54 protein-coding genes (2 of these 54 cut by a window edge) are annotated in these 57671 nt (G+C 44.3%); 38 read left to right on the forward strand and 16 right to left on the reverse strand.

Features of this window, described 5'->3' with window-relative positions; all coding sequences use genetic code 11:
• Both asnS and VNE01S_RS01765 read right to left on the reverse strand, forming a co-directional pair.
• Positions 1-271 carry the beginning of an asparagine--tRNA ligase gene (asnS, locus tag VNE01S_RS01760; RefSeq protein ID WP_053395566.1) on the reverse strand. The gene continues 1130 nt to the left of window position 1, outside the view, so 271 of the gene's 1401 nt are visible here — the first part of the coding sequence; it begins with the start codon at positions 269-271; its stop codon lies off the left edge, out of view.
• Between the two features lie 182 nt (positions 272-453).
• Entirely contained in the window at positions 454-2067 is a 1614-nt protein-coding gene (locus VNE01S_RS01765; RefSeq protein WP_053395565.1) for a methyl-accepting chemotaxis protein, read from the reverse strand.
• A 281-nt stretch (positions 2068-2348) separates the two neighbouring features.
• On the opposite strand from VNE01S_RS01765, the gene queD reads away from it, so the two are divergent.
• The gene (queD, locus tag VNE01S_RS01770; RefSeq protein WP_053395564.1) at positions 2349-2717 is read left to right on the forward strand and encodes a 6-carboxytetrahydropterin synthase QueD; all 369 of its coding nucleotides are present in this window, start codon (positions 2349-2351) and stop codon (positions 2715-2717) included.
• Between the two features lie 504 nt (positions 2718-3221).
• A complete protein-coding gene (locus VNE01S_RS01780; RefSeq protein WP_053395562.1) occupies positions 3222-4376 on the forward strand; it encodes an amino acid permease in 1155 nt (384 codons plus the stop codon).
• A 61-nt stretch (positions 4377-4437) separates the two neighbouring features.
• Here VNE01S_RS01780 and VNE01S_RS01785 read toward each other — a convergent pair whose 3' ends face one another.
• The 4 genes from VNE01S_RS01785 to pabB all read right to left on the reverse strand — a co-directional run bounded on the left by VNE01S_RS01785 (position 4438) and on the right by pabB (position 9704).
• Positions 4438-5799, reverse strand: a complete 1362-nt coding sequence (locus VNE01S_RS01785; RefSeq protein ID WP_053395561.1) for an L-serine ammonia-lyase — start codon at positions 5797-5799, stop codon at positions 4438-4440.
• 87 nt (positions 5800-5886) lie between these two features.
• Positions 5887-7140, reverse strand: a complete 1254-nt coding sequence (locus VNE01S_RS01790) for an aromatic amino acid transport family protein (protein WP_053395560.1) — start codon at positions 7138-7140, stop codon at positions 5887-5889.
• Positions 7141-7428: 288 nt separating this feature from the next.
• A complete protein-coding gene (locus VNE01S_RS01795) occupies positions 7429-8034 on the reverse strand; it encodes a CoA pyrophosphatase (RefSeq protein ID WP_053395559.1) in 606 nt (201 codons plus the stop codon).
• Positions 8035-8318: 284 nt separating this feature from the next.
• Positions 8319-9704: an aminodeoxychorismate synthase component 1 gene (gene pabB, locus VNE01S_RS01800; protein WP_082331679.1), complete on the reverse strand. Its 1386-nt coding sequence runs from the start codon at positions 9702-9704 to the stop codon at positions 8319-8321.
• Positions 9705-9878: 174 nt separating this feature from the next.
• On the opposite strand from pabB, the gene VNE01S_RS01805 reads away from it, so the two are divergent.
• From VNE01S_RS01805 to VNE01S_RS01880, 17 genes are all read left to right on the forward strand, one after another.
• Positions 9879-11402: a fumarate hydratase gene (locus VNE01S_RS01805; protein WP_053395557.1), complete on the forward strand. Its 1524-nt coding sequence runs from the start codon at positions 9879-9881 to the stop codon at positions 11400-11402.
• Between the two features lie 115 nt (positions 11403-11517).
• On the forward strand, positions 11518-11703 hold the full coding sequence (locus VNE01S_RS01810; RefSeq protein WP_053395556.1) for a hypothetical protein: 186 nt from the start codon (positions 11518-11520) through the stop codon (positions 11701-11703).
• A gap of 118 nt (positions 11704-11821) precedes the next feature.
• Positions 11822-13198, forward strand: coding sequence for a YcjX family GTP-binding protein (locus VNE01S_RS01815; protein ID WP_053395555.1), 1377 nt, complete (start codon positions 11822-11824; stop codon positions 13196-13198).
• On the forward strand, positions 13195-14247 hold the full coding sequence (locus tag VNE01S_RS01820) for a YcjF family protein (RefSeq protein ID WP_053395554.1): 1053 nt from the start codon (positions 13195-13197) through the stop codon (positions 14245-14247). Before VNE01S_RS01815 ends, VNE01S_RS01820 begins: the two co-directional genes overlap by 4 nt.
• A gap of 102 nt (positions 14248-14349) precedes the next feature.
• The gene (gene tyrR, locus VNE01S_RS01825) at positions 14350-15894 is read left to right on the forward strand and encodes a transcriptional regulator TyrR (protein ID WP_053395553.1); all 1545 of its coding nucleotides are present in this window, start codon (positions 14350-14352) and stop codon (positions 15892-15894) included.
• The gene (gene rimJ / locus VNE01S_RS01830) at positions 15895-16473 is read left to right on the forward strand and encodes a ribosomal protein S5-alanine N-acetyltransferase (RefSeq protein ID WP_053395552.1); all 579 of its coding nucleotides are present in this window, start codon (positions 15895-15897) and stop codon (positions 16471-16473) included.
• Between the two features lies 1 nt (position 16474).
• Complete coding sequence (locus VNE01S_RS01835; protein WP_053395551.1) at positions 16475-17062, forward strand: HD domain-containing protein; 588 nt, start codon at positions 16475-16477, stop codon at positions 17060-17062.
• Positions 17063-17087: 25 nt separating this feature from the next.
• The gene (locus tag VNE01S_RS01840; protein WP_053395550.1) at positions 17088-17561 is read left to right on the forward strand and encodes a DUF2947 domain-containing protein; all 474 of its coding nucleotides are present in this window, start codon (positions 17088-17090) and stop codon (positions 17559-17561) included.
• Positions 17562-17814: 253 nt separating this feature from the next.
• Complete coding sequence (locus tag VNE01S_RS19410) at positions 17815-17991, forward strand: hypothetical protein (protein ID WP_053395549.1); 177 nt, start codon at positions 17815-17817, stop codon at positions 17989-17991.
• 199 nt (positions 17992-18190) lie between these two features.
• On the forward strand, positions 18191-18787 hold the full coding sequence (locus VNE01S_RS01845) for a GTP cyclohydrolase II (RefSeq protein ID WP_053395548.1): 597 nt from the start codon (positions 18191-18193) through the stop codon (positions 18785-18787).
• 166 nt (positions 18788-18953) lie between these two features.
• Positions 18954-20216 carry an imelysin family protein gene (locus VNE01S_RS01850; protein ID WP_053395547.1) on the forward strand — a complete coding sequence of 421 codons (1263 nt, stop codon included), beginning with the start codon at positions 18954-18956 and terminating at the stop codon, positions 20214-20216.
• 112 nt (positions 20217-20328) lie between these two features.
• A complete protein-coding gene (locus tag VNE01S_RS01855; RefSeq protein ID WP_053395546.1) occupies positions 20329-21717 on the forward strand; it encodes a di-heme oxidoreductase family protein in 1389 nt (462 codons plus the stop codon).
• Positions 21718-21720: 3 nt separating this feature from the next.
• The gene (locus VNE01S_RS01860) at positions 21721-22752 is read left to right on the forward strand and encodes an imelysin family protein (RefSeq protein ID WP_373278524.1); all 1032 of its coding nucleotides are present in this window, start codon (positions 21721-21723) and stop codon (positions 22750-22752) included.
• Complete coding sequence (locus tag VNE01S_RS01865; RefSeq protein ID WP_174522322.1) at positions 22733-23824, forward strand: DUF1513 domain-containing protein; 1092 nt, start codon at positions 22733-22735, stop codon at positions 23822-23824. Before VNE01S_RS01860 ends, VNE01S_RS01865 begins: the two co-directional genes overlap by 20 nt.
• 105 nt (positions 23825-23929) lie before the next feature.
• A complete protein-coding gene (locus VNE01S_RS01870; RefSeq protein WP_053395544.1) occupies positions 23930-25483 on the forward strand; it encodes a L,D-transpeptidase family protein in 1554 nt (517 codons plus the stop codon).
• Positions 25484-25665: 182 nt separating this feature from the next.
• Positions 25666-26208 (forward strand): peptidoglycan L,D-endopeptidase MepK, encoded by a 543-nt coding sequence (gene mepK / locus VNE01S_RS01875; protein WP_053395543.1) that lies wholly within the window; start codon positions 25666-25668, stop codon positions 26206-26208.
• A 120-nt stretch (positions 26209-26328) separates the two neighbouring features.
• The gene (locus VNE01S_RS01880) at positions 26329-26985 is read left to right on the forward strand and encodes an MBL fold metallo-hydrolase (RefSeq protein ID WP_053395542.1); all 657 of its coding nucleotides are present in this window, start codon (positions 26329-26331) and stop codon (positions 26983-26985) included.
• A 66-nt stretch (positions 26986-27051) separates the two neighbouring features.
• Here VNE01S_RS01880 and VNE01S_RS01885 read toward each other — a convergent pair whose 3' ends face one another.
• On the reverse strand, positions 27052-27717 hold the full coding sequence (locus VNE01S_RS01885; RefSeq protein ID WP_053395541.1) for a DUF2982 domain-containing protein: 666 nt from the start codon (positions 27715-27717) through the stop codon (positions 27052-27054).
• A gap of 222 nt (positions 27718-27939) precedes the next feature.
• Here VNE01S_RS01885 and VNE01S_RS01890 point away from each other — a divergent pair, with 222 nt between their 5' ends.
• From VNE01S_RS01890 to VNE01S_RS01925, 8 genes are all read left to right on the forward strand, one after another.
• Positions 27940-28311: a hypothetical protein gene (locus VNE01S_RS01890; protein WP_053395540.1), complete on the forward strand. Its 372-nt coding sequence runs from the start codon at positions 27940-27942 to the stop codon at positions 28309-28311.
• Between the two features lie 399 nt (positions 28312-28710).
• Complete coding sequence (locus VNE01S_RS01895) at positions 28711-29808, forward strand: TRAP transporter substrate-binding protein (RefSeq protein WP_053395539.1); 1098 nt, start codon at positions 28711-28713, stop codon at positions 29806-29808.
• Positions 29809-29926: 118 nt separating this feature from the next.
• A complete protein-coding gene (locus tag VNE01S_RS01900) occupies positions 29927-30463 on the forward strand; it encodes a TRAP transporter small permease subunit (protein WP_053395538.1) in 537 nt (178 codons plus the stop codon).
• Positions 30464-30472: 9 nt separating this feature from the next.
• Positions 30473-31756: a TRAP transporter large permease gene (locus tag VNE01S_RS01905; RefSeq protein ID WP_053395537.1), complete on the forward strand. Its 1284-nt coding sequence runs from the start codon at positions 30473-30475 to the stop codon at positions 31754-31756.
• Positions 31757-31844: 88 nt separating this feature from the next.
• Complete coding sequence (locus VNE01S_RS01910; protein WP_053395536.1) at positions 31845-33200, forward strand: cache domain-containing protein; 1356 nt, start codon at positions 31845-31847, stop codon at positions 33198-33200.
• A complete protein-coding gene (locus VNE01S_RS01915) occupies positions 33193-33831 on the forward strand; it encodes a response regulator (protein WP_053395535.1) in 639 nt (212 codons plus the stop codon). Before VNE01S_RS01910 ends, VNE01S_RS01915 begins: the two co-directional genes overlap by 8 nt.
• 56 nt (positions 33832-33887) lie before the next feature.
• Positions 33888-34226, forward strand: coding sequence for a DOPA 4,5-dioxygenase family protein (locus VNE01S_RS01920; protein ID WP_053395534.1), 339 nt, complete (start codon positions 33888-33890; stop codon positions 34224-34226).
• 104 nt (positions 34227-34330) lie between these two features.
• Complete coding sequence (locus tag VNE01S_RS01925) at positions 34331-34933, forward strand: 2OG-Fe(II) oxygenase (protein WP_053395533.1); 603 nt, start codon at positions 34331-34333, stop codon at positions 34931-34933.
• Between the two features lie 81 nt (positions 34934-35014).
• Here the strand turns inward: VNE01S_RS01925 and VNE01S_RS01930 are convergent, their stop codons facing one another.
• Entirely contained in the window at positions 35015-35881 is an 867-nt protein-coding gene (locus VNE01S_RS01930) for a patatin-like phospholipase family protein (RefSeq protein WP_053395532.1), read from the reverse strand.
• A gap of 295 nt (positions 35882-36176) precedes the next feature.
• Here VNE01S_RS01930 and VNE01S_RS01935 point away from each other — a divergent pair, with 295 nt between their 5' ends.
• From VNE01S_RS01935 to VNE01S_RS01945, 3 genes are all read left to right on the forward strand, one after another.
• Positions 36177-36395 (forward strand): hypothetical protein, encoded by a 219-nt coding sequence (locus tag VNE01S_RS01935; RefSeq protein ID WP_053395531.1) that lies wholly within the window; start codon positions 36177-36179, stop codon positions 36393-36395.
• A 415-nt stretch (positions 36396-36810) separates the two neighbouring features.
• The gene (locus tag VNE01S_RS01940; protein WP_053395530.1) at positions 36811-38229 is read left to right on the forward strand and encodes a basic amino acid/polyamine antiporter; all 1419 of its coding nucleotides are present in this window, start codon (positions 36811-36813) and stop codon (positions 38227-38229) included.
• Between the two features lie 287 nt (positions 38230-38516).
• The gene (locus VNE01S_RS01945) at positions 38517-38876 is read left to right on the forward strand and encodes a PilZ domain-containing protein (protein WP_306304695.1); all 360 of its coding nucleotides are present in this window, start codon (positions 38517-38519) and stop codon (positions 38874-38876) included.
• A 62-nt stretch (positions 38877-38938) separates the two neighbouring features.
• On the opposite strand, the gene VNE01S_RS01950 is transcribed toward VNE01S_RS01945, so the two are convergent.
• From VNE01S_RS01950 to radD, 6 genes are all read right to left on the reverse strand, one after another.
• A complete protein-coding gene (locus tag VNE01S_RS01950) occupies positions 38939-40573 on the reverse strand; it encodes a methyl-accepting chemotaxis protein (RefSeq protein WP_053395528.1) in 1635 nt (544 codons plus the stop codon).
• A gap of 380 nt (positions 40574-40953) precedes the next feature.
• A complete protein-coding gene (rplY, locus tag VNE01S_RS01955; RefSeq protein WP_053395527.1) occupies positions 40954-41232 on the reverse strand; it encodes a 50S ribosomal protein L25 in 279 nt (92 codons plus the stop codon).
• A 290-nt stretch (positions 41233-41522) separates the two neighbouring features.
• A complete protein-coding gene (locus VNE01S_RS01960; RefSeq protein WP_053395526.1) occupies positions 41523-42866 on the reverse strand; it encodes an ATP-binding protein in 1344 nt (447 codons plus the stop codon).
• Entirely contained in the window at positions 42856-43515 is a 660-nt protein-coding gene (locus VNE01S_RS01965; protein WP_053395525.1) for a response regulator transcription factor, read from the reverse strand. The genes VNE01S_RS01960 and VNE01S_RS01965 overlap by 11 nt, the downstream gene beginning before the upstream one ends.
• 4 nt (positions 43516-43519) lie before the next feature.
• Positions 43520-43888, reverse strand: coding sequence for a PepSY domain-containing protein (locus VNE01S_RS01970; RefSeq protein ID WP_053395790.1), 369 nt, complete (start codon positions 43886-43888; stop codon positions 43520-43522).
• Between the two features lie 113 nt (positions 43889-44001).
• On the reverse strand, positions 44002-45744 hold the full coding sequence (radD, locus tag VNE01S_RS01975) for a DNA repair helicase RadD (RefSeq protein ID WP_053395524.1): 1743 nt from the start codon (positions 45742-45744) through the stop codon (positions 44002-44004).
• Between the two features lie 73 nt (positions 45745-45817).
• On the opposite strand from radD, the gene rsuA reads away from it, so the two are divergent.
• The 3 genes from rsuA to VNE01S_RS01990 all read left to right on the forward strand — a co-directional run bounded on the left by rsuA (position 45818) and on the right by VNE01S_RS01990 (position 48543).
• Positions 45818-46519, forward strand: a complete 702-nt coding sequence (gene rsuA / locus VNE01S_RS01980; protein WP_053395523.1) for a 16S rRNA pseudouridine(516) synthase RsuA — start codon at positions 45818-45820, stop codon at positions 46517-46519.
• Between the two features lie 159 nt (positions 46520-46678).
• Entirely contained in the window at positions 46679-47884 is a 1206-nt protein-coding gene (locus VNE01S_RS01985) for a Bcr/CflA family multidrug efflux MFS transporter (RefSeq protein WP_053395522.1), read from the forward strand.
• Entirely contained in the window at positions 47884-48543 is a 660-nt protein-coding gene (locus VNE01S_RS01990) for a DUF2913 family protein (RefSeq protein WP_053395521.1), read from the forward strand. Before VNE01S_RS01985 ends, VNE01S_RS01990 begins: the two co-directional genes overlap by 1 nt.
• 40 nt (positions 48544-48583) lie before the next feature.
• Here the strand turns inward: VNE01S_RS01990 and VNE01S_RS01995 are convergent, their stop codons facing one another.
• Positions 48584-50017 carry a DUF2867 domain-containing protein gene (locus VNE01S_RS01995; RefSeq protein ID WP_053395520.1) on the reverse strand — a complete coding sequence of 478 codons (1434 nt, stop codon included), beginning with the start codon at positions 50015-50017 and terminating at the stop codon, positions 48584-48586.
• Positions 50018-50123: 106 nt separating this feature from the next.
• Between VNE01S_RS01995 and VNE01S_RS02000 the strand changes: the two genes are divergently transcribed.
• The 5 genes from VNE01S_RS02000 (at position 50124) to nhaA (ending at position 57275) form a co-directional block, all read left to right on the forward strand.
• Positions 50124-51494 (forward strand): MATE family efflux transporter, encoded by a 1371-nt coding sequence (locus tag VNE01S_RS02000; RefSeq protein ID WP_053395519.1) that lies wholly within the window; start codon positions 50124-50126, stop codon positions 51492-51494.
• 123 nt (positions 51495-51617) lie between these two features.
• Entirely contained in the window at positions 51618-52289 is a 672-nt protein-coding gene (locus VNE01S_RS02005; RefSeq protein ID WP_053395518.1) for an ABC transporter ATP-binding protein, read from the forward strand.
• Positions 52270-54720 (forward strand): ABC transporter permease, encoded by a 2451-nt coding sequence (locus tag VNE01S_RS02010; RefSeq protein WP_053395517.1) that lies wholly within the window; start codon positions 52270-52272, stop codon positions 54718-54720. Before VNE01S_RS02005 ends, VNE01S_RS02010 begins: the two co-directional genes overlap by 20 nt.
• Positions 54721-54723: 3 nt before the next feature.
• Positions 54724-55845, forward strand: coding sequence for a lipocalin-like domain-containing protein (locus VNE01S_RS02015; protein ID WP_053395789.1), 1122 nt, complete (start codon positions 54724-54726; stop codon positions 55843-55845).
• A 254-nt stretch (positions 55846-56099) separates the two neighbouring features.
• Entirely contained in the window at positions 56100-57275 is a 1176-nt protein-coding gene (gene nhaA / locus VNE01S_RS02020; protein WP_053395516.1) for a Na+/H+ antiporter NhaA, read from the forward strand.
• Between the two features lie 84 nt (positions 57276-57359).
• On the opposite strand, the gene VNE01S_RS02025 is transcribed toward nhaA, so the two are convergent.
• Positions 57360-57671, reverse strand: the 3' portion of a protein-coding gene (locus VNE01S_RS02025) for an OmpA family protein (RefSeq protein WP_373278525.1). The gene runs 240 nt beyond the window's last position; only the last 312 of its 552 coding nucleotides appear in the window; its start codon lies off the right edge, out of view; its stop codon occupies positions 57360-57362.

The raw sequence follows: 57671 nt of genomic DNA on the forward strand, positions 1-57671 counted from the left end.
CAAAGTCTTGACCTTTTGCTGGAGATTCAACAACTTTACCAGTAACTTCAACTGAACAGCCTGTGGTTAGCTTTAGTACTTCGTCGTTGTAATTATTTAAATTATTTGGGACCACGGCCTGAATCGGGTCGAAACAAGAGCCGTCATAGATGGCAAGGAAAGAAATTCCAGCTTTGGAATCACGACGTGTACGGATCCAGCCTCGAACAGTAACTTCACTGTCTACTGCCAGCTTACCGCTTAGTACGTCATTTACAGGCGCGTAAGTCATGTTTTAAATATTCTCCATTGAGTAAAAATTCAACCCAATGTTTTGTAAGGCTCACTGAATGAATAATGAGCAAACACTGGGTTGGGTAGAATTCTACATATTCAACGGAACATATTACCTTTCAATTAATATGCTTCAACCTTTAATTCTCGATTCGGCGTATAAAAACCACTCAAATCGGCTTATTTCTTCTGAGAAAGTGAGAACTGATTGATAAGTGATTCCAAATGCTCAGAAAGCTGCTCAAGATTCATACTGATATCACGTGTCTGCGCGGCTGATTGAGAGGTGTTATCCGCATGCTGTGTGATGATTTCTACTTTATGTTGCACATCTTGGCTAATCAAAGTGGTATTGCTCGTTTGCTGCTGGATATTTTCCGCATGCTGCAATGCTTGTTGCATTTCGCTTACTACATCTGACATCGCAGTGGATAAAGCTTCGATTTCATTTGAACGCTGGTGTGCGGTATCACAAACGTTATCGACTGATTTGAGTGATGTTTCGCTGTCTTTCTGGAATTGGGAAATGATGCTCTCAATGCTTCCGGTTGCTTCAGACGTTCGGCTCGCAAGCTGGCGTACTTCATCTGCAACAACAGCAAACCCTCTGCCTTGTTCACCTGCTCGAGCTGCTTCAATGGCGGCATTCAGGGCGAGCAAGTTGGTTTGTTCTGCTATTCCTTTGATGACTTCCAAAATCGTTGATACTTCTGCTGTTTGCTGGTTAAGGTCGACGATATTGCCTTTGACCTGCTCAATGTCTGTGACTAGGTTTTTAATCTCAGAGCTGGCGCTATGAGCTTGGCAAGCGCTTTGTTCTGCGACACTGGTTGTGTGTTTAATTAAACCTGACGCGTCTTCGGTTGCTTGCTCAACTTGCAGTTGCTGAGATTGCATCTGTTCAATGTTGGTTTGTACATCAGAGGTTTCTTTTTGTTGATTGTGCGCAGCTTGATCCGTCACCATCGCGACATTGGTTAACTGTGCTGCCGAATGAGTTAGGTCGTGCGAGGTATTTTGCACTTGTTGAAGGCTATCACTTACCGTACCCATAAAGGAGTTAATCGCGATGGCTAATTGGCCAATTTCATCTTTATTTTTGTGTTCGAGTCTTTGAGATAAATCTTTACTTTCGCTCACACTCTGCATATAGCTTGAGGTTTGTTGAATTGGGCGAACAATGAATTTTCGGATCAGGAGTAGGGTAACCAGAAAACCAATTAAGCCTAATGTTGCCATGATAGACACCGCGATAAATGTGCGTTGGCTAATCATGCTGTTCACGTGCGATAAGTTGTATTCCAAACGGATAGCACCTAAAACTTCGCCTTCGGGAGCCATATGGCAAGAAACACAGTTTGTACCGCGGTAGTTTTCACTTGATTTCATCGGTAGGGCGACAACCAAGCCTTTACCCCAATCAGCTTGAATGGGTTCGATAATAAGCTCGCCGTTGAGTGCGCGTCGGTCTATCTCATCAGTGGGTTTTTGGTTCTCTTGACCAGGACCGTAGAGCTTACTGACTGCATCAGCTCGAAGGACTTTAACTTGCTCGATACCATCCTGCGCAAGTGCTTTTTGTCGCAATGTTTCTTTTTGCGCCATGGTGCCAGTTAGCATCATCATGTTGAGGCTATCAAAATAGTTACTTGCTTTGTCATGGAGTTGTTCACTAAGAACGGAATTCATTAACTCTTTTTGTTGCCAGTATTGATACGCGGTAGAGGAAGCCAGTACCAGAGAGAATACAGTGACGAGAGTCACCAGCAACTTCGCAGTAATCGTTGAGCTCATATGTAAATACTTAGATTTTATAATTGGAATAAACGTCAAAATGATGTCTGAATTCTAATACAACTCAAGGTGTTGAGATATGTTATGTGACCACAAGCTAAGTGTGGGTTAGGTAAATGTGACGTAAAGCGTCTGTTAACGTTTATTTGACGAAGTGACGTTTTTCCGGCGTGCTGTGCGGTTTAAAGCGCGATTACTTGCTATTTTAAGCTCTGAGATGCTTGTCACACTTAGTGTATTTCCTTAGTATTGCCTGTCTTTCTTAAAGCCCGAGAATCAAAATGAGAACTGAACTTTACAAGGAATTCATGTTTGAAGCTGCACACCGCTTGCCGCATGTTCCTGAAGGTCACAAATGTGGTCGTCTACATGGTCACTCTTTCTTAGTTCGCCTGTATGTAGAAGGTGAAGTTGATCCACACACAGGGTGGGTGATCGACTTCTCTGAGATCAAAACAGCGTTCAAGCCTATTTATGACCGTCTAGACCACTATTATTTGAATGATATTGAAGGTTTAGAAAATCCAACCAGCGAAGTACTAGCAAAGTGGATTTGGCAACAGCTTAAGCCAGGTCTGCCACTGTTGAGTAAAGTGGAAATCAAAGAGACATGTACAGCTGGCTGTATTTATAAGGGCGAAGAAGAGTAAACAAACTCTTGGAACTCGAAAGCGAAGCAAAACAGCTTCGCTTTTTTGTTTAGCAATACAAGTAACGACAACGTGAAGTAGGATTGTAAACCACTGGTTTTGTCTCGATCTCCTGGTTAATAAATCTACATTAGTAAATAATTGTCAAATTTTGTCATTGCATTCCCCGAATCAATAGATAATATGATTTGGCCTCGGTTATGAGAGGTGAGTCGCACAAAGTATGCTTCTCAGTTTATATGGATTATTTCACAACATCGGACAATATAATGATATTAAAAATTACGACGCCAATTATTGAACCGACCGAAGGGTCGCCACATTCAGTACTTGCTACACAACATTTCTCTTCTCTCTCTTCTGAAAGCTTATCTTTCTGCACCTCCGCTTCTTTTCGTTCGTTTAATTTTAAAGCTCGCTGTTCGTATTTCTTTTGATTGTTAGCCATCGCGCTAGGCACACGCGCATCTCAATCTTTACTCATCAAATATAGAATTCGAAAATATGAACACAAAACTCTTAGGTAGCTCCCTAATTATTTCCGGTACAGCGCTGGGCGCTGGCATGCTCGCAATCCCGATGGTTCTGGCCCAGTTTGGGCTTTGGTACGGGGCTTTGCTGATGATTTTTATATGCTTCGGAACAACCTACGCAGCGTTGTTATTGCTTGAAGCGACCATCAAATCAGGAGGAGGGCTAGGGCTAAACTCGATTGCACGCAAAACTCTAGGGAAGGGTGGACAGCTCGTTTCAAATGCACTTCTTTATGCGTTGCTTATTTGTCTGTTGATGGCGTACATTCTGGGCGCTGCCGATCTGGTTAACCAACTGGCGCAGAAATTTGGTGTGGATTTAACCAACTATCAAAGTCAAATTGGATTTACTCTACTGTCTGGCATTTTGATTGCTGCTGGTACAGGGGTGATAGATAAGTTAAACCGTGCGCTATTTTTCATCATGATAGCAAGCCTTTCAGCGACGTTGCTCTTCCTTTTGCCTGACTTTAGTAGCAATAATCTGGCTCGCGTCATTAATGATGACCACTTTGCACTAATTAAAACCAGTGCGGTACTATTTACTAGTTTTGGCTTTATGGTCGTGATCCCATCACTGGTGTCTTACAACAAAGAAGCAACTGATAAGCAATTGCGTAATATGGTTATTGTTGGTTCGTTGATCCCTCTTGCTTGCTACTTGTGCTGGTTATTTGCAGTAGTAGGTAATTTAAACCCAGAGCAGTTGGTTGCACTAAAAGGCATCAGCGATTTAATCGCAGCATTCGAACATCACTCAAGCTGGTTTGCCTCTTTGCTGTCAGTGTTTACAGGTTTAGCATTGTTGACGTCGTTCTTTGGGGTAGCAATGTCTCTATACAACCAAAACCGTGACATGTTTAACCAGAACCGATTAGTGACTTACGTGATCACTTTCATTCTACCGTTGATCGGCGCATTGTTTGCGGCAGACAAATTCCTGTCTGTATTGGCATATGCGGGCATTATTTTGGTGTTGTTAGCCATCTTTGTTCCATTAGCCATGGTTTATAAATTAAGACTGGCAGGGACAGAGTCAGAGCGTTATACCACTGAAGGAGGCACAATGATGTTGCTGTTCTCATTGTTGTTTGGTGGATTCTTGCTGGCGTCTCAAGTTATTTAGGTTTCTCTATTACGAAAAAGCCCGAGCTTAGTGCTCGGGCTTTGTTATTCTAAGCAGACAATTAACAGATAACTTTAACAGCCAAACCGCCTTGAGACGTTTCACGGTACTTAGCATTCATGTCTTTACCTGTTTCTAGCATGGTTTCGATAACCTTATCTAGAGAAACGGTCGGCGCAGAAGAACGGCGTAGAGCCATACGTGTAGAGTTAATTGATTTAACCGCAGCGATACCGTTACGTTCAATACAAGGCACCTGTACCTGACCAGCAACAGGGTCACACGTTAGACCTAGGTTGTGCTCCATTGCAATTTCCGCAGCCATACATACTTGCTCAGGGCTACCACCCATAAGCTCTGCAAGGCCGGCTGCTGCCATAGAACATGCAACGCCCACTTCACCCTGACAACCTACTTCTGCACCAGAGATAGACGCGTTACGCTTGTAAAGGCCGCCAATTGCACCAGAGGCTGCGAAGTAACGGATGTAGTCTTTCTCTGTTACTGTCTGAATAAACTTATCGTAGTAAGCTAGAACCGCTGGAATGATGCCACAAGCACCGTTCGTTGGCGCAGTAACCACGCGGCCACCTGCTGCGTTTTCTTCGTTTACAGCGAAAGCAAACATGTTTACCCAGTCAACGACTGACATTGGGTCGTTAGACGTTTTTTCTGAAGTCATAAGTTGCTGACGCAGAGCCGCAGCGCGACGAGGAACACGAAGTGGACCCGGTAAAATGCCTTCTTCGTTCATACCACGTTCCATACATTCAGACATGGTCTTCCAGATGCTAGCAAAGTAATCACGAGTCTTTTCTTCAGAGTGCAGCTCACGCTCGTTCTTCATTACTAGGGCACTGATAGACAGGCCACTTTCTCGCGTTTGAGCAATAAGCTCTTCCGCCGTAGTGAACGGGTAAGGTACTTGAACAGGGCTCTCTACTTCTTTGCCGAAGTTTTCTTCATCAACAATGAATCCGCCGCCGATAGAGTAGTACGTTTTAGAAAATACGTTTTCGTCGCCGATCCAAGCATGGATCTGCATACCATTTTCGTGAAGTTCTAAGTTGGTCGTATGGAAGTTCATACCACCGTCTTTCGGGAATGATACTGTGTGACAGTTATTGTCAACAGGAAGGATTTCTGTTTCTTCTACTTGAGCGATAAAGCCCGGAATAGAGTCAATATCTACTTTTTCAGGGGTATTGCCAGCAAGACCCATGATGATAGCGATATCTGTGTGGTGACCTTTCCCTGTCAGTGATAGCGATCCATAGACATCAACGGTGATTTTAGTGATGTCGCACAATTTTCCCATTGCACTTAATTCATCAATAAACTCTTTACCCGCTTTCATTGGGCCTACAGTGTGTGAGCTTGAAGGACCAACGCCGATTTTAAAGATGTCGAAAACACTAATCATATCGATTACCTCAAAAGTAAGCCTCCCGAGTGTAGGGAGGCTTATTATTGTCGTTATATTTTTGGTTTAAGCACGTAAATTACGCGATTAAAGAGCGCCGTAGATTACAGAACTAATCGCCGCAAGACCACATATTGTTGTGAAAACTTGTACAGGCGCAGAAGTTTTGTACTTCGCCATAGCTGGGACTTTCTGCATTGCAAAAATTGGCATCAAGAATAGGATACCTGCAATCATTGGAGCGCCCATTGTTTCAATCATTCCAAGGATGCTTGGGTTCACAATAGCCACAATCCAAGTAGTGATAACAATGAACAGCAAAGAGGCTTTTTCAATTTTGCTGATAGGTGCTGCAGAGCGAGATTTGATCAAACCTACAAGACCTTCGTGAGCACCAAGGAAGTGACCAAAATAGCTTGATGTAATCGCCGCGAATGCCACTAGTGGACCTAAGTAAGAGATCAGCGGAGACTCATGCACGTTCGCAAGGTAAGACAGCACAGAGATGTTTTGCTCTTGTGCCATTGCTAGTTGTTCTGGAGATAGAGAAAGAACAACAGAAAATACGAAGAACATAACAAAGCCCATCAGCATCATTGCTGCGCCAGCAGTGATCGTGTCTGTTTTTTGTACCGCATTCTCACCGTATACACGACGTTGCTCTTTAGAGAACTGAGAAATAATAGGGCTGTGGTTAAAAGAGAATACGATGATTGGAATCGCTAACCAAACGATAGTTGGCATTGCTGCCCAGTCAGGAGAGCTATCCATCATAGATGTATTCCATTCTGGAATCAGGTAGAAAGAAAGCGCTAGCAGAATAAATACTAGTGGGTAAACCATTGCAGAAGTGGCTTTTAGCATTAGCTCTTTACCAAACACAACGCCTGCAGTCATCGCCGCAATAAGCGCACCAGACAGCAACCAGCGAGGAATGGATTCCATACCAACTTGGTTTACCAAGAAGGAGTCTACAGTGTTTGTAATACCAACGCCGTAGATAAGAACGATAGGGTAGATAGCAAAAAAGTAAGCGAAAGTGATAAGGTTTGCGCCAGTCTTACCAAAGTGTTCTTCAACAGTGTCAGTGATGTCGGCTTCAGGATTTTTCGCTGAAAGAACGAAACGAGCCAAAGATTTGTGAGCGAACCAAGTCATTGGTGCTGCGATTAACGCTAGGATGACTAATGGCCAGAAACCACCAGCACCGGCTTTGATTGGAAGGAAAAGCACGCCGGCACCGACAGCGGTACCGAATAGTGATAGACACCAAGTGAAGTCTTTGTAAGTAAACTTACTAGACGATCGTGCGGTCGTTGCCGCAGAAGTAGTAGTGTTCATTTTGTGATACTCATTTTTGGGAACAGGAAATAAGTCGGCCGCAATTCTGCATAAAAATCTGCATCTACATATAGATCTAAATCACGAATTGGGTTGGTGCTTTACATGATATTGCAAAAATATGTGTATTGTCACGAAAATGACGTGCTACGGGCGAGCTTTAATAATGGTTTTGATTAGATTTTCTAATTTTATGGCAACAAAATTAGAACTTTTTCACAATGTGAATGGTTTTTATTGAGTTAATTGAAATCAACTGGTGTTTTTTAAAGCCATAAAAGAAGCTGGTTATCTATACAAAACGTGCTTCTGGAGTGCTTGAATGATCTGTGCTGTCATTCCCCAAATAAAGTGATTTTGGTAGGAAAGCCCAAAAACTCGGTGCGTATAGTTACCAAACTTAAATTGTTGGCTATGCAACTGGGCTTGATCAAATACGACCCGAGCGGGAACCTCAAAGACTTCGTCCACTTCATTAGTGTCGATGGTGGTGACATACCCGTCATCAACGAACGCAAGAAAAGGTGTGACGCTAAATCGACTAATCGTGACGAGTTCTGGCATTTGACCAAAGATAGAAATCTCCTGTCGCTCGATACCAATCTCTTCAAAGGTTTCACGTAAAGCTGTATCGGCTAAATCGATGTCTTCAGATTCGTATTTCCCGCCTGGGAAACTAATCTGGCCGGGATGATGCCTTAAATGTTTTGCTCGGCGGGTAAAAATAACATTGAGCTCTTGGCCTCTCTCTACAAACCCTATTAACACGGAGGCTTTGCGTAGGGAGTATGACTCGAGGTGTTCAACGCGCTTCATCGAGTCTTTGTGGTAACCCACAGTTTGATGAAGCTGAAAATTCTGAATAAGCTGGCTTTTATTGAATTCCGGTACCACATTAACTCCATAACTGACTGTAAAATAAGGCAAGTTCTTTTTCTTTTTTAAATATTTATACAGTAATCATAGTTCAATTTGCCAGAACTCGATTCGCGCTTTATTTAAGTTATATATTTTTTTGTGTTAGTGGGGGAGTGATTAGCCGAGCGTTGCGTTAGTCTTAAGCAGCCAGAGAGACGGATGATGAAAGGCGCCATGGCATCTTGAGTATCATGTCATAACGCCTCTATATTATTATTCGATTATTATTCGAACGGGAGTCATTCGAACAGGAGTCGAAGTTAGTTTTCTAGAACAGGGAGAATCCGGCTCAGTTTGTCCAAGGTTTCTTGGTATTCGGCATCGCATTGACTGTCTGCAACCAGCCCGCCACCAGCCCAAACATACAGGTGGTTGCTTTCTGCAACCAAGGTGCGAATCGTGATGCTGGTATCCATACGACCATGACGGCTGATGTACCCGATACTGCCGCAATATGCGTTGCGTCGGTGAGGCTCCAGTTCTTCGATGATTTCCATTGCACGAATCTTGGGTGCGCCAGTGATCGAGCCTCCGGGGAAGCTTGCTCTTAATAAGTCGGCTGGGCTGTATTGATCATCAAGTTCAGCGCGGATGGTGCTTACCAAATGGTGCACGGCAGGGAAGCTTTCGATATCGAATAATTTTGGGACGTGGACAGTGCCTGGTTTAGCGACTCGGCCGATATCATTGCGTAGTAAATCGACAATCATTAAGTTTTCTGCCTGGTCTTTTTCAGCGTTAGCTAAATCGTTAGCTGCCGCATTATCCTCTGCTGAGTTTTCGTATCTTGGTCTGGTGCCTTTGATCGGTTTGGTTTCTATTACTCGGTCTTTGGTTTCAAGAAAACGTTCAGGAGACACACTGATAATCGCGCCTTGCTGAGTACGAATGAACGCAGAAAATGGACCCTGATTTACCGATTCCAGTTTTTGATATGCTTGCCACTCGCTGCCTGTGTAAGCGGCGTTAAATCGCTGTGCAAGGTTAATTTGATAACAGTCTCCGGAGCGCAGGTATTCTTGCACCTGTGCAAATTTGTCACTGTAGCTCTCTTTGGTCATGTTCGACTGCCAGTGACCGATAAGCTCGAAGGTATCGCCCGATTTAGGAGATTGCTCACGCAACCACTGATAGCGCTCCTCGACATGGTGACCAACAACATAGGCAGCACTTTCTTTGTGATCAATGATGATAGCCCAATCGAACAAACCAACTGTCATGTCTGGCGTTGATAAATCGTGTTCAGCGATTTCTGGTAGCTGTTCAACTCTGCGGCCTAGGTCGTAAGAAAAGTAACCTAACGCTCCACCAATAAACGGCAGTTCCCCTTCGTAGATATATTCTGGTAGCCATTGCTGTTGCTGTTGCTGAAGCAACGTAAAAGGGTCGGATTCTGAGTTAAACGTTGCCTGAGGATTGACGACCGAAGTGGTGTTGCCGATGGTTGTCAATGTGGCAAGTGGGCTCGTCACTAAAATATCGAAACGGCTGTCGATGTGATTGGGTGAAGCCGAACGTAACAACATCGCCCAGGGCATGTGCTCAATACGGCTGAAGAGTTGCTGAGCAAGGTCAGTATGGTACTTAATCGTTTTGATTTCTAAGCTATTTGGCGCGTTGTTATTCATTTGTGTAATTTGTGACAAAGAGTTCGATCGCTGAATGGTAACAGAGGGAAAGCAAGAGTATCATATTGCGAACCAAAGCCGCTAGACGACGTTAAACAATAAAAATAGCGTAGTTTGTTTTCCTCACACGCTAAATAAGCAAACGTTTTTGTCGCGGATATAAAAGGAAGCATAACTATAACGAGGCATGCAATGACGGTAATTCGTAAGCAAGATGTGATCAGCAGTGTTGCTGACGCACTTCAGTACATCTCCTACTACCACCCTTTAGATTTTGTTCAAGCTCTGGAAAAGGCCTACCACAAGGAAGAGAGCCAAGCAGCAAAAGACGCAATCGCTCAAATCCTAATTAACTCGCGCATGTCTGCCGAAGGCCATCGCCCAATTTGTCAGGACACCGGTATCGTAACCTGCTTTGTGAACGTCGGTATGGGTGTTCAGTGGGACTCTACAGATATGACGGTTCAGCAGATGGTCGACGAAGGTGTCCGCCAAGCTTATACAAATCCAGATAATCCGCTACGTGCGTCAGTTCTTATGGACCCAGCAGGTAAGCGAATCAACACCAAAGATAACACGCCAGCCGTTGTGCACATCAACATGGTTCCGGGCGATAAAGTTGAAATTCAGATCGCGGCGAAAGGCGGCGGTAGTGAAAACAAAACTAAGATGGTGATGCTTAACCCATCGGACGACATCGCTGAATGGGTAGAGAAGACGCTACCTACGATGGGGGCAGGCTGGTGTCCACCGGGTATGCTAGGTATCGGTATCGGTGGTACGGCTGAAAAAGCAGCGGTACTGGCTAAAGAATCTTTGATGGAACACATCGACATTCAAGAGCTTATCGAGCGTGGCCCACAAAACGCAGAAGAAGAACTGCGCCTAGATATCTTCAACCGCGTTAACAAACTGGGTATTGGTGCGCAAGGTCTTGGTGGCTTGACGACAGTTGTTGATGTGAAAATCAAAACGGCACCAACACACGCAGCTTCTAAGCCAGTGTGCTTGATTCCAAACTGTGCCGCGACTCGTCACGTACACTTCACGCTGGATGGTACTGGCCCTGCGGATCTAACACCACCAAAATTGGAAGAGTGGCCAGATATCACTTGGGAAGCGGGTGAAAATACACGTCGTGTCAACCTAGATACAGTAACCAAAGAAGAAGTGGAGCAGTGGAAAACAGGCGAAACTGTTCTTCTTTCAGGTAAGATCCTGACTGGTCGTGACGCGGCACACAAACGCATCCAAACTATGTTGCAAAATGGCGAGGGGCTACCTGAAGGCGTCGATTTTAAAGGTAAGTTTATCTACTACGTGGGCCCAGTTGACGCGGTGGGTGATGAAGCTGTTGGCCCTGCAGGTCCGACAACGTCCACACGTATGGATAAGTTCACCGACATGATGTTAGATGAAACTGGCATCATGGGTATGATCGGTAAAGCGGAGCGTGGTCCTGCAACCGTAGAGTCAATTAAGAATCACAAAGCGGTTTACCTAATGGCTGTAGGTGGTGCGGCTTATCTAGTTGCAAAAGCAATCAAGAAAGCGCGTGTTGTCGCATTCGAAGATTTAGGTATGGAAGCCATTTACGAGTTTGAAGTCGAGGATATGCCAGTGACGGTAGCTGTTGACTCAAATGGCGTAAATGCTCACCAAATGGGCCCAGATACTTGGAAAGTTAAAATCCAAGAGATGGAAGAACAGCTTTAAGCGCTCATAAGAGTGTGAGAAACTGCTGATTTAATTGGCAAACATTTGACAAAGGTGCGCTTCAGTCGCACCTTTAGTTTATATATTCTAATTTTTTATAATGTCAGGAGCGCTCATGCCTCGTTTTGTTCAAATCCTGCAACTGATCATACTCGCAGTGGTCGGTGCTTTTGTCGGTTACGACCTTATTCTTCACGGCATCAGTATTTTTGATGAAAAGTATGTCACCATCACGTTGGTTCTTGCCCTGCTGGTTGAGATCGCACTTTTCGTTATCTATAAGTTAATTGAAGACGACTAGGCAAGGCCCAGTTTGTAACCTTGAAGCCCTTGATTTTTATCAGGGGCTTTTTTGTTCATCTAAGATTAAGATTATATTCATTAGCATGTTCAGTAACTTAAAAATGAAGAGATTGTGAATGAAGAAAATTACACAAGAAGTGAACGACTTTATTAACCGTAGTATGGACTCACATGTCAGAATTGCGGTAACAGGGCTTTCTCGAGCAGGTAAAACCGCCTTCATAAGCTCTTTAGTGAATCAACTTCTTCACACTTCAACACACGATAACTTGCCACTATTAGCAGCCGCTCGCGATAAACGCGTCATCGGGGCCAAGCGTGAACCGCAATCAAACATGATGGTGCCTCGTTTCGCTTATGACGAAGCGATGGAACATATTGACTCTGAGCCGCCTAAATGGCCCGAGCCTACTCGAGATGTCAGTGAAATTCGTTTGGCACTGAAATACAAACCGAACAAAAAAACCAAAAAGCTCTTGAGCAGTAGCTCGACATTGCATATCGATATTATCGACTATCCAGGTGAGTGGTTGCTCGATTTACCCTTGCTGGACATGAGTTTTCAAGAATGGTCAATGACTCAGTTTTCCGCATTGAAAGGCAAACGCAAAGTGTTGGCTGAAAACTGGTTAGACGCCTTAAACCAACTTGACTTGAAGGGCGAACTGAACGAAAAACTGTTGGCTGAAATTGCTGATAGCTACACGCGCTATTTGTACGCCTGTAAAGAGGAAGGCCTGCACTGGGTTCAACCTGGACGGTTTGTATTACCAGGAGAGCTAGAAGGTGCGCCAGTTTTGCAGTTTTTCCCATGTCGATTCAATGCTGATGAAAAAGTAACAAAAGGATCGAATCTGGCGATGCTCAAAGCAAGATACGAAGAGTATCAACAGAAAGTGGTGAAAGCTTTCTATAAACATCATTTTTCTACTTTTGATCGCCAGATTGTATTAGTCGACTGCTTACAACCACTTAACGCAGGCCATGAATCTTTCCATGATATGAGAGATGCGCTAGAGCAGATCATGCACAGCTTCCGTTATGGTCGTAGCAATGTACTCAAGCGTTTGTTTGCACCACGTATCGATAAAGTGTTGTTTGCGGCAACCAAGGCAGACCATGTGACGCCAGAACAACACTCCAATCTCGTCTCACTTCTTCAGCAGATGGTGCATCCGGCATGGCAAAGTGCCTCTTATGAGAACATAGAGATGAGTTGTATGAGCATTGCGTCAATACAAGCGACTCAAACCGGGTTTATTAGCCAGGGAGAGCACTCTGTCCCTGCCATTCAAGGCGTAACAATGGATGAGCAGCCGATGACAGTGTTTCCGGGTGAAGTCCCTAGGAAGCTGCCTAATCAATCTTACTGGGACGAGCAAGGGTTTGAGTTTACTGCCTTTAGGCCACAGGTGTTTTCACAAGATGATCCTTTGCCGCATATCCGGATGGATAAAGCGCTCGATTACTTAATTGGAGATAAGCTGAAATGAGTAAAGAAACAGACTCTCCCCTCAAGAAGAAACAAGTTTTTGAACAAGGTTTCACTCAAGAAAAAGAGCAACCTAAGGAAGTTAATTTAGGCGCACACATTCAGTTTTCTGAAGCTGAGAAATTCGTACCCGCACAAATTGAATCCGTTGAGCAGGAATCTGGAGATGAACACCTGCTAGACGAGGTGATACGTCCCAGAAAGGGCCCTAAATGGTTAGCCAGTGGTCTACTGACTGCCTTTGCGGGCTTAGTTGGTTGGCAATCGATAGATACGGTTATTACCGCTATACAAAGCTCTGATTGGTTGTCACTAGGTTGGGCTGCTTTTGTTACGACTATTGCTGGGTTAGGGATTAGCGCGATTGGTCGCGAGATCTGGAAACTTAGAAAGTTACGTCGTCACTTTAGTGTGCAAGAGAAAAGTGAAGAACTCATGCTTGAGGACAGCGTCGGCAAAGGGAAGTCGTTTTGTGAATTTCTTGCTAAGCAAAGCGGGGTGAAGCAAGAGTCACTTAGCTATGACCGTTGGATAAACAGTATTAATTCTTCACACAGTGACGCTGAAATACTCGATATGTATGATGCGATGGTGGTGGCAGAGCAAGATAAGATCGCAACAAAAATTGTTTCTCAACATGCCACTGAATCGGCTGCGTTGGTGGCGATAAGCCCGCTTGCCGTTGCGGACATGCTGCTGGTGGCGTGGCGCAACTTCAAAATGATCGACAGCCTAGCCCATGTCTATGGTGTGGAACTTGGTTACTGGTCGCGTTTAAAGCTGTTTAAAGCTACCTTAATAAATATGGCAGCGGCTGGAGCGAGTGAACTTGCTATTGATGCAAGCATGGATTTGATGTCTATGGACCTTGCTGGCAAGGTATCTGCGCGCGCAGGACAAGGTTTAGGTGTCGGAATATTAACCGCACGCTTAGGCTTAAAAGCAATGTCACTCTTGCGACCGATTCCTTGGCATCAGGACCGCAAAGTAAAACTGGGTACAATTCGTAAACGGATAGTTGAAAAATTAGCCGCAATAACAATTAAATAGCGCTATTGTGAAGCAAGTATGACTCAGTCTGCTTGACGAGGATCTAGGCTTAAGGGAAACTACTGTCAACTTTTCGTGACACCTCAAGTTAGGGATTCATACGTGCGTCTAGAAGTTTTTTGTGAAGACAGACTGGGTCTGACTCGTGAGCTGCTCGATATTCTCGCTACTAAAAATATCGATTTACGCGGTATTGAAATTGATATAACGGGCATTATCTATTTGAACTGCCCAGATATCGATTTTGATACCTTTAGCGAACTCATGGCTGAGATACGTAGAATCTCAGGCGTGAACGATGTGCGTAAAATTCAATTTATGCCAATGGAGAGGCATAATACCGAGCTTATCTCGTTACTCAATAGCCTGCCCGAACCAGTGTTGTCTATCGACCTAAAAGGTCACGTAGACATGGCAAACCATTCAGCGCTAAGTCTATTTAATTGTGAAGAAGAGGCCATGTTTGGTCATCCAATCGCTTCGTTTCTGCCAAATTTTAATTTCTCTAAGTGGGCAGAGGGCAGCATCACTCGCTACAGAGACAACATCGTGATTAACGGCTTAGATTACACACTTGAAATCATGCCAGTTTACATCACAGATGAATCCAACGAATCCATTCTGGCTAGCGCCGTTGTAATGATTCGTTCTGCTCAAGAAAAACGTCTCTTCGATGATACTTTGCCTCTTCACAACAATTTAGGCTTCGAACACTTTGTTGGTGTCTCTAACAGACATAAAGCGCTGATGGGACAAGCGAAGAAGCTTTCTATGCTTGATCAACCGCTGCTGATTCAAGGTGAAACGGGAACAGGCAAAGAGATGTTGGCGCGTGCCTGTCACAATCGTTCTCACCGTGCAAGTCATCCATTTTTGATTTTGAGCTGCGCATCCATGCCCGATGATGTGGCTGAAACGGAGCTATTTGGTCATGCGCCCGGTTCGTTTAACCATGAACAAGGGCACAAAGGTATTTTCGAACAGGCAAATGGTGGCACTGTCCTGCTCGATGAAATAGGGGAGATGAGCCCGCACCTGCAAATTAAACTGCTGCGTTTGTTACAAGATGGCACCTTCCGCCGTGTAGGGGCAGAAGACGAAATGCACGTCGATGTTCGAGTAATTGCATCTACCCGACATAACCTAGCGGATCTTGCTGAGTCAGGATCTTTCCGTGAGGATCTTTTCTACCGACTCAACGTACTGACACTAACGATCCCATCTCTGCGTGATCGACCAAATGACATTGCACCGCTGCTGGATCTATTCATTTCTAAGTATGTGAAACAACTAGGGGTCAATAAGCCTTCGTTAGATGAAAGCCTGCTGGACCAATTAGCCGCGTATCAATGGCCAGGGAACATGCGTCAGCTTGAAAACATGGTACTAAGAGCCCTGACAGAGTTAGAAGGTAATGAACTGACTGCAGATTTATTTCATCTGCCTCAACTGGAATCATCAGAGTCAGCACTACCAAGCATTAACTTGGATGGCTCACTTGATGAGATTATGAAAGAGTATGAATCACAAGTGCTTGAGCGTCTTTATCAATCATTCCCTTCAAGCCGCAAACTGGCGAAGCGTCTGAATGTGTCGCACACATCGGTAGCAAATAAACTACGTGAATATGGGATCAGAAAAAACTAAATGGAAAGAGTGAGCACACCTCAGCGAGTGTTTGAACAGGATGAGGACATCATCCTACGCACTGCTGAACCTATGGATGGGAAACTGATCTCAGATTATTTCATTGCCAATAGAGAACACTTACGCGAGTGGGAGCCTGTTCGAGAAGAAGCATTCTTCACTGAGTCAGGTTGGACGCAAAAGCTGATCAAGCTGAATGAATTACACAAAATGGGCTTGGGCTACTACATGATTATAACTGAAAGTGAAACAGGCCAGATGCTTGGCACTATTTCCTTCAGTAATATTTCTCGTTTTCCATTTTATGCCTGTAATGTCGGCTACTCTCTTGGCAAAGAGGCTCAGGGTAGAGGAGTAATGACCCGTGCGCTTCAAATGGCCGTCAACTATATGTTCTCAATACAAAACCTTCACCGTATTATGGCAGGCTACATGCCGCGTAATAAGAGAAGTGAGGCAGTGTTGCATCGGGTGGGATTTGTCAAAGAAGGGTTTGCCAAAGACTACTTGCTGATCAATGGTCGATGGGAAGATCATAATTTAACATCACTCATTAATGAAAACTGGAAAGGGAAATAGCATGAGCCGCTTGGAACAACAACTATCTTTATTGATCGAACTGGATCAATTGAAATCCGTACTAAGACGAACGCGTGTAAAAAGTGCAGAAGGGCGTTTAGAAAATAGTGCAGAGCATAGTTGGCATGTTGCGCTCATGGCGATTCTTATGGAAGAACATGCAAATGAGCCCGTTGACATTGCACGTGTCGTTAAAATGCTCTTACTGCACGATATTGTAGAAATCGACGCTGGTGATACGTTTGTATATGACACAGCAGCTTCAAAAGTTCAGGAAGAAAAAGAACTTGAAGCAGCAAAGCGGCTGTTTGGTATGCTTCCTGATGATCAAGGAAAAGCACTGTTTGAGCTATGGCTTGAGTTTGAAGCTGCACAATCGGCGGATGCTAAGTTTGCAAAAGCGTTGGATCGTCTAATCCCAATGCTCTTAAACTATCATAATAATGGTCAGAGCTGGTGTGAGCACGGTGTCACTCGCGAGCAAGCGCTGACGATCAACCAAAAAATTGAATACGGCTCCGAAGCACTGTGGGAAAAAGCACAGCATGTTATCGAAGACGCTACAGAAAAAGGCTGGCTCAAGGCTTGATAGCCAGTATCAACGAGGAAAATGAATGTCGTATCTAACTTTGGATCAATACCAAAGAAAATGGATTTTTACTCATCAATCAATGCCAGTTCCTGAAGAAGATCTGGCAACGATTAAGCCAATGGATCAGGCAAGAGCCGCGCAGTTGTGGAAAGAGAACATCAGCGCACAAAGCCCAGATGCCGATCGTTTAAGTTCTAGTGATTGGCCATCGAAAGAGTCAAACTGGAAAGAAACGGTTGACTGGATGGCGGCTTGGGAAAGCGATGAGCAACCTCTTCCCGAAGAAGTACTGGATTTTTTTGATTGGCAAGATGACGTAACTGTTTATTTTTGCTATGAAAAATACAACATCTTAGAAACCAAGTGGTCAACCTTTAAAAAGCATTGGAAGAACTTTCTGTTCTATGATGACGGTCCAATTGTAATTGGCCGCAGGCGCTCAGAAGCGTTGTGGTTTGACTCCAAGGGTAACGTTAAGTTGGGTTACCGAAAATAATGATGAGCAGGCTACGCCTGCTTTTTGTTTTATGGAGTCGGCGCTAATACGATCATTAGAGTGATCATTTAAATGATCAAAAAAGATCCAAGATCCTTTGTGTTTGTAAAGCCTAACTAGCTGAATAAATTGTGATTCTAAACGCACTTTTAACATTACTTTTTGCGTGGATTATGTAATTTGTTATCATTTTTTGGACAAAAGTACGCCGAACGGTTATTTGTTTTAGTTTAACGAGGTTGCAAGGAAAGTCGTGGATATAAATAAAACACAGCTGCGAAAAGACTTTTATGCCCAGATTAGCAGTCTGCAGGCTTATACGTTGCCGCAAACAAAACCGACACTTTCTTTGTTAACAGAAGAAGAGCTACAAGAGCTTGAAGCAATGTGGATAGCACATTCCGTTTGGAAAACTAAGCAAAACCACTAAGCTATATACCTAATCAATTGTAAAAAACCTCAGGATGGCAAATCTCTGAGGTTTTTTATTGTCATAAAACCAAAATGTTATATTATAACAATTGTGAACTAGCCATTGATTTCTCAGGTTTGAGTCCCCATAGTTAGTCACAGAAACGGTATCTTTAAGATAGAAACTAATAAAGACGTAGATTCAAGTGAGTAGGGATATGGCGGAAGTAAGAGCCAGAGTAAATTTCAAAGTTGGCAATAACAGTGACATTGACGCAGAAATTCTCTCTTTTAGAGGGCTAAAAACCGATAAAGAGCATGTTGCAGTTATTTTTCAACAAGCTGATAAAACCCAATCTACCCCATTGGTACGCATGCATTCTGAGTGTCTTACTGGTGACGTATTTCATTCATCGAGATGTGATTGTGGCGAACAGTTAGATGAAACCATCAACTTTATGGCGACATCAGGGGGAATTATTTTATATCTGCGTCAAGAAGGGCGCGGTATAGGTTTGTACAATAAGATTGATGCTTATGAGCTACAAAGCCAAGGTATGAATACTTATGAAGCGAATAACCACCTAGGTTTTGGCGATGATCTAAGAGACTTCACGGAAGCTGCGCAGATGCTGAATGCGTTGAATGTTAAAAAGATTCGTCTCGTTACCAATAACCCTAAAAAAGTACGTGAGCTTAAAGAACACGGAATTGAAATTGAGTGTGTTGTCAATACTTCCGCGCACTTAAAAGATGGTAACGAGGGTTACCTAAAAGCAAAAGTCTCACATGGTAAACACGATTTAAAGCTTTAAACACTTATGTAACCTATGTTGATAAAGGCCTCACTTATGTGAGGCTTTTTTGTTTCCTGCTTGCAAAAAAAATGTAAGTTTGTATTATCTGCGTTTGATAGTGCAAATGAGAATAATTAGCACTAATGTTTGAAAGTAAGAATTAAGCTCAACAAGGATGCCTTTAATGACCGTTAAATCTCTGTTCGCACCATCTATGGTGGCTTCTATGGTGCTTGCCAGCACATCAGTATTTGCTGGAAACGTAACACAAGACCAAGTAGTGGAACATTATGCGGATATTGCTCATGCCGTATTCTCTGATTCCGTGACAACAGCGAAATCACTTGAACAATCCATCGAATCTTTCCTCGCAGCGCCATCTGCTCAAGGGCTAGAGCAAGTAAAACAAGCGTGGCTGGAATCTCGCGTACCTTACCAACAGTCTGAAGTATTCCGTTTTGGTAACGCGATTGTTGATGATTGGGAAGGCCAACTAAACGCATGGCCATTGGATGAAGGCTTGATTGATTATGTTGCCACAGATTATCAATATGAACTGGGTAACGAAGGGGCTAACGCGAATATCGTTGCTAACAAACAGTTAAAAATCGGTGCAGCGACAATCAACGTAGAGCAGTTAACACCTAAAGCGATTGCAGATCTGAACGAGATAGGTGGTTCAGAAGCGAACGTTGCCTCTGGTTATCACGCGATTGAGTTCCTTCTTTGGGGCCAAGATTTAAATGGCACAAACGCGGGTGCAGGTGAACGTGCTTACACTGATTTCGTGGTGGGTGAAGCGTGTACTAACGGTAACTGTGATCGTCGTGGTGAGTACCTGAAAGCAGCGGCTGAACTTCTTATTCAAGATTTAGAATGGATGGAAAAACAGTGGTCTGCTGATATCAAAGGCAACTACCGTGAAGAGTTGGTCAATGGCTCTGCGGAAAATGGCTTGCGTAAAATGCTGTTTGGTATGGGTTCACTATCTCTTGGTGAATTGGCGGGCGAGCGTATGAAAGTGGCCTTAGAAGCCAACTCGACTGAAGACGAGCACGACTGCTTCTCAGACAACACGCATAACTCTCACTACTACAACGAGCAGGGCATTTACAACGTTTACACGGGTATCTACAAGCGTCAGGACGGCTCGCTACTTTCCGGACCAAGCATGAATGATCTTGTGGCTCAAAAAGACAAGCAAGCAGCGAAAGAGATCCAAAAACAGTTCGATATTACACGTTCTCAGGTAGGCCAGTTGGTTACTTCTGCTGAAAAGAGCGGTCAGTTCTTCGATCAACTTATTGCTTCTGGCAACGTGAAAGGTAACGCGTTAGTGAATGAAACGATCATGTCTCTTGTCGCACAGACGGCGTCAATTGAGCGTGCTGCGAAGATCGTTGGTATTTCTAGTCTAAACCCAGACACAGCTGATCACGAATTCTAATCAATTCTTAAATTTTATAAGGGCTCTATGATGAGCCCTTTTGCTGTTTTTATGCCCTTACTTTTGTTGAGAGTTTTTCTTATTTAGGTAAGGCTTTGTTAAGAGCGATAAAATGAATCTGTATATAAAATCCTCTCTGACCGCGTTAGCTTTTTTGAGTGCTTCTGCACTGGCCTATGATGTGAAATCTGGTGGTGATACGTCAGTTAAAAAAGATGGTGCTAACGCATACTCATTGCCCGCAGGCAATCTACCCATGACCAAAAGGCTGGACTTCAGTGTTGGCAACAGTTTTTTCCGTAACCCGTGGATCCAAGCACCAGCAACTACCGATGCAAGAGATGGATTAGGTCCACTGTTCAACACGAACGGGTGTCAAAACTGTCATATAAAAGATGGGCGTGGCCATCCACCGGAAGAGAATGACTTGCACGCAGTTTCAATGCTAGTGCGCTTAAGCATTCCGGCTATGACTCCAGAGCAAAAGAAAGCGTACATCAAAGACGGCGTGATCCCGGAACCAACCTACGGTGGTCAATTACAAGACTTTGCACTTCAAGATCAAACGCCAGAAGGCCAAATTAAAATCACTTATACCGATGTCCCCGTTAAGTTTACCGACGGAACGGAAGTGATGCTTCGTAAGCCGAACCTCGAAATAACCGATCTTGGTTATGGAAAAATGCACCCTGATACTCAGCTGTCTGCCCGTGTCGCGCCACCAATGATTGGATTAGGTTTATTGGAAAGCATTTCTGACGAAACACTGAACTCATGGGCTGACGAGCATGACGCGGATGGCGATGGCATCTCGGGTAAAACAAACCGAGTGTGGGATGTAGAGAAAAATGACTTTGCGATCGGACGTTTTGGTTGGAAAGCAGGGCAACCGACACTTATGCAGCAAAACGCCGCGGCCTTTAATGGTGATGTTGGTTTAACCAGTAACTTGTTCCCGAATGAAAACTGCACAGCGAATCAAACGATATGTAAAGATTTACCTAACGGCGGCAGTCCAGAAGTGAGTGATAAAATTTTGGATTTCGTTGAATTTTACTCTCAGCACTTAGCCGTACCGATTCGTCGTAATGTCGATGATGCTGAAGTGAAACACGGACAAAAGCTTTTTGCGAATTCAGGCTGTGAAAGTTGCCATAAAACCAACGTGAAAACGGCGAAGAGAGAAGCATTACCCGCGCTTTCAGAGCAGACCATTCATCCATATACGGATATGTTATTACACGATATGGGAGAGGGACTCGCGGACAACAGACCAGAATATCTAGCCAATGGTCGCGAATGGCGTACAGCGCCACTTTGGGGGATTGGTTATACGCAAGAGGTAAATGGTCACACCTATTTCCTACATGACGGACGCGCACGAAACTTAATGGAAGCCGTACTTTGGCACGGTGGTGAAGCGGAAGCAGCCAAACAAAATGTGCTTAAGTTTAATCAAAAAGAACGTGATGCACTGATCGCATTCTTAAATTCGTTGTAAGGGATCAGGATGAACAAGATCACGATATCTATTCTCGCGGCAATCGGCTTATTTGGTTGCCAGTCGAATGATGGCGATCGCAGTCAGGCAGAGCAAACGTCGCATGCGAGCCAAGGCGTTTACGAAGTGGAGTTTGCATCGTCACGTGCATTCTCGCTTCAGACCCACCAGTTGAACCAGGCATTTTCTTCGTTTTGTACAAACGATTCATCCATTGAAGAGCTTCAGAATCAATGGCAAACAGCAATGCTGACATGGATGGCACTGCAAGGCCAAGAGCGCGGCCCTGAAATGGCGCTAGAGCAGAGTTGGAATGTTCAGTTCTGGCCCGATAAGAAAAATACCACTGGCCGAAAAATGGCGATGTTGACTCGGGCAGAAAAGGTTTGGAGCGCGGATGATATCTCAAAGCAGAGTGTGACAGTACAGGGGTTGGGAGCGATCGAATGGCTCCTTTACGATGCAGCGTCCGATTTGAGTACAGATTCCCACGTTTGTCAGACAGGTATCGCGATTACAGAAAACTTGCATCGAAATGCTGAGAAAATCGCTTTTGCTTGGCAAGAAAACCCTTGGAAGTCACTGGATGAGAAAGCGTGGACATCAGAGTACATTGCACTTTTGTCCAACCAGCTTGATTACAGTATGAAAAAGCTAAGCCGCCCATTGGCGAACTTCGGCCAGCCACGTCCTTACTTTGCTGAATCATGGCGTTCAAAGGCGTCAATGCACAACCTCAAAGCAAACATAGAGGCGATGCAGTCTCTGTATTTTGCCCAGGGGAATGGATTGGATAGTCTTTTGAGAGCACGAGGAAAGTCTTCACTGGCGGATTCCATCAAGAATCAATTCGAGATGACGTTGACCACTTGGCCGACAGAACAAAGCTTGTTTGATTTGCTGCAGACAAAAGAGGGATACCGCTTGGCGTATTCACAATTTAATAAGCTCGAACAACTTAAATATCTTATCCATGAAGAAGTCGCGGTCGAGTTGGGTGTCGTCATAGGATTCAATGCAACAGATGGTGACTGATAACACAAGACGCTCTTTGCTAAAGGCGGCAATGTTTGGCATTACCGCGCCCGTTCTTCCAATGGGTTGTGCGTCTATAAAAAATACACACTCACCAGCACTGATCGGGTGCTCAATTAAAGGTCGAGATAAATTTGCAGTCGTTGTGGCTGATGAGCTAGGTCGCCCAATCAGAGAGGTCGCATTACCAGAGCGTGGCCATGGCGTCGCAATAAACCCAAATGTTCACCAAGCGGTTGCTTTTGCAAGGCGACCAGGAACATTTATGGTTGTATTCGACTACCTATCAGGGGAAATGGTTAAAGCCATGCCCGCGTCGACTCATCGCCACTATTATGGTCACGGCGTGTATTCGAATGATGGCCAGTGGCTTTATGCAACTGAGGGTGAACGCGGTACCAGTAGAGGGATCATCGGAGTTTATGATGTACTAGCAGGTTATAAAAAAGTCGCAGAGTTTACAGGTTTTGGCTTAGGTCCACATGAAGTGATTGCCATGCCGGATGATTCTATCGTGATCGGAGTCGGTGGTGTTCATACGAATGGCAGAGAGCCGCTCAACATTGCGACTATGAGGCCCAGCTTAAGCTACCTCAATATGGATGGTGAGCTTATGGAGCAGCATTCGTTGCCTGACAATCACCTAAGTATTCGGCATTTAGCCCATGACGGTGATAAGACCGTACTTTGTGGCCAGCAGTATCGCGGTGAGCCTGACGAGTATCCTTCATTATTGGCGATGCACACACGTGGTGGTCAGTTAGTACCATTTAAAGCAGAACCAGAAGAGTGGGCGCGCTTTAATCACTACATTGCGAGTATTGCAGCGACTGACGAATGGATCTTGGCGACATCGCCACGCGGTAATTGCTATGGCATATGGTCGAAGAAAACTCAGAAATTAGTTGAGCTTGCTTCACTTCCTGATGCATCGGGTGTTGTAGCTAGAGATGGTGAATTCAGAGTCAGCTCTGGAATAGGGCGAGTGATCACTCAGCACTCACCAAGCAGGAAAAGCACAATACATTCAGGCATCCAATGGGACAACCATTGGTCGGCTATTTATACATAAAATATGAGCCAAGGTGCATTTTAATTGGTTTCTTAAAAACAAGTCACGCTGACGTCATCGTTCTCTGCCATACTTTGTTAAAAAGGAATTAAAAGGACAACAATGATGTGGAATTGGAGAACGTGGCTACTAACGGTGTGCTTGTTGCCAGTGTCTGGGTGGGCATCAGAATATTTTGAACAACTCGGCTGGATTGCACCTGACAGTAAACTCACGACTTTAATTAACTATCAGCCTGAACTTGAGCAGCTTTACCAAAGGAATGGTAACCAACTTATTTGGTTCGATTTACAACAGGGGAGCAGTTTAGAGTTTCAATTAGAAGTTATTCAGCGTGCTGGCTTTAGCCCTTTGTTCGCGCGTCAGTTGAGTTATCTGCAATATTACAGAAAAAGTAATCGTTGGTATGAATATGACCTTCTCGCCACGGATACGTTACTTCTTTACCTAAACTACGCAGAAAAGGCCAAAACAGAAGGTAAGGATTGGTTTTTTGGTAAGAAACTGAAACACCCAGTTCGACCAGTATTGGACAGTAGTTTGCTTGCCTTGGAAAGAGCGATAAGTAGTCATCAACTGGCAAGTATTATCGAGACATACACGCCTGATTCTTCCGATTATAAGCAGTTAATAGAAAGCTATTTGGCTCTGATTAAGTTTCAAAAGCTTGAACGACCTTTGTATACACAGGATGGCTTAAAGAGAGAAGGGGATACCCTCGAAAACAGAGATATCCTGTTGTCTAGAATGGACATTGTTGATGTGGATCTGGGTGAGGTGCGTCGAGATATTACCTGGTATGACGATACCCTTGAATCTGCCGTTAAACAGTTCCAACGTTTACATGGTTTGACGCCCGATGGTGTGATAGGGCCTAAAACAATCAAGTGGTTAAACTTACCGATTGATAAGCGATTAGGTCAGCTAGCACTGAATGCGGAGCGTGCGCGCTACTGGCCCGAAAATAGAGACACCATCATCGTGGTCAACCTCCCAAGCTACGATATGAAGTATTGGTTCGATGGAAAAGAAGTATTTGAATCTAAAGTCGTCGTGGGGAAAAAAGCCCGTCCTACGCCAGTGATGGTGACCAATTTAAACGCGCTGATTCTGAACCCGACTTGGAATGTACCATGGAAGATCATGGTGGAAGATATTATTCCTAAAGTGAAAAATGACCCTATGTACTTATATAAGCAGAATATAGAGATCTTACCGAAATGGGGTTCATCGGAACGAATCGATCCAACAGAGATTGATTGGGCAAGTGTGAAGCCGAAAGCCTTTCCTTACCGCATGACTCAGCGCTCGGGATATCGTAATGCGCTGGGTTTATACAAATTCAACACACCAAATAATCGCGCTATTTATTTACACGATACGCCGAGTAAAAGCTTGTTCCGCCGAGAGCAACGCGCATTTAGTTCTGGTTGTATTCGCGTAGAGAATGCCGATGTGTTTGCCAATAGGCTACTTTCCTCACAAGGTATTTCGACGAATAAAGTCGCTGAGGCCAACGACCAGTCAAATAAGGCGATCCCTTTACGCAAAAGAGTCCCCGTGCATATCATCTATCAAACTGCTTGGTTTGAAGGCGGCAAAACCCACTATAGGGAAGATATTTACCGCTTAGACTCTTTGAGCCATTCGAAAGGTTAATCTTCGCGAAAAATGACATACTCGGTGCCAAACGATTTTTATCAGCTTGTTCAATAGGTAAGCAAAAAATTTGTGCTTAGTATGTCATTTGTGCACGTTTTATGCATTTGCACTTCATATAAGAGTTAAGTAAGGTGTCGCGTTAACACCTTTTTGATAACGAATTGTGAAGGCATTGAGCAGTGAATTATTCTCGTAGAGACTTTCTTAAATTGACGGGCAGTGGGCTTGTTGTCGCAAGCTGTGCGCCAAGTGTGGCTTTGGCCTCTTACCCAGATCTTCGCCGCGAGCTAGCATTAAATAACATCAATACAGGTGAAGCACTCGAAACATGTTACTTCGATGGTCAGAAATACGTGAAACAAGAGTTGTCGCGTATCGATCATTTGTGCCGTGATTATCGTCGAGATGAAGTTCACCCTATGGACAAACACCTATTTGACCAAATCTCTTTGATCCAATCAGAGCTAGGGGTAGAAGCTGAAGTCTTAGTCATTTCAGGTTACCGCTCACCTGCCACTAACGAATCGTTACGATCAAAATCCAGTGGCGTTGCCAAGAAAAGCTACCATATGCTTGGTCAGGCCATCGACTTTCGTTTAGACGGCGTTTCTCTTAAAACACTGCGCGATGCCGCGATCAGTCTTAAAGCTGGTGGTGTTGGATACTATCCTCGCAGTAACTTTATTCATATCGATACGGGTCCTGTTCGCTACTGGTCTTAATGATTCGGTTGTGTAGATTAGGACATAGTCGAATGCGTTAAGCTGGTTAAACACGAGGTTGTCAAAGGCTTTGGCAAATGTCATAGTTCTGCCAGTTATGATTGTTATGAAGGTCTATTTATGTCATTGAAGTATCAAGTTGTTCCAGTCACTGCATTTTCGCAAAACTGCTCTATTGTATGGTGCGATGAAACCATGGAAGGGGTTGTGGTTGACCCGGGTGGTGATGTAAAACAGCTTGCGATGATCATCAAAGAACTCGGTGTTAAAGTGGTGAATTTAGTACTTACTCATGGGCACCTCGATCACGTGGGTGGGACAGAGCCTTTAGCAGCTGAGTTAGGTGGTGTCGATATTGTGGGCCCACATAAAGACGATAACTTCTGGTTACAAGGTCTAGAAAATCAAAGCCAAATGTTTGGTTTTCCACTGACTAAAGCCTTTGAGCCGACTAAATGGCTAGAAGAAGGAGATCAGGTTCACTTTGGCAATCAGGTATTGGATGTGATCCATACACCAGGCCACACTCCAGGCCACGTGATACTGTTTAGCCAAGAAGCCAAGCTCGCGTTTGTTGGTGATGTTCTGTTTAATGGCTCGATTGGTCGTACGGACTTTCCGAAAGGGGACTTTGATACCTTAATCCACTCAATTAAAAGCAAACTGTGGCCACTAGGTAAAGAGGTTCGATTTGTACCAGGACACGGTCCTGAGTCCACATTTGGCCATGAGCGCGCATCAAACCCATTCGTGGCGGATGAAATGCCTCTGTACTAATCCAGTTCGGATAAAACGTTTGAAATGGTCGCTAATGCGGCCATTTTTCGTTTACGGATTTAAGATTTATTCCGGTTCAGCAGCGGCTAAGTACCTTCTGGTTAGGCCGACAAACTCTTCTGGGGAGCGGTCTAAATCATGAGTCGATATAAAGATGTCATACCCATAATACCGCCTTTGGTATTTCATGCGGTTGGCGAGCATTGCTTGCAGACCATAATACACCTCTCCATTTGAACTTCTGTAGGGTTTAGCATCGAGCACAATGTCTTCAAATTGAATCTCCTTTTGGTGCTGCTTGGCGCCTAAGTAGAGTAGGGCTCGTTGGCTTAGTAACAACTCTGTCGCGATTCGGGGACAGATACTTGAAAGGTATGGTGTGTAGTGTTTCAGTTTTATTCCTATCCACGGTAAAGGAGTTTGCCAGCCATCTTGGTCATACTGGCAGATACCGATTTCACTGATGTTGCTCCATTTCACCACCCAGCCTCCTTTGAATAGATGTTGCTGGAAGTGGAATGGGGTTAACGTATAGCAAACCGTCGCTTTTTTTATCATCAGATAACCAAACCCCAGGACGGATAAAACAGTAATGGTGGTCAAAAGAGATTGTTGCCAGCCCGGAGAAAAAATAAATAGAAACAATAGAACAATCACAAGCATCCCCATCATCAACTTGATGATGGGAGAGTTTAGGTTTAGTGGCTGATTACTTAAGTGGAGTGTTTGCATATCTCGCTCTCTATTAATAATAGTCAAACCTCTGTTTATTTATTCAGTACTCTAAGAATTGAACTTCGTTTGCCTGATTAAATTGTAGTCTGATAACGGCATATCGCGCATTTTTGCCCGATTAAGCTGCCCATGCCCTGTAAATGGCTGCAAAATTTTGGTATAAATCGCGCTTCAAATTTTCACCACTGCTCCGTATGCAGTGAAATGGAGAAATACTCGATGAGACTTGCTCATAAGCGCAAAGTGCAGATGAAACTGCAAAAGCGTATTAAGGCAACTGTTGCAAACATTGAAGCAACTAAGAAAGCTAAGCCTGAAGTTGAGAAAAAAGTAGCTGTAAAACCAGCAGCGGAGAAAGTTGTAGTAGCCAAAGCTGCTGACGTTGCTCTAACGCCAAAACAACAACAAGTTCTTGATATCGTTGTAGCGAATGCTGAAGGTATCAATCCAAAAGGTATTGGTCTGGCAGCAGGCCAGGAAGATGCTAAAGCCGCTTCATGGGCAACTGGCGCTCTTAAAAAGCTTCTAGAAGAAAACCTAGTGGTAAAAGAGCAGCTAGCAGGTAACAAAGTTATCTACAAAGCGCTATAAGTGCTGCTGATTAACCTAATTGTTTGCAATTAGGGATATCTCTTTAAGAGCCTCGATTTATTCGAGGCTTTTGTCTATCTAGCCTTAGTTGAGCGTAAACTCTATAAGTGTCACAGAAATGCTATATTTCTCCCTATCTTACCTCCAAGAATTCAACTAAGTATTCTCTCCCTACTAATTACTTTCCTCTTTATAAGTAACCTGTTGAACTATCTATATTTCTCCATTTTGGAGTCTATTGAGCTACGTATTAATACGTACTTCTTTAGTCTAACGGCAGTAGTGTTTGTTAAATGCTTTCCGTGTTCACGCTGATTTCTTATTTCATCGACTTGTTTCATTCTGTACTCGAAACAGAAACTGCCTACAAAGGTATGTCGCTTAACAAAGGATGTGAACATGAGTTTAATCAAGCAATCTTTAAAACGTGTGCTGAAAGGAACGGCGATGGCAGCAGCGTTAGCTGTTATGGCTACGTCAGCAAGTGCTGCAGAAAAGGTGTATCGCCTAAAATTGGCTGAAACTTGGGGGCCTAACTTTCCTGTCTTTGGGGATGCCACAAAAAACATGGCTGCGATGGCTGAAAAAATGTCGAATGGTCGCCTGAAAATTCGTATCGATTCGGCAAATAAACACAAAGCGCCACTCGGCGTTTTTGACATGGTGAAGTCTGGACAGTACGACATGGGCCACTCGGGCTCTTACTACTGGAAAGGTAAGGTGCCAAACACGCTTTACTTTACCTCTATGCCCTTTGGTATGACGCCGTCTGAGCAATACGCATGGTTCTACCACGGTGGCGGTATGGAGTTAATGGAGAAGGTGTACTCTCCACATAACTTACTCTCTTTCCCTGGTGGTAACACCGATGTGCAGATGGGCGGATGGTTCCAGAAAGAGATCAACTCGCTAGAGGATCTGAAAGGCCTGAAAATGCGTATTCCTGGATTTGCAGGGGAAATTCTCGCTGAGCTAGGTGCGAAACCAACCAATATTGCCCCAGGTGAACTTTATACTTCGCTTGAGCGTCGTACGATCGATGCACTAGAGTGGGTCGGCCCATCTCTTGACCTTCGCATGGGCTTCCACAAGATTGCGCCTTACTACTATACAGGTTGGCACGAGCCGGGTTCAGAGCTTCAATTCCTAGTGAATAAGCGTACTTGGCAACGTTTGCCAGAAGACCTGCGTGAGATCCTGCGCGTAGCAATGCGTACAGCAGCCTACGACATGTACACGCAAGCAACACACGAAAGTGGCAAGAACTGGGTATCTATCAAGTCGGAGTACCCAAATGTTCAGGTGAAAGATTTCCCACCACAAGTGATGCAAGCAATGCGCGATGCCAATGCAAAACTACTTAAGAAGCATGCAGAGGAAGATGAACTGGCGAAAGAGATTCAAAAGTCTCAAGCCGATTACCTGAAGCAAGTTCGTGCGTGGACAGATATTTCTCACCGAGCGTATCTGAATACACAAGCGGCACAAGGTCAGTAATCTGATATAGCAAAAAACAAAAGGTGGCAATGTCACCTTTTGGGAGCCCAAGAAAATTCATAATAATAATTGCGCTACCGACTTGAGTAGCGCAAATCACAATTCCAGGGAGTAGGGAATGAGAAGTCTGATATATATCGAGCGGTTGTTTAATCGCTTCGGCGACTTTCTAGGATGGTTATCTAGTGTGTTGTTCATCTTGTTACTCGCAAACGTGGTTTACGATGTTGTGATGCGTTATGTCTTCAATGATGTATCTATTGCGTTTCAAGAAATGGAGTGGCATCTATTTTCAGCCGTTTTCCTATTAGGTGTACCGTATGCCATAAAAGCTGGTGGCCATGTTCGTGTTGACTTGTTTTATGAGCGTTTGTCTCACAAAGCGCAGGCGATCATCGATTTGATCGGTACGGTTTGTTTCTTACTGCCGTTTTGCTTACTCGTTGCCTGGTTCGGTATTGATTTTGCTAAAGAAAGCTACGCTTTGGGTGAAACATCCGGCGATCCTGGCGGGCTACCTTACCGATGGATCATCAAAGCGATGATTCCACTTTCCTTCTTCTTTATGGCGGTAAGTGGTGTGGGCATGTTTCTGCATTCATTGAACAAAATCGTCAATCCCCATTTATTGCACGCCAATGTCGACAAGCAGTAGGAGTCGCCCATGATCGGTATAGTAATGTTTTTTGTGGCCTTGTTTGCTTTGCTACTTGGCTTCCCTGTTGCGTTCACGTTTGGTGGTATTGCACTGATATTTGGTGTTTGGGCAGAAGGTATAGAGATGTTTGCCTTTATGCCTTACCGAATCCAATCCATTATGGAAAACACCGTACTGATGGCGGTTCCATTGTTTGTCTTTATGGGGCTAGTCCTGCAAAAGACACGCCTTGCAGAGCAGCTGCTTGAATCAATGGGACGACTGTTTGGTGGAGTGAGAGGCGGCATCGCGATTTCAACCGTTTTAGTGGGGGCGCTGCTGGCGGCCTCTACTGGTGTGGTGGGTGCTTCTGTGGTTGCGATGGGGCTTATCTCATTGCCTGTGATGCTTAAGTACAATTATGACAAAGGGTTAGCGTGCGGTACGATTTGTGCATCAGGCACTTTGGGTCAAATCATTCCTCCTTCTATCGTTTTAATTCTGCTGGGTGATGTACTTGGCGTTCCGGTTGGCGACCTTTTCCAAGCTGCGGTTTGGCCTGGAATAGTCTTAGTTGGTGCTTATGTCATTTATATTCTTATCTACGCGAAACTAAATCCAGAAGCAGCGCAGCCAATTCCTAGCGATGGTTCAATTAGCCGTAAGCAAGAAATTATGACAGCGCTTAAGGCGATCATTCCACCACTGGCATTGATTGTCGTGGTACTTGGCTCTATCTTCGCGGGTATAGCCACACCGACTGAATCGGCGGCTCTAGGCGGCGCAGGTGCTATTGTTCTGGCCGTTCTTTACAAGCAGTTTAGCTGGGGGATGGTGTTTGATGCCTCAAAAGAAACCGTCAAAGTAACAGCAATGGTATTTGCAATATTGCTGGGCGCAACGGCGTTCTCGATGGCATTTACTTATACAGGTGGTGATTACCTAGTGGAAGAGTGGATGCTTCAGTTGCCTGGAGAAAAATGGGGCTTCTTGATCATTACGATGCTGGTTATCTTGGTGCTGGGTTTCTTCATCGACTTTGTAGAAATTTGTTTCATCATTGTGCCTATTTTGGCTCCAATCGCCGAGATCTTGGGTATCAATATGACTTGGTTTGCGATCTTGATTGCGATGAACTTACAGACATCCTTCTTGACACCACCATTCGGCTTTAGTCTGTTTTATCTGAAAGGTGTCGCGCCCGCATCGGTAACCACCAGAGATATTTATCGAGGGGTGATGCCATTTATCGCCATTCAAATTGTCGTGCTTGCTAGCTTGTTGGTTTTCCCGGAATTCTACGGAATGTGACCGCTTAGTTACATAAACTTAACAGCTATTGTTATAGTGAAGCTGCTTATCGCAAGGTAAGCAGCTTTTGTGTATTAAAGGGAATAGAATGCATCTACAAGCAAAGCTGATATTGCTGAGTTTATTACCATTGCTGCTTGTTACGGCAATGACCAGCTGGATATCCATCTATCAGGCGCAAACGCTCGGTGAAAATGAAGTCGAGCTTTTCAGGGAAGGTCTAATAAAGTCCAAAGAAACGGCGTTAAAAGATAGAGTTGACTTGGTTATTGATGCCATCTCGCATATTTATAACGATCCGTCCATCCCGGAGGAGATCGCTAAACAGCGAGTTAAAGACATGATCGATGAGCTTCGTTATGGCAAAGATGGCTACTTTTTTGTTTATGACAGTAGCGGAACTAATTTGGTCCATCCGATTATTCCCGAGCTTATTGGACGTAACTTGATCGACTTACAAGATGAGAATGGCGACTACTTGATTGAAGCGCTGTTACATCAAGCTCAAAGTGGTGGCGGGTTTCATCAATACTTGTGGCAAAAGCCTTCGACCGGAGATAGCGTACCAAAACTCAGTTACGCGGCATGGTTAGACAAATGGCAGTGGATGATTGGCACAGGCCTTTATGTGGAAGACATATCCACCGAAGTCAGCCGGCTTCAAGAAGAAATTAATACCAATATCGAAACGACCTTTTTTACTGTGGTCGTCATTGTGATTGTGACTGTCGCGGTCATTTTGGTGATCACGCTAGCGGTCAATTTGCATGAACATCGATTAGCCGATCGGAGCTTGAAAGAGTTGGCACATAAGACGGTCATGTTTCAAGAAGACGAGAAAAAGCATTTAGCCAGAGAGTTACACGATGGCATTAACCAGCTGTTGGTATCGAGTAAATGTCATTTAGACTTACTAAGTAGCAAGATTGAACAGCCAGAGTTGCGTGTACATTTGAGTCAGTCACAGAATTCACTGACCACAGCGATTAATGAAGTTCGCAACATATCACATCAGCTTCGCCCGAGTGCGTTGGACGATATCGGTTTACAAGCAGCGATGAGCAGTTTGTTACAAGACTATCAAGCCCATTCAGGGGCGCAGATTGAAGCGTCATTATCGACGCAAGCAGGTAAGCTGAAATCAGAAGTCGCTACAACCTTATATCGCGTTGCACAAGAATCTTTGACCAATATAGAAAAGCACGCCAATGCCACCAAAGTGAGTGTTATTTTGCAGCAGATGGGGAATATGTTGCAGCTTATCATTCGCGATGATGGGATGGGTTTTGATGTGAATACTGCGATAAGAAGTGACGGTATTGGCCTAAGAAATATGCGTGAGCGTGTGGAGTTTATCGGTGGAGACTTCGAAATAGAGAGTGAACCGGGCTTTGGTACTGAAATTACGGTTCTTTTACAGTTGGATGGTTTGGTGTATGGATAACACAATCAAAGTGGTGATCGTAGATGATCACCAAGTTGTAATTGATGGATTTATTGCGCGCTTGCAGATAGAACCAGAGATCGAAGTGATTGGTAAAGCAAGTAATGGGCTAGATGCCGTAAACACGGTGCGTGAGCTGAAGCCAGATGTAGTTTTAATGGATGTCAGCATGCCTATTATGAATGGGATAGAAGCGACAAGTTTGATCCGCGAGGAGAATCCAAACGCGAAGGTGTTGATGCTGACAATGCATGACAACCGTGAATACATCATGAAAGTGATGCAGGTTGGTGCAGTGGGCTATATGTTGAAAGAAATCAGTGCGGAGAAAATGGTACAAGCGATTAAAACCGTGAATCAAGGCTCGACGTATTTTTGCGAATCGGTTACTCAGACTCTGTTTTCTCAAGAGGTTCAGCCCGCAGCACACAAGCCAAACCCGCTGAGTCGACGTGAAGAAGCGGTGCTTAAGTTAGTCGCTCAGGGACATAGTAGTAAAAAAGTGGCATCACTGCTCAATATTAGCTATCGCACGGTAGAAACCCATCGTCAGAACATTAAACACAAGCTGGATCTGCACAGTACAGCTGAGTTGGCGAAATATGCAGTTGAGAGAGGTTTAGTAAATTAGGCGAGAATGATAATTAATGTTATTATCCTCGGGTTTTTATCTATGCAACAAGTACAATGAAATATCCAATTAACCAACATCAACACTACCATGCTCACATCTATTTTGACCAAGATAGTAGTGATTTCGCCTCTTCGCTTAGAGATCGTATTGCGACTGAGTTAAATATGCCGGTTGGCAACTTCCACCAAAAGTTTGTTGGTCCGCACCTTAGGTGGAGCTTTGCTGTCGAATTCGATTCTAGTGAGTTTGATAAACTGATCCCGTGGCTAGACGCAGAAAGAGGGGAGCTGTCCGTATTAGTGCACGCATTAACCGATGATGACTACAAAGATCACACGGATTATGCGTACTGGCTGGGTGCGGAGGTAGAACTTAATCTAACGCGTCTTTAGGTACCATAACGAACTCTTGTCGTAAGGGTAAATAAGCTGATTTGAAGTGAGAGAGAATAATTCTGTATAAGGCTGTTCTTAGTCTTACGGAATCTTTTTCACCAATGAATCAGCTTATTGATGCTCTATTTACCCATGGTTACTACGTTTGGGATGACTTTATGTCTGCTCAAGACGTATCACGCTTGAGAGATTGTATCCCAGAGAACTGGAAGCAAGCCCGTATTGGCCGAAATGAAGAGGTTGTACGTGAAGCAACCATTCGAAGTGATAAAATCCATTGGCTAAATAGCGATATGGAAAAGCCTGTCAGTGACTTTCTGACACAGATGGAAGCGCTACGTCTTGAAGTGAATCGACATTTTTATCTTGGCTTATTCGAATTTGAAGCTCACTTTGCCAAGTATGAACCCGGTGACTTTTACCAAAAGCACTTGGACAGCTTCCAGAATAACCGCAACCGTAGGCTGACCATCGTTTTTTACTTAAATGAAAATTGGGCTGAATCCGATGGCGGTGAATTAGTGATTTACGATTTGGATAACAATGAACTGGCAAAGGTCGCCCCTAGAGCAGGTCGATTGCTTGTGTTCTTTTCTGAGCAGTTTCCACATGAGGTTTTACCAACAAATTCAGAGCGTTTTAGTATTGCTGGTTGGTTTCGCGTCAATGGGGTTACCGATCAACACCTTGATATCGCGACCTAGAACCTTGTTTTTACTCCTCAATAAACTGCGAATCGTTTTATTCGTCCGCAGTTTATTTCCTGCGCAGCAACCCCTTACACACTAAAAACAGAAATGACAGTTCTCCTCATTAAGGCCAAACCTGCCCAGACGGCTATGAATGTGGTGTTCGCCTTCTTTCTGACCCATTTTGTATCCCTTATCTAATTCTTTAATCTTCATTGTCAGTCGCTTTACGCTAAAGCCTTCTGGTGGTGCTATCACTCGGATAGTCGCATCGGCTGGTGGATTCCGAATGAATGCCAGAGAGCGATTGTAGTGCTCAGATCGGCTTGCCATTGCTTGCGCTATCTTAGGATGTTTGGCGAACACACGCTTTAAGACCCAAGAATACTTTGTTTCCGGCATCTCGTAGCTTAAAGGGTGGGACAAAACAACGGTAATGTCTCGGGCACCGCGTCGATATGCTTCCATTACAGGAATAGAGTCTGCTACTCCTCCATCCGTATAGCAACCACCGGAAAAGCAGGGCGTTTGTTTATAGGCTACGGGCAAGGCACTGGTCGCCTCTAAGACTTGATTGAGGTTATCTAGGTTAACCCTGTAATAATCAGCTTCTCCTGTGTCGACATTGGTTGTCGTTGCTAGCATTGGGGGGCTACTAAGAAAGGCATCTGTATCAATAGGAAACCGTTTCTGAGATTCCTCAACCAACCATTTTACGTCTACAAGGTCACCTCCTTTGATAAAACGGGCAGGGTTATAAAATGCCTGGTCAGTAGCCAGAGTCGTGATAACTTCGTAACTACGCCTTTTTTGTTTTGAGAGGTAACCAACCAAGTTTGAAGCGCCAGCTGAAACGCCAACAGTAAAATCAAATGGGTAGTAATTTTCTTCTATAAATGTGTCTAGTACGCCCGCGGCAAAAATGCCTCGCATCGCGCCACCTTCTACAACTAGTGCTTTCATTGACTTTTATCCGTGAATATTTTCCTTTAGGTTACTCAACCAAAGACACGTAAGAAAATCGGTTCTATATATCACTTTGATAGGCATGATCTCAGATAGAAAATAGCTATCGAGTAGATGAAACAAGCTGGCCCGTCATTTAAATATTAGGGGAAGTGCTCCGAAGTGAACAGCTTGCTAAATAGTGATAAACAAAGCAGTTTTAATACATAGTGCTGTATAAAATTACATGGCTTATTGACGAGTCTGCTGCATTGTCTATACTGTTTGTATAAACAGGTAAAGGAGGTGGCATATGTTATGGGAAACCATTGAACGCGTTAACCGCCTACGTCAAAAGGCGTTATCAGATCCAGAGTTTATTCAATCAGCAAAAGCACATGAGAAAGCAATCAAGCACCAAGAGGATTGTTGCCATTCAGAAAAGCGCAAACGCGGTAAAAAGGCCAAAGCTAAGTCATTGGCTGATGTGTATAAGCAAGTAGAGTTTTCCGAGGATGAGCGTCATCACTAGTGCGCTTAATGAAATTCATGTTTATAGCAATTCAAATGTGTTTATGGGCAGCCTAAAGAGGCTGCCTTTTTCATATCTCTAGCAGATATTCCCTCTATGTATAAATATCAACATAAATAAGATAAATAGTCACAATTTTTAATGATGGATATTTATACTGTTTGTATGGTTTTTGAGTCATTTTGTGGTGGAATATCCCAAATCTTTTATATTATTTGGTTTTTAAGAGAGGTTTTGTTTTTAATGTTCAGCCTTAAATTACTATAATGTGCGACGAGGTTTGATCGGTGACAATGAAAGTTTTCTTTTCCCCTTTATCTCCGAGAGCTAGCTCACACGAGCTCTGCCTGTCACGCTAGATTAAGCGTAGAATGCCTCTACTGAAAATAGCAACCTGTTACACCGGATAATTATAATGGATAACAAATTAGGTCTAAGTTCGCTTACAGCTATCGTCATTGGCTCAATGATAGGTGCTGGGGTTTTTAGCTTGCCACAAAATATGGCCTCTGTTGCCAGCCCTGCCGCTGTCATGATTGGTTGGACAATTACAGGGATTGGCATGATTTTTCTTGCTCTCTCGTTTCAAAAACTGGCATTTCACAGGCCTGAAATAGACAGTGGAGTCTTTGGATACGCTAAGGAGGGGTTTGGTGACTTTGTCGGCTTCTGCTCTGCATGGGGGTACTGGCTCAGTGCTATGTTGGCGAATGTTTCATACCTAGTTATCGTGTTCAGTACGCTAGGTATGCTCTTCGATACGCCAGATTCAGTGATTTTTGGGCAGGGTAATACTTGGGTATCTACCTTAGGTGCATCTTGTTTGCTTTGGATGGTGCATGCGCTGGTGTTACGTGGGGTTTCGACCGCTGCTTTAATCAATATGGTGACAACGTTTGCAAAACTAGTTCCTCTATTAATCTTTGTATTCTGTGCATTTGTGGCGTTCAGCTGGGACACATTTTTTCTAGACTTCACGGGTCTTCATTTTGGTGCAGAGCACGATCTTCTTTCTCAAGTAAAAAGCACCATGCTGGTGACGGTGTGGGTGTTCATTGGTATTGAAGGGGCGGTGGTTGTGTCGGGCCGCGCTCGTAACCGCAAAGATATCGGTAGGGCAACGATTCTTGGTTTACTGACTGCGCTGGCTATTTATGTGTTTGTTACGCTGCTTTCAATGGGGGTTATCAAGCCAACGGAATTAGCCGAATACCAAAACCCATCAATGGCTAAGGTTTTGACTCACATTCTAGGCCCTTGGGGTCAGTATATTATTAGTGTTGGTTTGTTGATCTCTGTATGTGGCGCGTTTTTAAGTTGGACGGTACTGGCGTCAGAAGCTCCTTATCTGTGTGCGAAAGAGAAAATGTTTCCTAAAGCGTATGCCAAGCTCAATAAAGCAGGAAGCCCAGTGAAACCGCTGACCTTGACGAATATCTGGATCCAAGTATCTCTGATAGTTGTTATGTTTGCTGGCAGTACGTACGACACCTTGTTGATCATCGCCTCAGAGATGATATTAGTACCGTACTTTTTAGTCGGCGCATTTGTGTTAAAGCTCGCGATACAAGAAAAGAACAAGGGCAGCTTACTTCTTATCGGACTAGGGGCCACCGCTTATGGGGTCTGGCTGTTATACGCGTCTGGCCTTAACTATCTCATGTTATCGGCGGTGTTATACGTCCCTGGACTTTATTTCTATATTCAAGCGAAGAAAGAGCAAGGTATTGACCCGTTTGAAGGTAAAGAAAAAATAGGCGCTTGTGCTTTAAGTATTGTAGCTGTGGTAGCGGTCGGGATGATGTGGAATGGCGCATTAGGCGTTTCACTATAATCACAGAGCCCCTCATAACGAGGGGCTTTTTGTATTTCAGTGTGATTGAACGCAGCTAAAGTGGTGGTTCACGCTGTAGCAAAGTGAAGTATTGTTGCTCAATTCGTTATCTGGTCTGAGTTTATTGCACCTTAACGGCACTAATTTTAGAAATGTACAAAGTAATTTGGTATAAACGTACTCATTAAAGTTGATAAGCCTGAAGATAAATCAACAATTTAGAATAAGTTGCAAATAAGAGTAAGCTAACGTCAGGCGGTTTAAGGAACAGTGAGAAAAGGAGCGCAATGATGAGTGCCGTAGAAAATAAGCGACAATTCTACCGCCTTAAATATCCTCCAGGTGCTAGGCCAAGTGTCTGGTTTTCAAAGCAGAGGTACTGTGTTAGTGAGGTATCTGAAGGTGGGATTCGGGTCATATTGAAAGAGCCATCCGCACTTCAGATCGGTTTTGCAATGGCGGGTGTGCTTTCTCTTCAAAATGATAGTGATGTCAGTATTGTAGGGGACGTCTTTCGATTTGATGGGCATGAAATGGTCATAAAGCTTGATAAAGGACCATCATTTAAACATATGGTTGACGAGCAACGTTATATTCGCAGTAAATATCCCGCGTTTTATGATCGCCTCCGAGGCAAAGTCGCTTAAGCTGCAGACAGAGCATTAAAAAGAAGCCCGCCAATTTCGGCGGGCTTCTTTGTATTTGGGTGTTATACCTTAAATCGAGCCATTAGGTTATCTAGGCTCTCACACTGTTCAGACAGTGCGATACACGCGTTTTCTGAGCTGCTAATCATTTCAACCATGTGGTTGCTGTTATCAAGGATTCTAACAACATTGTTGTTTACTTCTTCACTCACGCTATTTTGCTCACTTGCGGCGGTGGCAATATGAGTATTCATTTCGTTCATAAGCGAGATAGAAGACATGATTTCTTTTAGAGATTCAGAGGCGCTGCTCGCGCTGACAATAGTTTGTTGACCACTTTCTTTACTCGCTCCCATGACTGCGACTGCTTGGTGAGCACCTTCTTGCAGTTTTTCAATCATCAGCTGAATTTCACCTGTGCTGTCTTGAGTACGGCTTGCAAGTGAACGAACTTCGTCTGCAACGACTGCAAATCCGCGCCCTTGTTCACCAGCGCGTGCGGCTTCGATAGCAGCGTTTAGGGCAAGTAGGTTTGTTTGGTCGGCAATACCACGGATAACATCTAGGATAGAGGCGATGTTGCCTACATCCGAATCTAGGTTATGGATAACCTGGCTCGCGTTATCAATTTCGTCCGCCAGAGTTTCAATTGAAGAAACCGTGCTATTAAGAGTACGTTCGGTATTCGAGGCTTCATCATTGGCTTTCGTGCTTGCTAATGCAGCCTCTTCCGCATTTGACGCTACGGTTTGGCTCGTTGCCTGCATCTCGTTGACTGCGGTGGCAACCATTTCACTTTCTTGCTGCTGGTGCCCAGAGAACTCGGCAACCGATTGAGTCAGTGATTTTATGTTTTCCATCTCAGCTCGTACAGCATTAGAAGAGATAATGACTTGGCCAACCGTCTCGTGAATACGCTCCACAAAGTGGTTAAATGAATTCGAGAGTTGTCCTAATTCGTCGCTGCTTTGTACGGTGATTCGTTTTGAAAGATCACCATCGCCAGTGGCAATGTCTTTCATCGCCTTGTTGATTCGATTGATCGGAGTCAGTACCAAGCGGTGTGCAATCCAGAATGAAATCGCCACAAGTATTACAGCGATGAACGAACCGATTTCTAGCACTAATTTGCTGGATGAAATCGATGCCGCAGATTGTTTACGCAGAGATAGTTGAAGTTCTTCAACGTCGGCACGTATCGTCACAAGTTGTTCGCGGATTGTTTTAAATTCAGCGTCTAGTTTGGAGCGATTTTGTTCATAGTAGCTGATAGCTTGTGCTGGATTCTCAAACATCGGTTCATAAAGTTTGACCCATGCACCCGTTGCGGCAGAAATTTTGTCTATTTCACGTTGTTGGCTTTGAGGAAGGTGACCCGCCTCAACCAGCACGCTGGCTTTACTTAGACGAGGCATCGCTTTGTATGCGTTGTCTTTAAACTCTTCAGTGTTATAAGTGATCTCAGCTTGGGTTTTTGCCAGCATGAGTCCTTGTGCTGCCGTTACAACCTGGTAAAGGTCGCGATAACCATCTTCTAAGCTATCCATAACGGGTTGAACTTCTTTGTTAAGTTGCTCGTTCAGTGACTCTTGCTTGTCAGCTTGAATAACGTTTACTACCGTCATGATGGCAATGACAATAGCCAGCATAACGATAGGTAAGGAGAGCTTGTGTTTTATTGTGAGTCTATCCAACATAATTAACCCTAAGCATATAACTTAAAACAAAAAATAGTCAGACATCGTGTCTGTACTATTGCGTTTAATTGCGTATCAAAGAGTTTAATAGTGTACATGATCTATGAATCATGCCGTATAACATGCATAGAAATAGTTGGGACATTTTTGTCTCATTTGTCTTGTTTTTGAGCGCGGGACTAATTTTTTAAATAAATATAAAGAATCTGCTTTTAATACTAAACAGTTATGGTAGGCGTTTGGTTTGCTTCAGAAAAGTGAAACCCCAGAGGTGGTAAGTCTCTGGGGTTTCGAATTTTTTAGAAGTCTCGGTTGGTAAAGCCGATATTCTTAATATGCAAAAGGTTTGGATTAAATCCAATTAATTCCTTGGTAGGGAATTAGATACGGATGAAGTCCATGTGCTCAACTTTTGGCTTGTAAGCGTGACGTTGAACGTCTTGTGGCTTAACTTTAACTTCAGCACCGTCGATTACTAGAACGATACCTTCGTAGAACTCAGGCTTGTCCATTTGGTTAACAACGTCGTCGTGGTTAAGAACGATTGATACTGGAGTTTCAGAACCACCGTAAACGATAGCAGGGAATTTACCAGCGTGACGTAGGCGGCGGCTCGCACCTTTACCTAGTTCAGTACGTACTACTGCTTCAAATTTCATAGTATTACTCTCAAATATGAATAAATTGATTTCACATTCGGCAATGCGACCTTGCCAGAATGTATATGCGTTTAATGAGTAATTGGTAGTAACTCATAAAACGAGCGCGGATACTAACACTGTATAGGGGCTCTGGCAATAGATAATCCTGCCAATAGCACACCTTTTGTCTAAACCTATTCAATTAGTTAGCTTATGATGCATTTCTGATTATGTGTTTGAGCAAATGTCGTTCACTTTACTATTTTATGAAGAGGTGAAGACAACGCTAGGTGACATTGCGATGGAACTCAAGAAAGTGACTTTTTAAGTGAGATTGCCGCCTTAAGGCCACCCATAGTACTGCGTGATAGAGACAATTCGCCTCGGTAACTGTGCACGATTTCGCAGGCAATATTCAGACCCAGCCCACTTCCAGGAGTACTTTCATCTAAACGAACACCTCTTTGTACTGCACTCTCTAGTAACTCTTCAGGTATACCCGGACCATCGTCTTCGATCAGAATCGTAATCACATCGTTGTCATTAGAGATAGAATGAACTCGAATTAGGTTATTTGACCACTTGTACGCGTTTTCTAGTAGATTGCCGACTACTTCATCGAAATCACTTTTATCCATCGCAATTTCTATTTCCGAATCGAGTTCATTAATGAGTGTGACGCCTCTGTCGGCATAGACTTTGTCAAACGCCATTGATATCGCGTCTATTCGTTCTGCGGGTTTCGTTTTAACCGCTAGAATATTTTTGGATCCCGCCATACGAGTTCGTCCAAGATGGTAGTCAATTTGCTCTTGAATCTGTTTAAGTGGCAAGCTAAAGCGATGTTGAGTGTCTTCCTCAAGCATATTGACTTCATTTTTGAGCACAGATAGCGGTGTTTTTAGCGCGTGTGACAGATTCCCAGAGTGGTTACGCGCACGCTCTAATAGCTCTTGATAGTGGAATAGTAACGCGTTTAAATCTGATACCATTGGGGATACTTCAGCAGGATAGTCTTTATCTAGGCTGTCTTTCTTTCCAGTCCTTACTTGTGATAGCTCTTTTCTCATTTGAGTGAGAGGGTTCAGTGACCACAACACTTGAATGACAATAATAAACAGAATGCCAAAGTAGAGTAGGGCAAGGATGACCCACAGCTGATTCATTAGTTTGCTTACGGTTTGCTTGATAGGCTGTTCATCTATCCCAACTCGGACAGAAATGGGGCCGTCGTAATCGGGAAAGTACAGCGTTGTTTCTATGAGGATAAGGCGTTCTAGTCTTGCACCCAGAGGAGTATTCTCAGTGCCAGAAAATGTGATCCTTTGGTCCCAAAGAGAACGAGAACGAACTAAGTCCGTATCAGTTTGTATGGACCAATAAAGCCCACTGTAGGGTTGATTAAATCGAGGGTCCGCTAATTGAGTTGGCAAACTCAGTTGCCCTTTTTCGTTTACTTCAATTGATGCCGACAGCTCATCTAGATATATCGCAAGTTGTTCAGTGGTGTCATCGACCATATAGTTGAACACTTGTGTTGGCACGGTGATACCCGCTGCGATAATCATAGCGGTTAACCACACAATAGAAGCAAAAACTAAACGGCTTCTCAGGCTTAAACGCTTTAAAACATGATGTTTTTTACTCAGCATTCAGTTGGTATCCCAGTCCTCGAACCGTTTTAATGACTTTTGGTGCTATTTTTTTGCGTATACGGCCAATGAAAACCTCAATGGTGTTTGAGTCTCGGTCGAAATCTTGTTTATAGATGTGCTCTACCAGCTCAGTACGCGAAATGACTTTTTCAGGGTTATGCATAAAGTAGGCGATCACTTTGTACTCTAATGCTGTCAGGCTTATCGGTTTGCCTTGCCATATCACTTTTGAGCTTCGTGTATCCAAACTCAGGTGGCCAATTTGGATTACAGGTGAAGCGTTGCCAGAAGCTCTGCGCAACTGAGCGCGGATACGAGCAATAAGTTCAACCATTTCAAATGGCTTTGTTTGGTAATCATCTGCGCCTGCATTTAACCCCTCAACTCGTTGAGTTAACGTGTCACGAGCGCTGAGGATAATGACCGGTGTATTGACGTTTTCATCACGGATACTTTTTAGCACGGTTAAACCGTCCAGTTTTGGCAGACCCAGATCCAGAACAATCGCGTCCCACTGTTCTGACGTTGCACGGTACAAGGCGTCGATACCGTCACGAGAGAGTTCAGGGACCCAGCCTGTTTCTTCGAAGGCTTCGACAATTTGTTCACCTAGACGAATGTCGTCTTCTATGACAAGTATTTTCATATTATTAGTCTTCTAACTTTTTCATTGCTTTAGTGAAGTTTCGGCCTTTAATTTTCATCATTTCAAAGGTTTGTGCGTTGTATTCAACTTTGATGATGTTGTTATTGTGGTTGAGTTTTAACTCATACACCCAAATACCATCGTCTTCTTCTAGTTCGACTTCGATGATACGTCCATGTAGATCGCGTTCAACGGCCGCATACATTTCTGAAAAGGGTCTTATATCGCCTTTTTTGACGGCGGCAAACACCTCATCTTGGTCTTCGTCGAACTCAATCTCTGTGCCGGGTTTGTAAACATCTTGGACTAGTGCGTGTCCATTCTGAACTGTGTGCGAATGAGCAAAAGCAGAATACGTAGGTACGATAGTCATTGCGGCCGCCAAGTAAAAAGCAGTCTTTGGTTTTAGCATAACTTTCTCCTTGATGAATGGATGTTGACTAAGTTACATGATGGAAACTGAACAGTAAGTGAATAAAGACTTACTTAACCATTGGTCAATTCGTCTTGGAAAATCTTATCGCGCATTTTCCAAAAACGACCAACCTTGCGAGCAATCACAAACTGCGGCAGGCGAAAGCGGTGCTGGTTGTTGACCACTTTGGTTGGAGATGCCTCTTCAAAGGGGCGATGCTTGTCCGCTAAATGGGGGCGAACAAAATGATCCTTAAACCGCTGTTTTTGATTCTTGGTACTGAGTGGCCAAAATTCGTGTACTTGGGCTTGATTGTCGCCAATGTAGGTTACTTTGAGGCTACTTTTTCCTTTGTCATCTTTATGAACGGTTAGGTCCATATCTTTACACTCAAACACCAAAGCATCTTTTAGATTCAGAGCTTCTTTGAGTTTTTTATCCGGGTCGACTAACGTTGCGTCACATTCATGGCAGATACGCGCGGCGATATCATTGTCGGCGCCGCATTCGCCACAGTATTTGGCCCTGAAACGATAATTGCAGTGTTCGCGTTCGCCAGTCTCTTCATCTTCAAAAAATCCCTGACATTTGCGGCCGAAATGCTCAATTAAGAAGCCATTGCTGTCCAACTTTCCCCAAAAATTATTATTGAAGCCACATGCTGGGCAAGGGATAGTGATGATCTCAGAGTCGGAATCTGGCTTAGGGTCACCAACTTCTGGCTGATATAAATCGTAACTGTTACCAGCGTAATCCAGTACAAGACACTCGGTTTTTCCCGGAGAGAGGCGTAAGCCACGTCCAACAATTTGTTGGTAAAGGCTGATGGACTCCGTAGGACGCAAAATAGCGATGAGATCCACATGCGGTGCGTCGAATCCGGTTGTTAATACAGAGACATTTACCAAATATTTTATTTTACGATCTTTGAAGTCTTGAATGATGAGATCGCGCTCAGCCGTCGGTGTGTCGCCAATTACCAACGCGGTTTGATCTGGCGGCAACAGAGAAAAGATCTCTTGGGCGTGGCGTACGGTTGCAGCAAAGATCATGATGCCTTGCTTGTCTTGAGCCAGATGGATTATTTGCTCAACGATTTGAGGCGTCGCCCGTTTCGCTTTATCTATCACCATGTCCAGCTCAGCTTCTTTGTACTTGCCTGTTGATGCGGGCTTCAGCTGTGAAAAATCGTAGCTGAGTACTGGTGCATCCATCATTCGAGCAGGTGTAAGGAAGTTTTCATCCAAAAGATAGCGGATAGGGAGTTCGAATATGCAATCTCGGAAAAATCGTGGTTCTTCTGTCCGAACTAGGCCTCGAGTGTGATATTGATAAATCCAGCCCATGCCAAGCCGATAAGGTGTGGCCGTTAATCCTAGTACCTTAATTCCTGGGTTCAACTCTCGCAAATGGCTGATGACCTTTTGATAACTGGTGTTCTTGTTATCAGGTACTCGGTGACACTCATCTATAACCAGGAGTGAGAATTGGTTTTTAAACTCATCAAGATTACGCACCACGGATTGCACTGAAGCAAAGACTACTTGTTGGTCGGTTTCTTTTCTGCCAAGGCCTGCAGAAAAAATGGCACCTTTCAGATCATACCCTTCGTATTTAGCGTGGTTCTGTTCAACCAATTCTTTAACGTGTGCGAGAACGAGTACACGTCCTTTTGCGAGGCGCGCCAATTCCGCGATAACCAGACTTTTGCCGGCACCAGTCGGAAGGACAAGAACAGCCGGGCTAGTGTGTTTACGGAAATAGTGAATAACGGCTTTAACAGAGTCTGCCTGATAGGGACGAAGTGTGTACATAAAATGTGTGAAATAGCTCAACTATTTAATTCAGTCACACTATAATACCCCACCTGACAAAGATGAGGTATTCATGCGTTTAGATAAATACTTGTGTGATGCACTGGGTGCAACACGTAAAGAAGCAACAAAGATCATTAAAAGTGGCGATGTGACCGTAGATGACGTGGTTCAAAAAAGCGGTTCATTCAAAGTGGGTGATGGCAGTATCGTAGAGTGGCAAGAGAGAGAAATCCGCAAGCCGGGGCCCCGTTACATTATGCTTTTTAAGCCCGATGGTTTTGTTTGTTCGCATGAAGATGGTTTTAATCATACGGCATTCGTTTTACTGGATGAAGTGAAGATGGAAGACCTTCACTTTGCTGGCCGACTAGACGTAGACACGACAGGGCTCGTTTTAATTACTGACGATGGTAAATGGTCGCATCGCATCACATCGCCTAAACATAAGTGTGAGAAAACTTATCGAGTCTGGCTCGTGGACCCGATTGAAGCAGACTACATTGAGAAGTTCGCGCAAGGTATTGAGCTTCGCAATGAAAAAGAAGCCACTCTGCCAGCGACTCTTGAAATCGTTGATGAAGATGAAAAAGAAGTGCTTTTGACGATTACGGAAGGTAAGTACCACCAAGTTAAGCGTATGTTTGCTGCTCTGGGCAACAAAGTAGAGCATCTTCACCGAGAGCGTATTGGTGAGATCTTACTAGATGAATCGCTTGAGCCAGGGGAGTATCGCTACCTTACTGAGGATGAGATTAACTCTGTCTGGAAATAATATCAGCGATAGGAAATACTTTAGTTCCAAATAGGAACTAGTCTTTTTTCACGAATTGAAAGAATATAGACCAATTCAAGGCTCGCGGATGCGGGTCTTTTGTTTCTGTTTGGTTGCAGCACGGAAGCTGCAAGTCTAACGCAACCGAGTAGGAGATGTATGTCTAGTTCTGCAATTGAGCAATCCAAAGCCCCCCAAATCAATTTTCTTCTTTTTCTTATCTTGGGCGCTATTGGTGCGTTAACACCTCTAGCTATTGATATGTATTTGCCCGCCATGCCGACGATCGCACGTGATTTAGGTGTAGCAGAAGGTGCGGTACAAATAACGTTAACGGCGTATACCGCTGGCTTTGCGATTGGTCAATTAATTCACGGGCCGCTTGCTGACAGTTTTGGTCGTAGACCTGTCCTTATTTTAGGTGTGCTGTTTTTTGGCATAGCGTCTTTAGTGAGTGCAACAACCACAGGGATTGAAGCCCTGACATGGGTTCGTACTGCGCAAGGCTTTGCTGGCGCGGCGGCGGCGGTGATTATTCAAGCTGTGGTCAGAGATATGTTCGATCGCGAGGACTTTGCCCGCGCGATGTCATTCGTAACATTGGTCATCACTATTGCACCCCTTGTGGCGCCTATGATCGGTGGTCATGTGGCCGTGTGGTTTGGGTGGCGTGCGATTTTTTGGATTTTGGCCATTTTTTCTGTTGTGGTCATTGCGTTGGTGTTTTGGAAAATCCCTGAAACACTAACCGCGGAGAAAAAGCAGCCATTACGATTTGGTACCACGATGCGAAATTACTTTCGATTGTGCGCAAACCCAGTTGCAATGGGCTTAATACTCTCGGGAGCATTTTCTTTTTCAGGGATGTTTGCTTTCCTAACCGCAGGTTCCTTTGTTTATATTGATATTTACGGGGTTAGGCCAGACCATTTTGGTTACCTTTTTGGCCTTAATATTGTCGCGATGATCATCATGACGAGCATTAACGGCCGTTTGGTGAAGAAAGTGGGCTCTCACGCCATGTTGAGATTTGGCCTTACCGTACAATTGATTGCTGGTTTAGGGCTTTTTATTACGTGGCTTCTTGACCTGGGCCTATGGGGAACGGTACCTTTCGTGGTTTTGTTTATCGGAACCTTGTCGACCATTGGTAGTAACTCCATGGGGTTATTGCTGAGTGGCTACCCGACGATGGCGGGCACCGCCTCATCTTTAGCGGGAACGTTACGTTTTGGTATAGGTTCTATCATTGGTGCTGTCGTGGCTATGCTCCCTGGTGGGGCTACTTGGCCAATGATCACGGTGATGTCGGCATGTTCAGTATTGTCCGCCGCGTTTTACTGGAAATTTGGAAGAAAGGCGTAATGTCTGAATACACAATAGAAATACAAAATCTTGTTAATGCCGCTTTAGATGAGTTGGCAGCGGAACATAAATCAGGCAAGCAAGTGAATGCGCCCGTAGCGAATAATCACTATTTGGTGCGCTGGGTAACTCGCGCTATAAAATCTCAGCGTTTTCCTCGTTGTGTCGGTGATGATTTGATTCGTTGGCAGAAAGCAGGCCGTTCGAAAGGGAACGACGCTGGGTTAATGTTTACTTTCCAGCGTATCAGAAAATTTTATGCTGAGTTTTTTCCATCAGATAAAGAAGATCGAGTCATTAAAGATAGTGACGTTGAAGCATTTCTGGACGTGATGGAAAAAGAAGGCTGGGAAGTTTCTACATCGGAAGAGCTAGTAGGTTGCGGGAAAATTCAAATTTTTACTGAAGGTCAAAACTCATTGGCCCTTTGTGCAAACCAGAGCGAAAGCTGCTTTGATGGTGAAGATCTAGTGAAACCGATGAGCTGGTTTGTTCGCGGTAACCACGCGCAGTTTATTGAAAAAGCGGCTGCAGCGGGCTTTATGGTACATAAAGTAACGGATTATAAGTCGAACGTGAAGTATCACGGTGAGTACCTTGTTTTCCCTGGAAACCGCGGTCAGCATTTAGCGGAAATACCGCTTAGCTTTCAAGTATAAATACGCTTATTTTTCAAGATATAAATAGAAAGAGCTTCCATTAAGGAAGCTCTTTTGTTTTTCGAACAATGGCTTTCACCATGCCTCTAAAAATGAATAGGTGAGCGGGCATCATCGCAAACCAGTACAGTAAGCCGCGCAACCCTTGTGGGTGCCACCATGCGGTGACGTTTAAACGTCTCTTATCGCCTAGATCATCAATGGTGAATTCCAATCTGCCCAACCCAGGTCCTTTCATCCCAAACAGCAATGATATGAATCGATGGTTTTCACAGCGGATCACTTTCCAAGAGTCGATATGATCGCCAACTTTCAATTCAGGACCAGAAGGCGAGCGGCGAATAGGCTTACCGCCGCCAAAGAAAATATCGAGCCATTCACGGGTACGCCAAAGTATGTTGGCAAAGAAGTAACCTTGTTTTTGGCTGCCGATTTGTTTGATAATTTGCCAGAGTTGTTCAGCAGAGCAATCAGTCTCTATGGACGCGCCAGTTTGCTTTGGGTAGTAGCCATAGCCCGGTTGCCAGCGTTTAAGCGCAGCGGGTTCGAACCCCCAGACTTCACTTCTAACAAAGGTCCCTTCGGCTGCAATACTCGACGATACCATTTCTTCAAAAGAGATGAGCGGCTGTGGGTATTTGTTTCTGATCTCAGCTGCGTTGGCGATATAGTCGTGCTCTAATCCGGCTAATAACGCCGATCCAATACTAGATGGGACGGAAGTCACCACGCCTAGCCAATATGAGGCCAATTTTGGCGTCAGTAACGGCGTTGACCATAGAGTAATGGGCTTTTTCGTTACCTGACTGATCACTTTAAATTGCTCTCGATAGCTGAGAGTGTCTGGCCCACCGACTTCGTAAACAGTATTTTCTGTTGGCGTTTCTTTTGCTAGCGCGAGTAGGTAATGGTTCAGGTTTTCTAATGCGATCGGGTTGGCTTTGGAGTCCACCCATTTAGGCGCAATGAGTATCGGCATGTTGTAAACAAAGTCACGCATGATCTCAAACGCTGCTGAACCAGCGCCAATGATAACTCCAGCACGAAGTTCGGTGATTGGTACACCAGAACGGCGGAGTATATCCCCAGTCATTTTACGTGCTTTTAAGTGTTCAGAATTGCCGGTTTGCGGCTGTATCGCACTGAGAAAAATGACATGCTTAACACCACTATCAGTGAGTGCTTTACTGAAGTTTTCTGCTAATGAGATTTCATAGTCAAGAAAGTCATGCCCGTGAGCCATTCCATGAACCAGGAAATAAATCAGGTCAAAGTGTGGTATAAGATCTAACGTCGCTTGTTCATCTGCTAAATCTAAATAGGTGATCGCAAGATTTGGATGTGGGGTAACCCTAGCGGTGAGGTAGTCAATTTGTCGTGCTGCGGCAGTGACTTGATAGCCTTGTTCACAGAGTTGGAACAATAGCTGAGAACCCACGTAGCCAGAGGCGCCCAAAACCAGCACTTTTTTCATTCGTATGTCCTGCGATTTGTATAGTTTAAATATGAAACTGATCATATAATGACCGGTCCCATTTCTCTCGGTTCAGACTGTTGTTACTTGAGGTAAGTCTTTCGTCATGGTTTCCAAAATCTTATATCACACTCGAGGTGATTTTTTTCGCCGACTAATAGCAATCGCGATGCCCATCACTTTGCAAAGTATCATGTTCTCTAGTCGCAGTCTGGTCGATGTCCTCATGCTTGGTCAATTGGGTGAAGCGGAAATCGCTGCTGTTGGTGTCGCTGCTAGGGCGACCTTTGTCACCACGATTATGTTGGTTGGTGTCACCACGGGTGGGGCTTTGCTGACGGCTCAATATTGGGGAGCGGCGAATAAACAGGGTGTTCGAGAAAGTACCGCTTTGACGTGGTTGGTTGCGATGATTTTCGCGGCATTTACCGCCATGTTGTTTATCTTGTTTCCAACCCACATCATGTCTCTTGCTACCTCTTCAGATGAGGTCATCCGACTGGGCGCAGAATATTTGGTGATCACCTCTGTCAGTATGTTTGCGGTTGCGTGTGTTGCGAGTATGTCGGTAGGTTTACGAGCAATGCACAAGCCCGGTGTGAGTACCTTTTTTAGTGGCATTGGTATCTTGTCGAATGTTTTCCTTAACTGGGTGCTTATTTTCGGTCACTTCGGTTTACCTGCTTTGGGTATAAAAGGGGCAGCGATTGCGACTGTGATGAGTGGGGCAATTGAAGTCGCCACCTTGTATGGGTATTTGTATCTTAAAAAGCACTTATTGGCATTTGGTATAGAAGACTTGCGTGCGGTTGTTGCTTGGCAGCGAATCGTGCGTTTTTTAAAGCTATCTCTACCCACCACACTCAACTTTTTAGCTTGGGCTGGTGGGTTATTTGTTTATCACGCCATTATGGGGCAGTCAGGTGTACAAGGCTTGGCGGCGCTCTCTGTTATGACACCAGTAGAGTCGATTTCTTTGGCGTTGCTGATCGGTATGTCTAATGCGGCTGCGGTACTGGTCGGTAACCAGATTGGCGCGAAGAATTACGAAGAAGTCTATTATCAGGCCATTGGCGTAACGATTCTGAGCCTTATTGTGGGTGTGGTTGTCGCCGTTGTATTGTATGGCACACAAGGCTTGGTACTGAACGCATTTAGTGCATTAACGGATGAAACTCGCGTTCTGGCAGAAAAGTTCATGTTGGTTTTAAGTTTGGCGATCGTGCTTCGTTCCGTACCTATGATGACAATTGTTGGTGTGTTACGCGCAGGGGGCGATGTGAAGTATTGCCTTTACCAGGATCTAGTCGCTCAATGGATGATCGGTATCCCTTTGGCGGCCTTCGCTGCTATCGGGCTTGGTTGGGAACCAGAGTGGATTTATCTACTATTTTTGACGGAAGAAGTGATTAAATGGCTAGGTTCTTTGTATCGTATGAATACGCGTAAATGGATTCGAAATTTGATCGAAAATTAGACGTAAAGCGGTAAGTGGCTGTGTTTTGGTGCATATCTTGTGATCTACTATCCAAAATACTTCCTACTGTGAGCGATTTAGTGTAGATTCACAGTCCAAATTTTTACGTTTGCGAGAGTATTGATGCTTCAACTAACAGACCTCTGTAAAGGCTATGTAGACGGTGGTGAGTTTCATCCTGTTTTACAAGGGGCTGAGTTGACATTGAACCAAGGTGATCAAGTCGCCCTTATGGGAGAAAGTGGTTCAGGTAAGAGCACGCTGTTGAACTTGATCGCTGGGTTAGACACCGTGGATGCAGGGGAGGTCACTTTCCCTAATTTCGCCATGCACAAAGTCCCGCAGAGTAAGCGAACTTCATACCGACGTAATAATATTGGCCTTATCTTCCAGCAGTTTAATTTGCTTCCGACCCTCAATATTGCGGATAACATTCGTTTTTGCCGACAATTAAAAGGCCTTTCTGAAGATCAGGGGCTGTGGCGACAAATATTATCGGCACTGGATCTGATGCCTTTGTTAGGTCGTTATCCTGAAGAAGTCTCTGGTGGGCAACAGCAACGTGCCGCGATTGCCCGCGCGTTGTATATGGAGCCCAAGATTCTCCTTGCCGATGAGCCAACCGGAAGCTTAGATGAGAGAAATGCGGAAGCGGTGATGCGACTGCTGACAAGCTTATCACGACAGCTTGAATGCACGCTGTTGTTGGTCACGCACAGCCAACGCGTTGCCGAGCATATGGAAGGTAAGATTCGTCTCCAAGGAGGACAACTTCATGTTATGGCCCGTAGTTAAAGCACTACTTGGCCACTACAGGCGTTACCCTTTTCAAATTGTTCTTGTCTGGCTTGGCTTGACGCTGGGCGTTTCACTGCTGGTCGGTGTGAGCTCTATTAATGACCATGCTCGTAAAAGTTACGAACATGGAGAAAAGCTCTTCTCTAATCCACTTCCTTATCGTATTCGTCCCAAACATGCTACTAGTAAGATCCCGCAAGGATTTTACGTTCAACTGCGCCGCGATGGCTTCCACCAATGTGCGCCATTTGAGAACCTTACCGTCCATACCGCGAATGGGGCTGATCTTACCCTAGTCGGTATAGATCCCGTCGCGATGCTCAATTTTAAGTCGGGCGCGGTCTTACACAATGAGCCTTCTCTTGATTTGATGAAAGCGCCATTTCCAATCTTAGTCAGTATGGATCTTGCGGAACATATGAAATGGCAAGATGGCCAGTTTCTTAAATTAGACAGCGGCACTGAACTCGGTCCCATTGCGATAGATAAGCAAGAGACATTGAACGGTACGCGCATTATCGCTGATATTGCGTTACTACGAATGCTTGAGCGTAGCTCTGGCCTCGCTTTTATTGCTTGTTCTGAAATGCCGAAAGAAAAGCTGGAGACTCTAAAGTCTATCTTGCCGGCAGGCATGGAGTTAAGTCGTAGCTCTCGCCAAGAATTAGAATCTCTTACCCAAGCATTTCATATGAACTTGAATGCGATGGGGATGCTATCGTTTTTAGTTGGTTTGTTCATTTTCTACCAAGCCATGTCTTTATCGTTGGTTCAGCGCCAATTACTCGTAGGCATCTTAAGGCAAACAGGGGTGTCTGGATGGCAACTGATGCAAGCCCTTATGTTGGAGCTGCTCATCCTTGTTTTTCTGAGTTGGCTATGTGGCAATGTGTTTGGTTTATTCTTGGCGAATCAATTGATTCCAGGAGTGTCCGCGAGTTTAAGTGATTTATACGATGCTAATGTTGGTTTAGATGTGCATTGGAGCTGGGCTGCAAGCCTCTATAGTTTAGCTTTGGCTTTGATTGGTGCTGCAATTGCCTGTGCTTGGCCGTTAGTTCGATTACTTCGTGCTCAGCCGATACGTTTAACGATGCGCTTGTCATTGGTCCGTTTTGCAGGGACGGAGTTTGCTGTACAAGCGTTAATTGCTTGTGCTTTTGCTGTTGCGGCAATCGCTATTTATCAGGCGCCTAAGACCCAAGAGTCGGGTTTCGCTATCATCGCCTTAATGCTGCTAAGTGTTGCATTGTTCACTCCTTTCCTTATTTGGAAAGTATTTAACAGCTTGTCTTACTCACTTCGCTGGGTAAAAGTGCGTTGGTTCTTCGCAGACGCAGCTGCAAGTATGAGCTATCGAGGCGTCGCAACCATGGGCTTTATGTTAGCAATGGCTGCGAATATTGGTGTTGAAACCATGGTCGGGAGTTTCAGGGATACTACGGATAAGTGGTTGAGCCAACGTTTAGCGGCAGATCTTTATATCTATCCGAATAATAGCGCGGCAGGCAGAGTGAGTGGTTGGCTAAGCGAACAGCCTGAAGTTGAATCAGTTCTGTGGCGATGGGAAAAAGAAGTGAGTACAGCAAGTGGTGTGCTCCAAGTGGTGAGTACTGGCGCTTCTGAAAACGAGTTAGATTCACTGACGGTTAAGCTGGGTGTTCCAAATTATTGGTATCACATGCATCACTCAAAAGGGGTGATGGTGAGTGAATCCATGGCGCTGAAGTTAGGTATCCGCCCTGGTGATGATATTAATGTACCGGAGCTTGGTAGTGGGTGGCAGGTCGTGGGGGTCTATTATGATTATGGCAATCCGTATAACCAAATTATGCTATCTCATCGCAACTGGCTGTATGCGTTTGCAGGCAGTGGCAGCGTAGCGCTTGGCGCAGTTATTAATGAGGGTGTAAACCCTATTGGCCTCAAACGTCGTTTAGAGTCTGTCTTCCGAATCGATTCAGAGCGTGTTTTTGACAATGGTCATATTCATCAACAAGCGCTTAGAGTGTTTGATAGAACGTTCTCAATAGCCGATACACTGGGCAACATTACACTGGTTATTGCCGTATTCGGCATCTTCTTTGCGACCGTTGCAGGCGAGATATCACGCCAGAAGCATATCTCGCTACTTCGCTGTGTGGGTATGTCCGGGAAAGAACTGATCCTGATGGGCAGCCTGCAACTGTTTGTCTTTGGCGCTATCTCGATTCTCATCGCATTACCATTAGGTTTGGCTTTGGCGAGGTTGGTGGTAGACATCATTATTAAGCAATCATTTGGTTGGACGCTTGAACTGCAAGTGATTCCATTTGAGTACTTCCAAACCATAGCTTTAGCCATGGGCTCTTTGATGTTAGCTGGCGCGATCCCTGTTTATCGAATGGTAAGGAATACACCAATGAAATCTTTACGGGATTCACTATAGATGATGAAAGCGAAGCGAAGCATATTGGGTATTTTACTGATTGCATTGATAGCAATCATAGCGGTATTAGTCTCGGCTTATCTGCTTACAGAAGCGAATACCACTCCTCAAAATGAAGACAATAACGTTAACTCTCTGTTGCTGTCTCAGCCTGACGAGGTCTTTGAACCAGTATTACCAGGGACCGCAGTAAAGTTACCTGAAGATCTATCATTTCACGATAAGTACCAGCATGAATGGTGGCACTTTTTTGCTAATGTCGTTGATGAAAACGGAGAAGAGTATGGGATTCAGTGGAGTTACTTTCGTATTGCTGACAGTAACAACACTGGTGCTGGATGGTTGAATCCCCAGATCTTCGTGTCGCATATTGTTGTGACTCATAAAAATCAAGTGTGGAAAGAACAGCGTTTAGCTCGAGGTGGTATTGGTCAGGCTGGGATGACCAATATGCCGTTTCGTCTTTGGATTGATAACTGGTATTGGCGTTCTCTTAGCAAAACGCCTTTCCCAGGGCAGCTCATTGTTTCAACGGATGATTTTGATTTAGAGATGACATCAGCCACCAGCGGGCCATATGTGTTGCCTGGTGAATATGGGTACCAGAAAAAGCATGACTTACTCCCGGTTGCTTCGTACAACCTGACTGCGCCATTTCTTCGAGTGAAGGGCTCTCTTAGACTTGGTCCCAACAAGTTAATCTCAGTGAAAGGCAATGCTTGGATGAGTAAAGAGTGGGGAAGCGGCCTTATGGCTGAAGGCCAGCAAGGTTGGGATTGGTTTGTGCTGAAGCTGGATGATGAAACATCTTTATCCGTCAGCCGTTACCGCCACAATCAACAAATGCCGTACGTCTTTGGTACTTTGTCAACAAACGATGGAAAAGTGACGTCTATCGACCCTCAAGATTTAAACCTTAAACCTCTGCTGCCTAGTCAAGATGTTGATGGAAAAGAGATCCCCTTGCAGTGGTTAATCCAAATCCCTAAGCACAATATTAGCCTGACGACACAAGTCGTAAACTCTGAACTGTTTTTACCTTTTGTTATTCCTTATTGGGAAGGGCCGATAAAGGCTTGGGGAACACATAACGCGACGGGTTTTATGCAGTTAACAGGTTATTAACTTAATTTTTTGCTTTTTAGTGTTTTAAAGGTGGTCACTTTGAAGAAAAGTGACCACCTTTTGCATTTGTGAGGCAAATTATTCCAGTTGCCTATAATAAGATAAGGAAATTAAATAGGATTAAGCTAATTAACATCGGAAATTCCGAGGTGAGAACTCTAAACAAGCGATTTTTCCTTCGGTTTTGTTATCGATACACTCGTCGGTATTCTTTGTTAATCGTTTATTAACATAATAAATATAGGGACGATATCATGAGTGACATTATTCGCGATTTTTTCAAAATGGAATCTGCAGGTGGTATATTGCTAGTGATTGCAGCTGCTATCGCGATGACAATTGCTAACACACCATTAAACGAGATTTACCAAAGTGGTCTGCACACTTACGTTTTTGGTATGTCAGTTTCCCATTGGATTAATGATGGTCTGATGGCGGTTTTCTTCCTTCTAATTGGTCTTGAAGTAAAACGAGAGTTGTTAGAAGGCGCACTAAAATCGAAAGAAACCGCAATTTTTCCGGCAATCGCTGCAGTCGGTGGTATGCTGGCTCCAGCGTTAATTTATGTTCTTTTTAATGCTGGTAATGCAGAAGCGATTCAAGGCTGGGCTATCCCAGCGGCAACTGATATTGCCTTTGCGTTAGGTATTATGGCGCTACTGGGCAAACGTGTTCCAGTTAGCCTTAAAGTCTTTTTGCTTGCTCTAGCGATTATTGATGACTTGGGTGTTGTGGTTATCATTGCGCTATTCTATACGGGTGATTTATCTACCACGGCACTGGCGATTGGTTTCGCGATGACCGCGGCGCTATTTGTGCTGAACTCCAAGCATGTAACGAAACTCACACCTTACATGATAGTTGGCTTTATTCTGTGGGTAGCGGTTCTAAAATCGGGTGTACACGCAACATTAGCGGGTGTAGTGATCGGTTTTGCTATTCCACTTAAAGGTAACAAAGGTGAGTACTCGCCGCTTAAACACATGGAACATGCATTACACCCATACGTAGCATTCGGTATTTTGCCTTTGTTTGCGTTTGCCAATGCAGGTATTTCGCTGGAAGGCGTATCCATGGAAGGTCTAACTTCTATGCTGCCATTAGGTATTGCACTAGGCTTGTTAGTGGGTAAGCCGTTAGGTATTTTCTCGTTCAGTTGGTTAGCAGTAAAACTGGGTGTAGCGAAATTGCCAGAGGGTGTTAACTTCAAGAACATATTTGCAGTATCAGTGCTGTGTGGTATTGGTTTCACTATGTCGATCTTCATCTCGTCACTGGCATTCGGACAAGCTAACGTTCAATTCGATACGTATGCACGTTTGGGTATCTTGATGGGTTCTACAACCGCAGCGATTCTTGGCTATGTTCTGCTAAGAGTGTCATTACCAACGAAACAAGCGGCAGCTGCTGAAGTCAATTCATCTCATTAAGCTTTCCGACCAAAGTGTCTAATTATTAAAAAGCCCCTTCAACTTTGAAGGGGCTTTTCGTTTGTATGGCCGTTCCAGAAAACGTTATTTCTCTTTGGTCGTGAAAATGGTCCATTCTTCCACGACTTGTTGACTTAAGCCAACCACTGTGGCGGTGACGCGTCGGTTGAGTGCGTGAGATATCTCATCATTGCCTTCTGCTTGCACTCGGTTTTCACCATAACCAACAATCGTTACGCGTTTTGGTGATATCCCATAAGACAGCAACTTATCTTGAACAGCGTGTGCACGCTTTTTAGATAACGCTAGATTGTATTCAGGGGCACCGACACGACTTGCATACCCTTGAATCTGAATCGAAGCCGAATCATATTTCTTCAAAAAATCTGACATGGT

Origin of the sequence: Vibrio nereis NBRC 15637 (genome assembly GCF_001591105.1) — a bacterium.
Taxonomy (GTDB): Bacteria; Pseudomonadota; Gammaproteobacteria; order Enterobacterales; family Vibrionaceae; genus Vibrio; species Vibrio nereis.

Bases quoted from the DNA above. Each gene is read 5' to 3' on its own strand.
- VNE01S_RS01765 (WP_053395565.1), bottom strand. From the start codon at position 2,067: ATGAGCTCAACGATTACTGCGAAGTTGCTGGTGACTCTCGTCACTGTA.
- queD (WP_053395564.1), top strand. From the start codon at position 2,349: ATGAGAACTGAACTTTACAAGGAATTCATGTTTGAAGCTGCACACCGC.
- VNE01S_RS01780 (WP_053395562.1), top strand. From the start codon at position 3,222: ATGAACACAAAACTCTTAGGTAGCTCCCTAATTATTTCCGGTACAGCG.
- VNE01S_RS01785 (WP_053395561.1), bottom strand. From the start codon at position 5,799: ATGATTAGTGTTTTCGACATCTTTAAAATCGGCGTTGGTCCTTCAAGC.
- VNE01S_RS01790 (WP_053395560.1), bottom strand. From the start codon at position 7,140: ATGAACACTACTACTTCTGCGGCAACGACCGCACGATCGTCTAGTAAG.
- VNE01S_RS01805 (WP_053395557.1), top strand. From the start codon at position 9,879: ATGACGGTAATTCGTAAGCAAGATGTGATCAGCAGTGTTGCTGACGCA.
- VNE01S_RS01810 (WP_053395556.1), top strand. From the start codon at position 11,518: ATGCCTCGTTTTGTTCAAATCCTGCAACTGATCATACTCGCAGTGGTC.
- VNE01S_RS01815 (WP_053395555.1), top strand. From the start codon at position 11,822: ATGAAGAAAATTACACAAGAAGTGAACGACTTTATTAACCGTAGTATG.
- VNE01S_RS01820 (WP_053395554.1), top strand. From the start codon at position 13,195: ATGAGTAAAGAAACAGACTCTCCCCTCAAGAAGAAACAAGTTTTTGAA.
- rimJ (WP_053395552.1), top strand. From the start codon at position 15,895: ATGGAAAGAGTGAGCACACCTCAGCGAGTGTTTGAACAGGATGAGGAC.
- VNE01S_RS01835 (WP_053395551.1), top strand. From the start codon at position 16,475: ATGAGCCGCTTGGAACAACAACTATCTTTATTGATCGAACTGGATCAA.
- VNE01S_RS01840 (WP_053395550.1), top strand. From the start codon at position 17,088: ATGTCGTATCTAACTTTGGATCAATACCAAAGAAAATGGATTTTTACT.
- VNE01S_RS01845 (WP_053395548.1), top strand. From the start codon at position 18,191: ATGGCGGAAGTAAGAGCCAGAGTAAATTTCAAAGTTGGCAATAACAGT.
- VNE01S_RS01850 (WP_053395547.1), top strand. From the start codon at position 18,954: ATGACCGTTAAATCTCTGTTCGCACCATCTATGGTGGCTTCTATGGTG.
- VNE01S_RS01855 (WP_053395546.1), top strand. From the start codon at position 20,329: ATGAATCTGTATATAAAATCCTCTCTGACCGCGTTAGCTTTTTTGAGT.
- VNE01S_RS01865 (WP_174522322.1), top strand. From the start codon at position 22,733: ATGCAACAGATGGTGACTGATAACACAAGACGCTCTTTGCTAAAGGCG.
- VNE01S_RS01870 (WP_053395544.1), top strand. From the start codon at position 23,930: ATGTGGAATTGGAGAACGTGGCTACTAACGGTGTGCTTGTTGCCAGTG.
- VNE01S_RS01880 (WP_053395542.1), top strand. From the start codon at position 26,329: ATGTCATTGAAGTATCAAGTTGTTCCAGTCACTGCATTTTCGCAAAAC.
- VNE01S_RS01885 (WP_053395541.1), bottom strand. From the start codon at position 27,717: ATGCAAACACTCCACTTAAGTAATCAGCCACTAAACCTAAACTCTCCC.
- VNE01S_RS01890 (WP_053395540.1), top strand. From the start codon at position 27,940: ATGAGACTTGCTCATAAGCGCAAAGTGCAGATGAAACTGCAAAAGCGT.
- VNE01S_RS01895 (WP_053395539.1), top strand. From the start codon at position 28,711: ATGAGTTTAATCAAGCAATCTTTAAAACGTGTGCTGAAAGGAACGGCG.
- VNE01S_RS01900 (WP_053395538.1), top strand. From the start codon at position 29,927: ATGAGAAGTCTGATATATATCGAGCGGTTGTTTAATCGCTTCGGCGAC.
- VNE01S_RS01905 (WP_053395537.1), top strand. From the start codon at position 30,473: ATGATCGGTATAGTAATGTTTTTTGTGGCCTTGTTTGCTTTGCTACTT.
- VNE01S_RS01910 (WP_053395536.1), top strand. From the start codon at position 31,845: ATGCATCTACAAGCAAAGCTGATATTGCTGAGTTTATTACCATTGCTG.
- VNE01S_RS01915 (WP_053395535.1), top strand. From the start codon at position 33,193: ATGGATAACACAATCAAAGTGGTGATCGTAGATGATCACCAAGTTGTA.
- VNE01S_RS01920 (WP_053395534.1), top strand. From the start codon at position 33,888: ATGAAATATCCAATTAACCAACATCAACACTACCATGCTCACATCTAT.
- VNE01S_RS01925 (WP_053395533.1), top strand. From the start codon at position 34,331: ATGAATCAGCTTATTGATGCTCTATTTACCCATGGTTACTACGTTTGG.
- VNE01S_RS01930 (WP_053395532.1), bottom strand. From the start codon at position 35,881: ATGAAAGCACTAGTTGTAGAAGGTGGCGCGATGCGAGGCATTTTTGCC.
- VNE01S_RS01935 (WP_053395531.1), top strand. From the start codon at position 36,177: ATGTTATGGGAAACCATTGAACGCGTTAACCGCCTACGTCAAAAGGCG.
- VNE01S_RS01940 (WP_053395530.1), top strand. From the start codon at position 36,811: ATGGATAACAAATTAGGTCTAAGTTCGCTTACAGCTATCGTCATTGGC.
- VNE01S_RS01945 (WP_306304695.1), top strand. From the start codon at position 38,517: ATGATGAGTGCCGTAGAAAATAAGCGACAATTCTACCGCCTTAAATAT.
- VNE01S_RS01950 (WP_053395528.1), bottom strand. From the start codon at position 40,573: ATGTTGGATAGACTCACAATAAAACACAAGCTCTCCTTACCTATCGTT.
- rplY (WP_053395527.1), bottom strand. From the start codon at position 41,232: ATGAAATTTGAAGCAGTAGTACGTACTGAACTAGGTAAAGGTGCGAGC.
- VNE01S_RS01960 (WP_053395526.1), bottom strand. From the start codon at position 42,866: ATGCTGAGTAAAAAACATCATGTTTTAAAGCGTTTAAGCCTGAGAAGC.
- VNE01S_RS01965 (WP_053395525.1), bottom strand. From the start codon at position 43,515: ATGAAAATACTTGTCATAGAAGACGACATTCGTCTAGGTGAACAAATT.
- VNE01S_RS01970 (WP_053395790.1), bottom strand. From the start codon at position 43,888: ATGACTATCGTACCTACGTATTCTGCTTTTGCTCATTCGCACACAGTT.
- radD (WP_053395524.1), bottom strand. From the start codon at position 45,744: ATGTACACACTTCGTCCCTATCAGGCAGACTCTGTTAAAGCCGTTATT.
- rsuA (WP_053395523.1), top strand. From the start codon at position 45,818: ATGCGTTTAGATAAATACTTGTGTGATGCACTGGGTGCAACACGTAAA.
- VNE01S_RS01985 (WP_053395522.1), top strand. From the start codon at position 46,679: ATGTCTAGTTCTGCAATTGAGCAATCCAAAGCCCCCCAAATCAATTTT.
- VNE01S_RS01990 (WP_053395521.1), top strand. From the start codon at position 47,884: ATGTCTGAATACACAATAGAAATACAAAATCTTGTTAATGCCGCTTTA.
- VNE01S_RS01995 (WP_053395520.1), bottom strand. From the start codon at position 50,017: ATGAAAAAAGTGCTGGTTTTGGGCGCCTCTGGCTACGTGGGTTCTCAG.
- VNE01S_RS02000 (WP_053395519.1), top strand. From the start codon at position 50,124: ATGGTTTCCAAAATCTTATATCACACTCGAGGTGATTTTTTTCGCCGA.
- VNE01S_RS02005 (WP_053395518.1), top strand. From the start codon at position 51,618: ATGCTTCAACTAACAGACCTCTGTAAAGGCTATGTAGACGGTGGTGAG.
- VNE01S_RS02010 (WP_053395517.1), top strand. From the start codon at position 52,270: ATGTTATGGCCCGTAGTTAAAGCACTACTTGGCCACTACAGGCGTTAC.
- VNE01S_RS02015 (WP_053395789.1), top strand. From the start codon at position 54,724: ATGAAAGCGAAGCGAAGCATATTGGGTATTTTACTGATTGCATTGATA.
- nhaA (WP_053395516.1), top strand. From the start codon at position 56,100: ATGAGTGACATTATTCGCGATTTTTTCAAAATGGAATCTGCAGGTGGT.